We start from the raw sequence: 57285 nt of genomic DNA on the forward strand, positions 1-57285 counted from the left end.
TAGCGAGAGTTGGTCAGCTCTTTGATTTTGCACAGCAGGTAGGAGTTGACGTTCTCGGAGATTAAATAGGCGGCAGATGAGGCCACCAGCACCGCCATGATGCTGTGGACGATACCGTCATAAGTCTTGCTGAACTCCCACTGTGGAATGCTCGGTACCAACGTGGTTGCCCAAACGCCCAGCACAAAAATCAGGTTGGCCATAAACGAGATGATAATGGTGCGCCTGGCTAGCCGCAGCCCATAAAATTCGTTCAGAATATCCACCAGGATAAAGGTCAGGGGATAAATAAATATCGCCGGGGGAGTGATGATGTTCAACGCTGCAATTTCAATCGGCTTGACGCCACACAGGGTTGAGAAGATATAAATTACGCTGAGCGCCACGGTAATGATCAGATAGGCGTACCAGGATCTTTCATGGCGATCGCTGAGCTCATAGGCGGTTTGCTGCTGGTTGTTGCCGTAGATTTTGCGATACAGCGCCTGTAGCTCATGTCGGCTCAAATCTTCCGATATGTCGCTGTCGGCCAGCTCATTGAGCCCCATGGTAATGGTTTTGCCGGTGGCTAATACCATGACATTGGCAGCCAGAGTGCCATGCCGGGTAAAGCCCAATAGCTTGAACTTTTGATTCGGTTCCATTTATAGCCTTTCTCCAATGATATAACCCAGGAATTGCACGGTATCCTGATGATTTTTCTCCATGCTATTTTCTTCTTTGTCATTAACCACAAAGAAGCCGTATTTTCCCGAGTGATACAATAAAGGCGAATCGCAAACTAATACCGGCGGGCGTTTTATAATAATGACCTCGCCTGGAATAAATGAACCTTTTATTTCGGTCTCTATTCGCATTGCTACCATATTTGACTCATCGCCGAAGAAATAAGTCAAAGGGAACTCTGTGACCAGTTGGCCGATCTTCTTGTCGGCAGTTGCTAAATAACGCGACTGCGGAATAACAGGAATTGCGGAAGGGTTTTTATTGCCTTCGGTGGACAGGGTTTCATTGAGCAGCTCCAGCTTTTCCAGATCATAGTCTTCGATTTCTTCGCAGGAAACGCCAAAGAAATCTGATATCCGGTTAACCGTGGCTTGCTGCACGTTGTTGACCCGTCCATCGAGGATCTTGTAGATAGTGGTGCGTGTCAGGCCAGTACGGTTAGAGAAGGATGCCTTGGTTTCGCCGCGGGTGCGCATCAGATATTCAATATTCTTAATGATGTTGCTTTTGCGCTGGGCGTTAGTGGTCTTCATAAGCATTCCTTACAATATTCTGGCCGGCTTTACTATATCGCACGCGCTGATATTGTCCAGAACTGACACCGGAAGCGGGGCGGTAACCGGCTGATTAATCTTTGAAAACGTATGTTCAACTGCCGGGTATTACACCCAATGATGCTTCCACCCTGTTAGGAGCAAAGTGGAATAAAGGTAACTGAATACAAATCAATCGCTTAGATGGTCAGCTCCTAAAAGTGAACACAAAAGTGGGTTTTGTGTCTACTTTTGTGTTGACCACGGTGGATTTTGTGAGCTACTGTTCACTCATACTGAAGTGTTTCTTGACGGTCAAAACGGTTAATAAACGATTGTCTGACAACTTCTATAATAAAAAGCTCAGGGAGGGAGGCGTTTCCATTCTCTGGGTATTAAAGGATGTTTTAGCTACCGACACCAGGGAATTCCAATTAGGTCTCAGTTTTAAAACCGCAGTTTTCAGTCCGCCAGATCCCCATTTTATCGTATTACCACTCACCTTTTGCAGGAGAGTGGTAATCGCATTTCGTCGCTTGCAGCCGGATCAGCTTTGCGCTGGGGCCGGTTTCTGAGCACGATTCAGCGCCAACTTGAATACCCAATACAACAGGCTGGCGGCCAGCAATGAGTTGATGGTCGGCACGCCCCATTCGGTCACCAACCCGACGATGCTGCCGGCAATGCTGGCGACGATCGCTGCCCAGCCAATGGTCGGCGTCTGGTCGGGCAGTTTGCCTTCCCGGCGGCTGTCATCGAGAATTTTACGGTGAGTGCGCAGCAAGTAATAATCCACCAGCATCACGCCGATAATCGGCGGGAACACCACGCCCAGCACCGTCAGGAAGTCGACGAACCGATCCAGGATCCCCAATACCGAAAGCGTGGTGCCCAACACGCCAATCACCAGCGTGGTGGCGGTGTATTTCAGCCTTTTCCCGGTCATGCCTTCAACCGCGTTGACGATGCCCAGTGAAGATGAGTACAGGTTAAGGTCATTGACCCTTAAGGTGGAGAACACTACCACCAGCAGGCCTGCCCCCCCGGCGACCTGTGACATGATGGTCACGACGTCTGCCGTGCCGAGCGTTTTGGCGATCAGCAGCGCCAGACCGTTAACCACGAACTCCCCGGCGACAATGGTGAGAATGGTTACGCCAAGTACGTGCTTGCCGTTTTTGGAATAACGCGTCAGATCGGGGGTCATCAGGCTGGCAACGATGGCGCCACCGACCACGATGGTGATGCCGGCACTGATCGACAGCGGATCGCCTGGCGGCATTAATTTAATAATCTCCGGCAGATTATGGCCGGTGAGGGTGATGTAAGAGATATAGGCTACCAGCATAATAAACATCGGTACCGCAATTCGGGCGGCGATACGCAATGCCTTAAAGCCAAAGGCCACCAGTATGGTCAGCAGGGTACCGGACAGACCGGCCGCCAGGCCAAAGCCCAGCTTATTGCCCAGTGCGAAATCCAGCGACTTGGCGAAGATGGCGTTCTGTATGCCAAACCAGCCCAGCAGGCTGACGGCCACCACCACGCCGATCAGTACCGAACCCAGTCGGCCAAAACCGCACCAGCGGGCCAGCAGGCTGCCGGAGATCCCTTCGCGCATCCCCGCCAGCCCCAGGCCGTAGGTCACTACGCCAAAGATCAGGCTGCCGACGAAAATGGCGGTAAAGGCATCGAACAGTGTCATTGAGTGGCCCAATACGGCGCCCAGCATAAACTGATCCAGCGCGGTCAGCATGCCCATATGCACAATGGCCACGCTTAAAAACGAGACTCTTTTATCCTGAGGTACCCGGGTTAACGGATAGTCTTCAATTTTGATCACGGTGAGGTATTCCTTGCTATTAAATAAACTGAATGCCCTTAGCTATCAGGCGATCGGGAATGTAATTGTCCAGATGCGCATATTTGCAAAATTCTTCAAACTGCTGCTGTGTATGGACGTCAGATTTTTGATAGATGTTATATATTCTGTTTTCTATGGTTTTATTGCTGATGTTGTATATTTTGGCGATCTCTTTCACCGACAGCCGTTGCAACATTAAAAATATCACGTCAAGTTCGGCCCGGGTGAAAATAGTGCTATTGGTTTCTGTGGTCAGCACGCTGGGTTTTTGTTGATTGATAAATTTCAGCGGAGATAGGGTGTTGAGCGGTTTGGCGTTCCACATCACCCCAACCACTTCTTTTTTATCGTTGTAGATCGGCAGTTTTTCGCTGATAAACGGGGTCAGACTGTCTTTCCCGTACCAATAATGCGTTTCTATCACCGCAACCCGTTCTCGCGAGACCTCTGTCATTTTGTCGTGTTCTACAAAATCGGCCGCGCACTCGGCCCAGTCGGCGGGAAACTCGTCGTCCAGCTTACCGGCCACATCAAAATCAAGTGGCGTGTTGGTATAGAGGTAGGCGGCATGGTTCATGTAAATATGACGGGATGCCAGATCCTTAATGCCCCATGGCTCACTCAAGTGCTCCATCATGGCAATCAGACCTTTCAAATAGAATTCATTATTTTTATCGGGCGAATCCATTCTGACCTCACCGGTGACAACCGGATTAAATCTCTTTTGCCAGGTAGTGGCGCGTATGCTTTTTGGCATAGCCGCCCAGGTTGCCGTACAGCTGATAGCCCAGTTTTTCGTAAAAGCCGCGGGCCTGGAAGTCGAAGGTATCGACATAGGCCATGTGGCAGCCGCGCTTCCTGGCTTCTTCTTCTGCCTGGAGCATCAGTTGGCGGCCATAGCCGTTTTTACGATGCTGGTCGCTGACCCAAAGATATTGCACTTCAAGCCCGCCCCACCAGGTTCTGGCAACCAGTCCGGCAACGATTTTACCTTCATCATCGGTCACGGTCAGGAACAAGGGGTGGATATCAACGTGTTCGGTTTTTTCATTATGAGCCCAAAGGCTGTCGATAACGAACTCTTCATCTTGCGGATTTGGCTGGTCGGTAATATTGATTTTCATGGATGTGATATAATTCCCTGTGATAATAATGTCTTATGGCAATCAATTCGGGCCTTGCCAACGGGTTTAACTATCACTTTTCGTAATGTATTACAAGGGTGTTTTTCACCCGTTCCCGTCAGGGGGCCAAACGTTTATATTAACTGTGACGAGGCTAGAAAATAGCGTAATACGCGGTAATAAATAGCGGTTAGCCTTGCTCAGTCAATCTATTCCTATTGTGCCTCACCAGGGCCTCATCCAGGAAATACATTAGCTATTCAGGCTCCACCGGTAGAGCAAGTCAACTTGCCAAAGGGGAGCCGCTATCTTCAGCCTTCTGGTCAATCCGTGTGAAAATCTGCCGTCGGTCTTCGACGGAAAAAGAGCAGGCCTTATCGGCGACTTGTCAGAGGGGGGATGCTATTTTGTTGTTTTAATGCGGGGAGAACATCAACGGCTTAATGCAGTTTGTCGTATTTAAATTAACCAGTATGGCTTTATCGATTAGGGCCTAAAGGCTGTATGATCCCATTCTTTGATTTTCCGCCACGCCTTCCAGTTTAAAACTCATCTCAATAGCCATATCGCACTATATTATTATTTTGAATATAACGGATTGACGCTTATTAGTAATAGAAGCTACTTTTGATTAATGCAAAAAAATAGCAGGAAAACATCACTAATTAAGAATAATCTTAATTTCAAAGATTACCGTGCCATCACTAGCGCCCAGGGCCGAAAGCCAGAGAACGCCAGCCCTGCTGGCGCTTGGGCTGGGAAGGAAGAGGTTCACCCACCCTGAATGACTTATTGTAATAAATATCTTTTATTATCTGGTCCAGGGGAATAATCATTCCTGGCTCCATCTTGCACTCATTCGGTTAATGAGATAGAAAACTAGGCAGATGTATTATCCCTTTTTTTAATCGCGTTCATTAACTGGCTGCCTAAAGGCGCATTATATGAAGATTATTAAGCCGCTGCGTCTGAGCGTATTAAATCGACCTTTTCGCCAGCAGGGTAAAAATTATCTGGGCGTCTCAGTGATGGCACTGCTGGATATGGGCGCAACGCCCCAGCTGCGTCCGGAAGTGGAATTATGGCAACTGGCGGCGGAAGAACTGCAAACCAGCGGCGGCGTCATTGATGTGGCCATCCCGAAAGTCCGGGCTGAATTTCTGGCGACGGGGAATGCTTATACCCATCATCAGAAGGAAAAAAACAGCTGCGCAGTGCGTATTGACGTGGGGAGTCTCAGCAAGACCCTGTTGGCTTTTGGCGATCGTTTCTGGTCTGGTTCGCAGCCGACCCCGCCACGCCATTTTGAGTCGATGCGCCTCGACTGGAGCCGGGCTTTTGGCGGCGCAGGACACGAAGAAAATCCTCATGGTATTGGCGCCGTGGAAGAGCAGCACAACGGCGTGGCTTATCGTCGCCTGCCGAATATCGAACCGCCACATCAGCGTATGACCTCCCAGCGGCAGCAGCCTGAACCGGTAAGCTTTGGGCCGCTGGACATGAGCTGGCCGCGTCGTTTTAAGCGCATGGGCAAAGCCTATGATGCCAACTGGCTGAATAATGATTTTCCAGGCCTGGCCCGCGACGCCGACTGGCGTGTATTCAATGCTGCCAGCCCGGATCAATGGTGGCCGGAACAAGATGAGCTGCCGTCCGAGGCCGAGTGGCGCATCTGGAATATGCATCCGGAGAAAGCGCTACAGTCGGGCAAATTGCCGCCATGGCGGGCGCGCTGTTTTATCAATCGTCAGCGCGGGGACGAAACGCTGTTTGAAGAGATTGCGCTGCGTGCCACCACGGTCTGGTTCTTCCCGCATCGGGAACAGATGATGCTGATCTGGCAGGGCAGTTGCCGCATTAACGAGGATGATGCGGCGGATGTGCTGCATCTCATGCCGGCGCTGGAGAAAAACGGCGCGACTCGTTCGGCCAACCACTATCGCAAGGTGCTGGCCCAGCGGCTGGATAAAGGGAAGGGCGCGCTGTTTGCCTTCCGTGAAAAAGATTTGTTGCCGGAAGAGCTGATCGGTTCCTGGATTGACAGCGAAATGCAGCAAACAGACAGCCCGATGCAAAACAATATGCAAAACCGGGTAAGTCAAATACGCGAACAGCACCGCGCCAGGCTTGAGGCTGAAGGGCGGGATGTTAATGAGTTACTGGCGGAGACTTCGCTGCCAAAGATGCCGAAGCTGGATGAACTGCCGGAGTTTGTCGAACGACTGGAGCGCCAGGCTGAGGAGATGAAAGCGCAGGCCGAGGCGCGTCAGGCTGAGGTGGAAGCCCGCCAGGGGGCCAAACCAGATAATCGGCCGCGTGGCCCGGAATCCATGCACCGTATGCAGGAAATGCTGCATCAACATGCGGACAGCATGACGGCGAAGAAACTGGCGCAGAGCCGCGAATCGCTGCACCAGATGTATCTGATGGCAGTCCAGCATCAACCGCCGGCGAAACGCATGACGGGTGACATTGCCCGAATTATTCGCCAGCGTGCTTCGAACACCATGGCGTGCGGAGGGGACTTTAGCGAGTTGGATTTCACCGGCGCGGATCTCTCCGGCATGGATTTTCGTGGCGCTAATTTCCGTAAGGCGTTGCTGGAAAGCGCCGATCTCAGCGGTTGTCAGCTGGACGGCGCTGATTTTAGCGAGGCGATGCTGGCGCGGGCCGATTTGTGCAACAGTTCGCTGCGTGAATGTAATCTGACCAAAGCCAGTCTGGCGTTGGCACAGTGTCGGCAGACCGATTTTAGCGGTGCCAACCTGACGGAAACCCAACTGGAAGACGCCCTGTTTGAAGACTGTGACTTCAGCCGTGCCAGACTAAAAACGCTGTTGCTGCCCCAGGTCGGTATCAGCCACTGCCGTTTCCATCGTGCCGAGCTGGAGGAGTGTATCGTTATGAATTTAACGCTGCCGCAGCTCGATTTCAGCGAGGCCAGGTTGCATAAGACCGTATTCCAACAGTGCGAGTTGCAGGCGGCGGTCTTCAACGGTGCGTGGCTGGAGAGCTGTAACTGGGTGGAGAGCAAACTGCCGTACGCCCAGTTTAAAGCGGCCAGCCTGCTGACTTGCGCAGCCGTCATGGAGAGTGACTTAAGCGGCGCGGACTTTAGCGAAGCGACGCTGAAAGAAAGCAACCTGCGCCAGGCTTTACTCACGCAGGCGAACTTTACGTTGGCGAAGGTGGAGAACAGCGATCTCAGCGAGGCGGACTGTCAGAGGGCGAACTTCACCCGTGCCAACCTGATCGGGAGCCTGTTGATCCGCACTGATTTCCGCCAGGTCAATTTCACCGGAGCCAACCTGATGGGCGCACTGATGCAGAAAACTCAGTTGGGCGGCGCGGACTTTACCGGTGCCAATCTGTTCCGCGCTGACCTGTCACAATCCTTTATTAACAGGGAGACACGGCTGGACAACGCCTATACCAGCCGGGTGAAAACGCTGCCGAAGCGCGATGAGGAACTGACATGACGACGCTGAGCGCGGCAGAGCTACAGCAGAAAATAAAAAATGGCGAGCTGATTAACGCCTGCCACCTCGATGGTCTCGATCTGCAAGGGTGCGACCTGTCCGGCGGAATTTTTCAGGAGGTCTCACTGCAGGGGGCGAACCTGCAGGCGGCCAATTTGCATGAAACGGTGTTTAATGAGTGCCTGTTGAATGGGGTGAAGCTGAGCGGCGCGCACATGCAGCAGAGCGTGTTTAACGACTGTGAAATGACGGCCATCAGCGCCTGCGACACGTTAATGGCGCAGTGCATTTTTAATCATTGTGAGCTGGGCAACGGCGATTTTTCCCGCAGCAGGTTCGACGCTTGTCAATTTATGCGCAGCCCACTTTTCGGCAGCACCTTCAACCAGTCCACGCTGGAACGCACCACTTTCTTCGAGTGCTCGCTGGATGAGGTGCAGCTGGAACAGTGCCAGTGCCTGCTGACGACCTTTTTCAATATCGATCTGCGCACGACCCGTTTGGGCCACAGTCAATTCGACCGGGCCGTCTTCTTCAACTGCGATCAGCGTGGAAAAAGCTATGCCCAGCAGCGCTTTAGCGGCTGTCAGTTTACTGATAATCAGCTCGATGCGGTGGACTTCAACGGGGCGCAGCTGACGCAGTGCAATTTCAAAGGCGCTTCGCTGAGAAAAGCCCAATTCCGTAAGGTGAACGCCAGCCAGGCGCTGTTTATGAGTGCAGACCTTACCGGGGCCAACTGCCAGGGCAGTGTGTTTGATCAGGCGTTGTTCATCGGCGCCAGGTTACAACAGGCCGATTTTAGCCACAGCCGCCTGTTCCAGAGCATTTTGCAGCAGGTGAAGGCTGAAGACAGCAACTTTGCCCTGTGCGACCTGACCTACAGCGACTTTACCCATGCGGATTTGCGCCGGGCAGATTTCCGCAGTGCCACATTTTCCCGCACCCGATTCCACCGGGCGCAGCAGGAGGGGGCCCATTTTTCCGATCGCCGGGGCATCCTTGAATATGACGAAGAGTTACTGGCTGCCGAGGCCTGGAGCCTTCAGCATCAGAGCCGCCGTTAAGGAGAGAAGATGAACAATATCAATCACAAATTGCTACAGGCGGCAGCACCGCCACTGCAGAGTGCGGGGGTGGTGACACACTGCTTTTCCAACGGCAGCCTGAGCGTGGAGAGTGAAGGGCGCGGCTGGCACTGTCGGCGTGCCGCCAGCTGCGTTATTGCTCCTCAGACCGGGGATCTGGTGCTTATCACCAGCGTGGATAATCAGGTGTGGCTGCTGGCGGTGCTGGAGCGCGCCAACCCGGAAACGGCAGAACTGAGCGTACCGGGCGATCTGCATATCCGCAGCAGAGGCGAAATCAGCCTCAGCAGCGAAGCGCTGCGCATCAGCGCCAGCCAGGGCGACTGCCATATCAGCGAAATGCAGTACAGCGGCGACAAGCTTTCCGCCTGGGTAAGCCTTTCGCGCATGGTGGGCAAGCACACCGAGTCAATCTGGCAAACCATCACCCAGGTGAGCCATAACCTGTTACGCACTACGCGCCAGACGGAGCAGGTACGTGCCGGTCAACTGGATATGCAGGCCGAAGATTACGCGCGTCTGCATGCGCAAAATACCGTTATTACTTCGAAGGCAATCACCAAAGTGGATGCCGAACAGATCCATATGGGCTGAGGAGGCCGCGATGTTTGCCAACTGTCAACTGATGGGCACCGATTTGGCCTTTCCCGATGTCTGTATGACGCCGATGCCGACCCCAACGCCGATACCTTATCCGGATATCGCGCTTGGGCCAACGGCCGTCCCCAATGCGCTGAATATTCTGTTTATGGGCATGCCTGCTCATAACATGGCTACGGTGACACCGCTGACCAACGGGGATAATCCCGGTGTCGCCACCGGCGTGGCGTCAGGCACCGTGATGGGGCCGTCGCGTCATCTCACCGGTTCCTTTACCGTGCTGCTCAAAGGCACGCCGGCGACGCGCCTGACCAGCGTCAGCCTGCAGAATTCAACCAATGCCGTGGGGATACGTGCGGTACCCAGCCAATTCAAAGTACTGATGCTGGCGCCATGAGTGGCAGAGCGGCATAACGCAGTCTCAGTTATAGGGGTAAGAAGCTATGCTTGACCGTATCACGGCAACAACGCCTGCGGGTGAGGGAACGCTGAAGTTCTGGAAACTTGGCGGAGAGGAAGTGGTTTCGCGCTCATTTGAATTGAGCGTGACGATGCTCAGTACCAACGCCCGTCTGGACCGCAGGGCCATGCTGGGCCAGCCGATTACCCTGACTATCCCTACTCAGGGGCTGCTCGCTACGCCACGCTATCTCAACGGAAAAATCACCAGGGTCAACGTACACAGCGCGGATATTAATGGTGAGCGTTACGTGGTTTACACGCTGACCATGGAGTCGGATCTGTGGCCGCTGAAGCGGGACCGCAACCAGCGTATTTTCCAGAATCAGCGGGTGCCGGACATCATCAAAACGGTGCTCGACGAATATGGCGTGCAGATGGAAAACCAGCTCACCGGCAACTACCGCAATTGGGAATATTGCGTGCAGTACCAGGAGAGCAGCTATGACTTTATTTCGCGCCTGATGGAGCTGGAAGGCATTTATTTCTTTTTCCGCCACGAGTCGGATAAACACACCATGGTGCTGTACGACGCCGCTCAGCAGCATCAGCCGTTTAGCGGTTATGAGGCTATTCCTTACCATGCCACGCCTTCCGGCGGCAGCACCAGCGAAGAGGGGATCGGCCAGTGGGCGATATCCGAGCGGGTGACGCCGGGGATCTACAGCATCGACGATTACGATTTCCGCAAGCCCAACGCATGGCTGTTCCAGGCGCGACAAAACCCAACCTCACCCTCACCGGGCCAGATTGACTACTACGATTGGCCGGGGCACTTCGTGGAGCACAGCCACGGCGAAACTTACGCCCGGGTGCGCCAGGAGGAGTGGCAGGCGGAGCATCAGCGCATCGACGCCACGGCTACCGCGCTGGGCATCGTACCGGGGTGCACCTTTGCCCTGCTTAACCCGCCGTTTGCCAGTGACGGCGGAGAGTATCTGGTACTGAGTGCGCGTTACGATTTTGAAGAAAACAGCTACGCCAGCGGGGGAGAAGAGGCGGTGCACCGCACCGATTTTGTGGTGATCCCGGCGAGCACGCCGTTCCGCTCAGCGCAGCGTACCCCGTGGCCGCGGACCCATGGTCCGCAGACCGCGCGGGTGGTGGGGCCGCAGGGGGAGTCAATCTGGACCGATAAGTACGGCCGGGTGAAGGTGAAGTTCCACTGGGATCGTCTGGCGAAAGGGGACGAAAGCAGTTCCTGCTGGGTGCGAGTCTCCAGTGCCTGGGCAGGTCAGGGCTTTGGCGGCGTACAGATCCCGCGTGTAGGGGATGAAGTGGTGATTGACTTTATCAATGGCGATCCGGACCGCCCGATGGTCACCGGCCGGGTGTATAACGAAGCCTGCATGCCGCCGTGGACGCTGCCCGCCGGTGCTACCATGATGGGCTTTATGACGCGGTCCAAAGATGGCCACAGTGATAATTCCAGCCACCTGTTCTTCGAAGATAAGGCGGGCTCGGAGATGGTGCAGCTGCATGCCGAAAAAGATATGAATATTTCGGTGGAGAACGATAAAACGGTGACCGTGGACGGCAATCGCACCACCACCATCCAAAAAGACCAGAAGGATGAGGTGTTCGGCAACGCTATCTTCCAATTCCACGGCACGCGCACCACCACGGTCGACAAACTGGAAACCAAAACCTTTAAAGACGGCGAAAAGGTCACTATCACCAATGGCCGGACGTCGGATATTACCAGCGGCGGGGAAACGCTAACCATTAAGGGAAATCGGAGTATTACGACGGAGGGTACAGAAAATCAACATGTTACCGGCAAGGTGACCCGCACCTATGACGCAGGCATGGACTCCTTCCTCAAGGGGGACCGCTATGACAAGGTCACGGGCAAACGCCATAATATCGTCACCCAGGACGTGACTGACGAAATCCTGGGGGGACGGGTACAAACCATCACCAAGGATGCCAAGACGGATATTCAGGGCAGTTGGACCCAGACGGTGCAAGGCGGGGTATCCATCACCTCACCGAAAATGATCACCATCGACAGTGCGGAAAAAGTGAGCATCAAGACGCCGCATGCTTTTGAATACAAAGATCATAAAGAGTCTGCTTCCATGTTTTCCTTTGATTTCACGGCGGCGAAAATCGTTACGGAAGGCTATTCTATGAGCGTGACTGCGAGCGGCAAGCTCGGGTTGACCAATATGAAATTTGATAAGACAGCCTTTGATCTTACCTCCACCACAGGGCGTGCAGCTTTTATCGATGCGATGGCTCATGTCGGGAAGATAATGTCATCATTTAACGGTCTGACCATGTTCGGCTAAGGGACGAATCGATGAAGTTTGCGATCATTATTTCAGTGATTCTTACAGTAGGCGTCATTGCCTATATTGTTTATCTGTTTAACCGTGACCATAAAATCCAGACACAGGGGCGGGATATTCAGGCTCGGGTGGAGGAGGTCCATTACATCAGTTCAAATGATAACGGGACCACCAACATAAAATACCGCCTGTCATGGCATGAAAAGGGGATGACCAAGCAGGTAGAAGGCAAGGAGACCATTCCTGCCTTTTACTCTTCAAAGGTCCAGCAAGGCTGTGAGGTTGAGATCAAGTATCTGGACGATGACCATATTTCGTTTGTTTTCGACAAAAGCAGATAACAGGGTGACTGGCGTAAACAGCCATTTGAGATTATCGCCAGAGTATCGGCATGCTGTTATTCAGTCGCCTTTGGCAATCTCATCCAATGCCGGCGCGATGGCCGCACTGAACATGGCGCCGTGATCCAGGCCTGGCCATTCCCGGAAATTGACCGCCAGCCCGTTTAGCGTCGCCAGCCGTTCGGCCAGACGCTGAGCGGCGTCGGCGGGGAGCGGTTTGATATTGGGCGGCGCACTACGCATTTTCTCACCGCCGCCGGTCCACAGCCACAGATGGGCGGACATGGCGGGATGCCGTTCAATAACCCGCTGTGCTTCCTGCAGAATAAAGCCCTTTCCCCACCAAAGTGAAGGTTCTACGGCGACGTAATTTTGGAATGCGGTTGGCTGGGTTAACAGCGTATGCAGCACGAACAGGCCGCCGTAAGAGTGCCCCCACAGCGTTTGCCGTTGAGGGTCAATGGCCACCTTAGTCGCCACTGCCGGTTTAATCTGGCTTTCGATCAGTTTCAAAAAGGCATCTGCGCCACCATTGGCCCGCATCTCACCGGTTTGTAATGGCGCCGGTGTGTAATCGTAGCTGCGGCCATTGGCATCGATACGCAAATCATTGTCATAACTGAGCAGTACCAATACCGGCGGCTGTTTTTGCGCTGCAAGCCGGGCCAATAAGCTGGCATTCAATTCCATCAGCACCGCATTCCCATCCAGCAGGTAGACCACCGGATAGCCGGCCGCTGGCGGGGCAATGCGTGGTTGCGCTATGCGGATGCGGTAATGGCGCTGGCCATCGGCTGAATTGAAGCGTAAATCACTGAACTGATAATCAGGTGATGGGTTATCGGCGACGGTCACGCCAATTTTACGCTCCAGATCGGGCCTGGCCTGCGCCAGCAGGGGGGAGCCAACGCCGACAATCAGCGTGAAAACCAAGGTAAGACAGCGAAGATAATAAGATGGCATGCTCGGCCTATTTACCTGAAAAACGTCGATATTAACATCTCATCGGCAAATGGGTGATAGGGCTATCGGGCTCAGAAGTGAGTTTTCGCGCTTGGGGGCAGGGTGCATTCGTTGAATGCCGCCCTGTATCTATTCCCCCGTTGCCAAAAGCTTAAAAATAGTCGACCAGCATCGTGGCACCACTGGTAAAGTCGCCGTCCTTCAGGGCAAGCGCGGAACTTTTAACCGGTACGGCGTCCAGGGTTGGCGGCTTGGTGTAATCAATACTCAAGGGGGTATTGATATTGAATGCCTTACCGTCCGCCAGCAACTTTATGCCCAATCCGCTAATGTTGCTGTTTAAGACATTGGCATCAAAAGCCGCCCCACTGCCCATAATTTTCATCTTTAGCTGTCTGGTGTTGTCCAGAAACTCGCATTTAATGCTGTAGTCCACTCGTTGCATATAGCGAGTGCCGTCAATTCTATTTACCCCGACCTTACCGAAGTCGACATCAATAGTCCGCCCCTCGTTGATCACACAGGGAGGAGGGGCTACCACGGTCGCCGTGATGTTTACCTTGGTACCCTGATCTACGGCCGATGCAGCGAAGCTGAGCATCGACAAGACAAAAATAAGGCGGTGAGGGTGCCTTTTTTTCATGGTGATCATATCTGCCTCTGCCTCAAGGTGCGCTGAAAATAAGCGTGGCTGAACCTGATAAGGGCCCGGTGGCAATACTGGTATAAGGGACATTGTTTTTTACCGGAACAAAGGTGATGGTGTCGCTCCCCATGCCATTAACGATGCGGGTTCTAAAGCTGTTGTTGGGTTTAACGACCGCATTTTTATAAACCATGGCAACACCGACGTTTGGGTTGCTGGTTTTAATAAAATCGCTAGAGAATCCGGTGGCGTCGCTGACCATGCGAATCAGAATATCCTGGGTGGCACTTTGGTCATCACATTGATAACTCAGCGCCTTGTCCTGTTTTATTTGTGCGTCGCTGACGTTTTGCGTCAGGTAATCCTGCCTGATTTGGTCAAAAGCGACGTTAATTTGTTGCCCATTGTTGATGGTGCAACTGGTTGTCACAAAATAGGCGTCGTTGTCGGCAATCAGGCGCCAGCGATAAGGGCCGCATTGTGGACAGCCTGATTGGTTGTTCGTCTGACGAAAGTTGATTTGACCGATGACGTCACCTTTATTGACCTTGATATCTGGCGTAGGGAAACGGTTCAATACGATAAACACCCTGATAGCGACACTGCTGGTCTGCAGGCCAGTCAAATCCAATACGCTGATATTAGAAGAGACTGGGGAGTTATAATCTATCCCATTAATAGTCATACCGCTGCCAATGGCCCCAAAAATGGCGGTATTCATTGTCAGTGCCGGAGCATCGGTTTTTAAGTAATCCCACCAGCTGGCAACGTCGTTTTTACAGGTTACCTGACTTACGTTAACAATTTCATTTTTCCCGTAGGACAGCTGCGGGCCGATTCGCACCCTGACATCAACCGGCGTGTTGGAGCCGCCCGGAGGGATTAGTCCGCCATCTGAGGTTCTGCAGGTAAATGCGTTGGCATTGCCAACCAGTAAAAAGAAGGAGGCGGCCAAACAGCAACGCAATAATAAAACGGATGTCTTTCTCACTATAATATTCCAATAATCTGTGGCTAACGATTTTGCTGAGCTCTTGGTGTTATCCAGATGAAAATAGGCCGCCCGGTACGGGAGGTTTTATTTTTTCATTTTGATAAACATAAGGTTAGCGGCGGTTTAAATCGTGACGCCATGGCTGGAGAAAATGGCCGCCGGGTACCATCTAAGGGAGTTTTTTATCGAGCCAGAGGAGACCACAACTTCACCTTTTGCGACCATTTCCAGCAGCAGGTTTCTGGCCCGATAAACCCCGACATCGATGGTGTCTGCCAGTTGCCTGGTTGACAGCCATTCATGCTGAGGCGGTACCCCTTTGAAAGGGCTGGGTTGAGGGGACTGCGTTAATAACGCTTGTAGCAGAGCTTGCTGCAACTGCCGGACTTCCTTTTGTTTCGGGGATAACGCTTCCATAGCACTTCCTCTGTATTTCTATTGCTGTTTACTTTGAAAAAACAAACTTTCTCTATTCGCAGACCTGCTTTAATTCCTATAGAAAGCAAACGCCTATCTGTTTTTTTAGGCTGAAAAATAGATTGCTTGCTATCCATTTTTCGCCGGGCGGTATAACGGGGTGATGTCATACTTAAACCCAATAATTTGGTTTATTATATTCATAAAATGCCGGTTTGCGATCTCATTGGTTGGCAGATTATAAAAAACAGGATTTTATTCCAAGAAAGAATATTTTACGATCTATGAGGCTAAAAATAACAATAAATTAACCTGATACAGGGAATAAATGGCGAATATTAAAGGTGCTCAAGAAAACTCTTTTTTTAATGGGAGGCTTTTGCAAGAATATTAATCGCCAACCAAGAGAGGGAGTTAAAGGTTTTGCGGTTTTAATATTCAATGCGTTTGCTTATTTGTTATATGTTAATTCATTGGTTTTTTTAAACCTCATCACCTGGCTAGAATTGGTGATTATATTGCTGTTCGCTCCTGAGTACGGTGGGCTTAATTACTCTCAAGATGCTAAGGAATTAGAGCGTTGAATTTGCGCGTGTTCGGCACGCTGATGCTCTGTTCTTTATTGGGATATGCATTTTTTCTTATAAGGAATATAGGTTCTATGAAACTTAACAAAATCATGATGGCTGCAGTGATTGCATTTGGCGCAACTTCTTTTGCACACGCAGCCGATCAGGGACACGGTAAAGTTACTTTCACAGGTTCAATCATTGATGCGCCATGCTCGATTGCCCCTGAGTCGATTGACCAGACAGTAGACCTGGGTCAGGTTTCCAACGTGGCACTGAATGGCGGCGGCAAATCTAATCCTCGTCCATTCGAAATCAAGCTGGAACAGTGCGACATCACTACTCTGAAAACGGTTAAAACCACTTTCAGCGGCGTAGCTTCTGCAACCAACAAAGATCTGTTGGGTATCGCAGGTACGGCCAGCGGCGCGGGTGTCGCCATTTCTTATGGTGGTCAGCCTATCAAGTTGGGTGAAGCGACAACGGCTCAGACTCTGAACGCCGGCAACAACACCCTGCATTTTGCTGCTTATCTCCAGGGTGAAGGGGCTTCTGCCGCTGTCGTCCCAGGTGATTTTACTTCTGTAGCCGATTTCACCCTGGCTTATCAGTAAGTAACCCCGCAGGTTTAATAGACCAGGCATGTGAGTTATCGCATGCCTGGTTGATCCCCCTGTCAAAGGAATGTCGCGATGTTTTCACAAGGGAATCAGGCCGGTGTAATACTTTTGATATTACTCTCGGTATTGGCCGCCGGGCCCAGTTATGCCTCCCAAACCCTACAGGGATGGGGCCGGGTCAATATGCACGGCGCTATTATTGATACCGCCTGCGCCATTGCGGCTGGCAGTCGGGACCAAACCATAGATATGGAAACTATTCCTTTAGGACAAATCGTCCGTGACGGTCAGGGGATGACTAAACCTTTCAGTATCGAATTGGTTAACTGCATCCTGGAACGACCGGGGAATAAATCTGACTGGAAATTTTTTCAGGTTACTTTTGACGGCTCTGCAGAAGGAACACTGTTTGGTGTTCAAGGCGATGCCCGCGGTGTTGCACTGAAAATTAATGACAGTAACGGGAATGTTGTTATTCCTGGTGAGCCATTGCCGATGGAAGAAATAATTCCTGGAAATAGAATGCTGAATTACTCCATGACGCTGATGGCCAATCATCAGCCGTTGAAAGCGGGAGCTTATTTTTCCACAGTGCGTTTTAAACTGGATTATTTTTGAATTATCTCGTGCTGACGGTTAATTCGTTTTTGAAGGGACTTTTATTATGCTTTCACCGGCAGGGAAGTTATTTCGTCTTCAGGTCCTGGGACTCTGTGTAGCACTTTCGCTGGGCAACCCAGTTGCGTTGGTTTACGCCGCCGCCGAAATCCAGTTCAACACGGATGTATTAGATATTAATGATCGTAAGAATATCGATCTGAGCCAGTTTACGCGTAGCGGCTACATTATGCCGGGCGTCTATACCATGGTGGTACACGTCAATAAAAACGATCTGCCGGAGCAGACGGTGACTTTTTTAGCCCCGCCCGAGGATCCTAAAGGCAGCGAAGCCTGCCTGTCGCCGGCATTGGTCAAGCAATTAGGGTTCAAAGAAAAACTGCAAAATTCCCTGAGCTGGACACATGACGGCCAGTGCCTTGATTTGCAGCATCTGGCAGGAATGGAAGCGCGTGGCGATCTAAGCACTTCATCCCTGTATCTCAATATTCCTCAGGCCTACCTCGAATACAGCTCAGAAAGCTGGGACCCCCCATCACGGTGGGACGAAGGTATTCCGGGTTTGCTGTTCGATTACAACGTCAACGCCCAAACGCAAAAGAATCTGAAAGGGGGCGGCAGCAGCTACAACCTGAGCGGGAATGGTACCAGTGGCGCCAATCTGGGGGCCTGGCGCCTGCGTGCTGACTGGCAAGCCAATCTCAACCACCAGACGGGTTCTAATCAGCCGACCGATAAACAGTTCGATTGGAGCCGCTATTACGCCTACCGGGCTATCCCGGCACTGCGCTCCCGGTTGACGATGGGCGAAGATTATTTGAATTCCGATATCTTCGACAGCCTGCGTTTCTCCGGCGCCAGTTTGCGCTCGGATGACAGCATGCTGCCGCCTAACCTGCGCGGCTATGCGCCTGAAGTGAGCGGTGTGGCAAAAACCAACGCCAAGGTGGTGGTGAGTCAGCAGGGGCGAGTGTTGTATGAAACCCAGGTTGCTGCCGGGCCATTCCGCATTCAGGACATTAACGATGCGGTGTCTGGCGAACTGGATGTGCGTGTTGAAGAGCAGGATGGCAGCGTGCAGGAGTTCAAGATGAACACCGCCAGCATTCCTTATCTGACGCGTCCAGGCACCGTTCGCTACAAGCTGGCTGCGGGCAAACCGTCTGAATGGGGCCACCATCTGCGCGGGCCATTGTTTGGTACCGGGGAGTTTTCATGGGGCATCAGCAATGGCTGGTCACTGTATGGCGGGGCCATCAGCGGCGGGGACTACAACGCACTGTCGGTGGGGTTGGGGCGTGATCTGTTGGCGCTGGGCGCATTGTCGTTCGATGCCACGCAGTCACGCGCAAAATTGCCGGAAGACGGCGTACTGACCGGCGGTTCCTACCGTTTGAGTTATTCGAAAAACTTTGACGACTATGACAGCCAGGTCACCTTCGCGGGCTATCGCTTCTCCCAGGAAGATTTTATGAGCATGGGGGAATATCTCGATTCGCGTTATGAAGGCGGACGCAGCGGAAAAAGCAAGGAGATGTACACCATCACCTTCAACAAACAGTTCCGTGAACTGGGGTTGAGCACCTATCTCAACTACAGCCACCAAACCTACTGGGACCGTGCGGCCAACGATCGCTACAACCTGATGGTATCGCGTTATTTCGATATCGGCACTTTCAAGAATGTCAGCGCGTCGCTGTCTGCTTATCGCAACCGCTACAACGAACGTAACGACGACGGGATGTACCTGTCCTTGTCGATCCCCTGGGGCAACACGGGGACGCTTAGCTACAACATGACGGTCAATCGTGATGATAACGCGCATCGCGTGGGTTACTACGACCGGATTGATGAACACAACAACTATCAGATCAGTGCGGGTGCCGCTCGCAGCGGAGCGACAACCAGTGGCTATTACAGCCATGAGGGCGATATGGCCCAGATTAACGCCAACGCCAGCTACCAGTCGGGCCGTTACAGCGCCATTGGGTTGGGGGCACAAGGTGGGGTGACGTTGGCACAGGAAGGCGTGGTGTTGCACCGGATAAATACACCGGGCGGAACCCGATTAATGCTGGATACCGACGGCGTTGCCGATGTGCCGGTACGGGGTTACGGCAGTACGGTGCTGACCAATCGCTATGGCAAGGCGGTGGTGACTGATGTGAACAGCTACTACCGCAACAAGGCCAGCATCGATCTCAACCGCCTTGGGGATAACGTTGAAGCGACCCGATCGGTGGTGCAAGCGACCTTGACTGAAGGAGCCATTGGTTATCGCAAGTTTGATGTGATTTCCGGTGAGAAAGCGATGGCCATCATCAAACTGGCCGATGGCAGTGAACCGCCATTTGGCGCGACGGTGATGAACCGACGCAAGCAGGACACGGGGATCGTCAATGATGGCGGCAGTGTCTACCTGTCGGGCATTAATCCGGGGGAAGTGATGACGGTGCATTGGAATAGCGGCCCGCAGTGCGAGATCCAGCTACCGACATTGCTGCCTGATGAGGTGCTGATGAACACGCTGTTGCTGCCTTGTCATCCTTTGGGAACCAGTAAACCGGCTTTGCCTTCGCCACCTGAAGGAATCAAGGCTGCGCAGGTTACGCCTGTTACCTGACCACACTCAGGGTGAGGCCTGCCTCACCGTTTAACCGCCGGTCAGCCAGCTGCACTGGGGCTGGCTGATAATTGCGAAGAAAATGATGAATCAGACTATGACCAAACAAAAAATCTCACTTTTTGGCACGTTCGCCACCGTTGCAGTTCTGTCAGCCGGCACGGTTGTCATGCCCGCTGATGCGGCCATTGCCCTGGATCGCACTCGTGTGATCTTTGACGGTGACCTTAAGACCATGAGCCTCAACATCAGCAACCAGAACAAGCAATTGCCTTATCTGGCACAGGGTTGGATTGAGGATGAGCAGGGGAACAAGATCCAAAGTCCGTTCACCGTGCTGCCACCGGTACAGCGGCTGGAACCCGGTAAACCGAGCCAGGTGAAAATTCAGGCGTTGCCTGCCGCGCGCCAACTGCCGCAGGACCGGGAAACGCTTTATTACTTCAACCTGCGTGAAATTCCGCCGCGTAGCGATAAGCCAAACACCTTGCAGATAGCGCTACAGACACGCATCAAGATGTTTTATCGGCCGGGGTCAATAGCGCCGCAAAAAAATGCGGCTCCCTGGCAGGAAAAACTGACATTGACCCGGCAGGGTGACAAGTACGCGGTGAATAACCCGACGCCTTATTACGTCACGATTGTTGAGGCCAATGCTCGTAAGGAAGGAAAGGGGATCGCTGCTTTTGAACCCATGATGGTGGCGCCGAAAGCCAGTGCTTCCTTGAACCTGACTACCGCGGCGTTGGGGGAAAGCCCGGTGCTGACTTACATCAACGATTACGGCGGCCGGCCGCAACTGACGTTCCGCTGCACCGGTAGCACCTGTCAGGTTGTGCCCGCCAAAAAGTAACCGGTATCAAACACAGCGGAGTGAAATAAACCATGCAAGGAAAGAGCCCAGTGTTGTCAGGAAAGGCCTATGACCGCTACCAACGCCGCACTATTGGCCTGACGGTACTCGCCGCGCTGATGCTCCCGCTGACGGCGGGGATGATTTTAATGCTGATGCCACAGGCGCGTGCGGTGGATAACTGGGACGTGGAAGGGGCCAATGGCACTTTGCATGTCTACGGATCGCTGACCGAGAGCGCCTGCAGTTTGGAGATGGCTACCGCTCGGCAGGAGGTGTGGCTCGGTGAAAGCGGAACGGCGCAGTTTCAGCATCCTGGCGATCACGGCACGCCGGTGGCGTTTGAACTGAGATTGAAAGATTGCCTGCGAGCACCGGCGAGCAACCGGGATGCCTGGACCGGCGCTTTAGCCTGGAGCAGCAGTCAGCCTGCGGTGTCGTTGGCCTTTATGGCGCCCGCCGACAGTAACTTACCGGGCCTGATCAAGGTGTCGGGCGTAACGGGATTAGGGTTGCAGTTGGCGGATGCTTCCGGGTTGCCGGTACGGCTTGGCGCTCGTAATAAACCCGTCCTGCTGACGCCGGGACAAAACACCCTGACGTACACAGTGACGCCAGTACGCACCCCGGCAACGCTGGGGGCGGGGGCTTATCGCGCGGTGATCGATTTTCGCCTGTATTACGACTAAAACGTTTGAAAACTGTGTGGCTTAAGGGCAAGCGCAACACCGAAAAAAGGGAGTGTCATCATGGGCGTGAGAGAAAGGTACTGGTGCAGGGCCGTCAGGTTGAGCATTGCAGGAGCGATGTTGGCAGGGGTTATCGGCCAACCGGCGGCGGCAGAAGAAAATATGCGTTTTCACGGCACCCTGGTGGCGGAGCCCTGCGTGATCCCGCCGGGTGAAGAGGAAATACAGCTCGATTTCGGCACCATTGTCGACAAATACCTGTACCTGAATACCCGCACCCATAGCCAGCCTTTTGCCCTGCATCTGGCCGAGTGCGATCTCAGCCTGGGTAATACGGTTTCGATCACCTTTAGCGGCACGGAAAACACCAAGCTGCCCGGCCTGTTGGCACTGGACGGCGGCAGTAGTGCATCGGGGGTGGGGATCGGACTGGAAACCCAGGAGGGCAAAGCGTTGCCGCTCAACAGCGCCAGTGAAAAATTCCGGCTGTCGGCGGGGAGCAACATGATCAACCTGCAGGCCTATGTAAAGGGAGAGCCTGAGGCGATCCAAAACAAATCAATCGGGCGTGGGACATTCAGTGCGGTAACTACGTTTACCCTGGAATACGAGTAGCGATACCTGCGGGTTTTTATTTGCTTTTAGGGTGCGGTTGACGTGTTGCGAAGAAATAAAGGATTAGTCGCCTGTTTCATCGGCTTGCCACTAGTGTCGTGGTGTTACTTCCCCAATATGGGCGGCGTTGGGTTGAGCCTGCCTTTTAATCCGCTGGTTTATGCCGTCATGGCCGTGATGGTGCTGTTGATTTGGTGTGGCAAGCCACGTTGTCGCGCTCTCGTTTTCACGCCGACGGCCGGGTATTTAACCCTCGGCGTGGTTTTGTTATCTGTGCCGCTGGCCTATGGCCCCGAAGCGGGGTTTTCCTCTGCGGCATGGCGTGTTACGGGTCTGCTGGCCGGTTGGATTTTTTATTGCAGCGGGTTGCAGGTGAGCCTGCCTTTTCGTCTGCGCCAACGGGTGCTGATGCTGCTGTTGGTCACCATTGCCGGTCAGGCTGTTATCGCAGTCTTACAGCTGTTTTTGCCGGCCTGGAACTGGGTGCCGCTTCGAGGGGCCAGGGTTTACGGCATCTTTCAGCAACCCAACGTGTTAGGCAGTTTTATCGCCACCGGGCTGGCTTTGACCCTGATGCAATGGGTATTGCCGGGCTATGCCCTGGTGGCTTCACACCGGGAGGCCGTCCGCCGCATCGCTCTTTCCCTGCTGTTGGTGCTGTTCTCTGCCGTGCTGGTCTGGATACAGTCCCGCGCTGCCTGGCTGGGGACTTTGTTGGCCGTACTGGGATTTTGGATGTGTTTCCGCCATCACTTTGCCCAGGGATTACTGACAGCCACTTTGTTGATAGTGCTGGGCGCGGCATTGGGCGGGGTTGTCATGCTGTGGCCGGATAGCGCAGGCGGCGTGCGTTATATCTCCCACGAAATGTCGAATCAGGCGCGCCTGGCGATGCTGCAGGACACGCTGAAGATGATCGCTGCGCATCCGTTCTCCGGCTGGGGATACGGTAGTTTTGAATACGCTTTTCAGCACTTCCGTATCGAACAGGTGCCACCCACGCAGGTGCTGGAAATTGCGCGCCATCCGCACAATGAGGTCTTGTACTGGTGGGTGGAAGGTGGACTGGTTGCGCTGATGGGCATGGGTTTGCTGATCCTGAGCGGTGGGCGGCTGCTCTTACGGGCGATTGGGCATGATCGCCGTGCTTTTGCGGCCGGAGCCGGTAACGCCGGTGAGCCCACCGCGCTATGCCTGGCTCTGCTGCCAATGTTGGTACATACCCAGCTGGAATACCCTTTCTATCTGTCGGCCATGCACTGGATGGTCTTTTTGGTGCTGTTGGCGATGGCCGACCGTCTTTCTTGCCGGAAAGTGGGCGTCGTTATTCTTCCTGTAAGGGGAAGATTACTACTGCGCTGTGGCATTGGGGGGCTGTGCATGGCGGCGGTTGTGATGATGGTGGCAATTTTCCGCGGAGGCCTTTCGCTGACGCAGGTAGAGCGTAATGGGCTGCGCGATATACAGAGCCTGGACTCGATGTCCCCGCTTGCGCGATGGGGGCTGCAGGACAGGGTCGATTTTGATTTACAGACGCATCGCTTACTGGCCTACAACACCCGGCGAGATGACAGTGAACTTTCGCGCTATGCCCTATGGGCTCGCCATTACCTGACGACGCGAGTTGACGCCAATGTGTACGCCAGTTTGATTGCCATATTGCGTTATCAGCAGCAAACGGCAGAGGCCGAAAAATATGGTTTTGACGCTGCGTTGTTGTTTCCCGCCGACCCGCGTTTTCGCCGGTCAACGGCAACCACGGGCGAGTAGTCACGGCTGGCTATGGCCGTGCTGGACAGAAATACATCTAAAAAAGGAAGCCGGAAAGATGATGGTGAAGCATATAAATCTTAGTGTCCGAGTGGGGATCTTGTGTCTGCTGGTGATGGGGGCCGCAGGGTGCCAAAACCCGAAGTCGACTAAACCCTTGGCCGCCGGAAAAACCAGTGCCGCCAAGGAGATATCGGAGGAAACCTTACGCAAACAGCGTGAGGCTGAGCGGCTACAGCAGTGCCAGGAACAACTGGGCGCATTGCGTAATATCAATGCCAAACAGTTTCAACAGTATAAGCAGGCTTTCGACAGTTTGATGAGCGGGGCTTCGCAGTACGCCGGGGTGCGAACCAAAGTTAATGGCGATACCCAGGAGACCGTGGATGCGCTGTATCGCTATAAAGTTAATTTCCTGTGCGCCGGAGTGAATCAGGCGGTACTGACGGGCCTGGCGGAACGCGGGGAGCTGGTTAAATGATGCGGGTGTCCCGGCTGGCTTTTTTGGGGCTTGCGGCACTGATGGTCGTGGGTAAGGCACAGGCAGAGGAGGGCGTGCCCGCGCTGCTGCAATTTGCCGAACAATACCAGCGTCAGAATGTTAAGCCGGAGACGCCAGCGAGCGATAAAGCGCGCAACGACGAGAAAGCGGCTGCACCGAAAAAGAAAGATAACAGTCCCCGCCAGACAGCAAAGCAGGCAGAACCCTCGAAAGCCGGGGCTTCGACGGCCTTTACGCTTCGCCGGTCGCTGGTGGAAAGTGAGCAACAGCTGACCCGCCAACGGGCAGAGCTGGATGCGTTGCGCCAGGAAATTACCGCGTTGCGTGCCGAGAAACCGCCCGTTAGTGCTTCACCGGTGCCACCCGATCTGTCGCTGTTGCAGCAGTCCTTGGCGGGGCTGAGTCAGGCCTGGCGTGGTTCGCCGGATGCGCAACGAACGGCTTCTTTACTGCAGCAAGCCCAACAGGATACGCAGCAGGCCAAAGAGGCGCAGGCTCTGGCCGAGAGCCAATTAGCCAGCCTGACGGCGAAATTGTCCGCGACAGAACAAGCGAATCAGGAGTATGGGCAGAAGCTGGCGGGGCAGCAGAAGCAGCTGGTGCAAGCGCAGAGCGAGGCAACGGAATTACGCAAACGCCAGCAGTGGGAAGTCACGGCTGAACAGTTAAAGGATGAAAAGACTCGGTTGTCCTATGCGGCAGGCAGTGCGCTGGGGCGGGATATTGATGGGTTAATGGCTGAACGCCAGAGCTGGGGCGTGCCGGTAGACCGCAATAGTCTGCTGGCTGGCGTAGTGGATGCGGTTGCCGGTCATTTATTGTTGCCCCCGGCTGAGCTGACCAGGCTGATGGAAAAGGCAGATAGTGCCGCTGGCGCCGCGCGAGAAAAACGGGTCAAAGCGCAGGTGCAACAAGATCAGGATTATCTTGCCCGTTTCAGTAAACAAAAGGGCGTAAAACAATCGGCGATGGGCTTCTGGTACCGGGTGGATTACGCCGGCGATCACGAGTTGGCCAAGGATGCGGTGATTGATGTGGTGGTCAAGGAGAGGCTGACCGATGGCACCGTCATCCAGGATATGGAACTCAGCGGAAAAGTCCTTTCGCAACAGCTCGCCGCGTATCCGCCTTTATTCCGGGAAGCAATTGGTCATCTTCGCAATCACGGTTCATTGACCATGGTGGTGCCACCGGAATTTGCCTATGGCGAGGCGGGCTATCCGCCAAAAGTACCGCCGAATGCCACCATGGTTTACGAATTGCGTATCGACAATAGCCAGACACCCTAAGGGGGAATACGGCAGTGGTTTGGCTTAATAAAGGCAGGAGAGCCGACATGAGTTCCATAATGACAATAGCCTTATCCGATAAGAACACTTTTTTCATCAAGGGATTACAGGATGTTTTAGTACAGCACTTCAATTCGTGCGGTGTGTTGGTGCGTATCGTGGATATTGATCAGGCCAGTGAGGCAGATTTGGTTTTTCGCTATTTCTCCCCCGGCAATTTGAGCTGTTTTTGTCAATATGAGTTACCGTCAACGGGGCGGAAACCCCTGTATTTCGCATTGCGCCAACCGGATAAGCGACGCTCTGGGGCCGTCAGTGTCAAATGCGTGCTTGAGTCTGGGGTGATCCATCACGATATGCCGGTTTCATCGGTATTACAGGTGGTTATCGCCGGGTTGGAGCGTCAGCGATTATGGCCATTGGACAGCCGTAGCCATAAACGTTCTTGCGCCTGTCAAAGGATCCTGACGCTGCGAGAACAAGAAATCATGAGATGCATGAAGTGGGAGTTGGGCGTTACACAAATTGCCCATATGCTGGAGATCAGCGTGAAAACGGTCAGTAACCACAAGATGAGCGTAATGCGGAAAATGGGTTTTCGCCGCAATGCGGAACTCTATGGCTGGCTGCGTCGCAGCACCCGAGCTCAGCTCTAATCATTGGGTGTCGATGTTCAATGATTGCCGGTCTTGCTCCGTACGTGGATACCATAAAAGCGAAATAGCCCGGTGATGTGCTCACTGGGCTGTTATGAGGATATATTTCTGGCTCGAAAGGTTGAGGTGCTCCGTTACCGGATGTACCGGTCATTACCGAGCGTAAGTCCGGAGTCGAATGACCATAAGGCCATAATGTGAGTTGCGTATGGAGCTAAGTGGTTAATTATATTTCTGTTTACACTAATATCTGCAACAGCACAGCGAAGGGAATAATGTTGGCGAACACTATGGCCCAACCACTCTAGGTCATGTATTTCCAATGGGTAAACTGTGCCAACCCAATTGGGTCAAACCTATGTAGGCTGAGATGATTACCCTGGCCAGCACGGAGTGCGTAGTTGGCCAGCGATGAGATTTTCTTTCTGATTACCCTATCTAATGCGAAGTAATTCAGTGCGTACTGATGAAGTCGATCACCGTCTTTAAACTGTGGTTATCTTTTTCATGCTGATGCAGTGCCAATATGGCGCCCCAGAACAGCAGCCGGTACGGTATAAGGTGTTCGGGGAATGTCTCCCACGAATCGACGCCAAAGAATACCAGAGAGCGTTGTTCGAACACGGCTCTAACTGACTCTTCAAGCCGTTTGTCAGCCGAGGTGGCTAGCCAAATCTCCATCAGCAATACCAAGGGGTTATGCTGTGGGTTTTGGTGCATATAGGTGATCAGCTCAATGATGCGCGCTTTGATGTCATTGGTGTCGCCAGTGGGAACCTGATCCATAAATGATTGCGTCAATTCCCGGATGAGATCGTAGCGACCGGCAGGAAAGTGGTACCTCAATGCGCCACGGGTGACACCGACCAGCTCACAGATTTTATTTTCGCTGAAGGCGATATATCCTTCATCGGCAAGCACATTTTTTGCCGCGAGCAGGAGTTTTTTTCTGGTCTCATCAGCGTTTCTCTGAATCACATCTTTCTTCATGGCCAGGCCCTGGATAAAATCACTTCACCATCCGCACACCATGTGGGAATAGAACGACATATTGTAATAACCTCTTGAGCATGAATCAAAAGTAGCTTCTCCCAAGGCTCAAGTGTTTCACCTGACGTTAGCAACGTCGTCTGTATATCGTTATGCAATGTGCTGCCAATAGCGATAGTGGTTGGCGGTTCATTTTGTAATCCTTCACCGTAGGTTTTCATATCTGTCGCGAGAACTTGCATGCAGCGCTCGATCAATGCAAACAACTCACTACGTTTATTCTCGGTGATGGCTAATGCATATTCTGTTTCAAGATTGTACAGTGCAACGTGTAATTCACGTAGTTTACCAAGTAAAATCTGACAGTTAAGTGTTAGCTGTTCATTGTCGTTACTACGCCAGTTAGGCTCCAGTGCCACCTGGGCCAGCAGTTTTTGCGTGGTATCCAGTTTTGACCAGCCCGCGACTTGCTTACCTTTGTCCAGCGCCAATGGGCTGATTTTTTCGGAGAAGTAGGCTAATAAACCGGATAGCGACAGGCGCAGCTTTTTCCCTTCGGTTTCCGGCCAGATCAGGCCATGCACCAGTGTTCCAACCACGATACCCAGAAGGATGCCGATGACTCGGTCACGAATTTCTGACAGCTCAGGGCTGGGGGCAAAATCGGTAAACATCGCCAGTGAAAAGGCGAACATGATCTGAATACCTGCGTAGCTGCTGCGTTCTGAACCTGCGGCAACCCAGCTGCTTAGGGCAATCACCGGGACCACCATCAGCAGCAATCCGGTGATTGAATCTATATGTGGCAGGATAAACACCGTAGAGAATAGTGCCAGGGCGCTCCCGACCAGACAACCGCCGATACGCAACAGGCTTTTTTGTACCGACGCGCCGAGCCCCGGCATGGCTACGATGATACAGGTCAGCATTGATGTGTGAATGCCCGGCCATTGGACACTGGTATAAAACACGTAACAGATAGCCACTGAGAACAGCGTTTTGACCCCGAACTTAATGTAATCGTATGAAAGCCCTTGTCTGCCTATTTGTGGTGTAGGGGGCGTTGATTCCATGGAGGCGGGTTGTTGCTCGTGGGAATCTAACAGCGAGATGCTGATCAGCGAGCTATACATTTCTCGCAGGCAGTCTGGTAGGGACTGGATTTGTTCCTGGGTCTGTAGCGTCAGATGATATATTTCGTCTTTCTGTATGCTCTCAAGGAAAGTGTGACACTCTTCTGCCAGCCAAAGACAATGGCTGACGATTGCCGGTGATAAAGGCGTGGTCGTGAGGCGGTGTAATTTACGTGTAGCAGAATATAGACGTTCTACTGTGGCGATTTCCGCCAAATGTTTATCTTCATTTTCTCGGTAACTGGCATTGCGCATCACCGAGAACTTCAAGTATTTATGCAGCGTGAGTACGCTGTTTTGAATTTCTAACAAATCCGGCGTCTCCACCGGTTTTCCGTACGCCGTTGCTTGTAACGCCCGGCTGACTACCGTCAGGATCCGTTCTATTTCCTGTTTTAACTGTTTGACTGGCTCGACCGGCAAGAAAAGTGTATTGACGATATGCGCCACAACAGTTGCGTAGCAGCCGGCAACCCAACTCCATAGGCAGTTGCGCAGTAGCGCTTCACCATTTGAAGTCAAATCAACAAAGCTTTGTGAATAAGTAACGGTGATGGCCATACCAAAAAACAGAAAGCCCATTTTTTTTGACGAACGCATCAGATAAAGCATGGTGACCAGCGCGACTGCCGAAACCAGTAGCCGCAACATCGGGTAATCGATGGTGAATTTTAGAATAAGGATAGAGCATCCAACGGCCAACGTATTAACCAGAATAAATAATGGGAAAATTATCCGAGTTAATACAATGTTTTGCTGCGTAGCGAAAAAGATGACCAGAAGAGAGTAGGACAATTGCGGCACGTTAAGCGTCATCGAAATGATGATGACAATCACTGATGAGATCAGATAACGCAGCATGGCGTTATAACGTCCGGGAAAGGCGTGTAACTCCTGTTGCAGAAAACGCCACAGGTTACCTTGCTTCATGTCGGATGCTGCGAACTCACTCATGATGCATTACCGTCCTCGTGGGCCAAAATAGTATTGGGACGGATGTTGACTACCGCGGATGTACCCATGCGAAACATACTGAGGTCCGGGTTGGTGACGCGGATACGTACGGGGAAACGCTGGGCGACGCGTACCCAGTTAATGCTGCGTGATACACTTGGCAGTCCGCCTTGGGTAGCGCCGCCATCGTCGGGATAGACCCCATAACCAATCGAGTCCACTACACCGGTAAAGTTCTTGCTAGTGTTGCTCATTAGATAGATGTCGACCTTGGCATTGTCGCGAATGTTTTGCAGTTCAGACTCACGGAAATTGGCCACTACATACCACGTGTTGCTGTCGATCAGGGTAAAGACCGCCTGTCCTACGCTGGCATATTGCCCTGCGGTAGTTTTTAACGATGCAACGCGCCCGTCGAACGGGGCTTTGATGATAGTGTGTTCCAGATTGAACTGTGCAGTGGAGATATCTGCCTTGAGCACTTCGCGTTGCGCTATTAATGCGGCGACGCTACTGATGGCAGCATTGGCTTGTTGTGCCTGCAATTTGGTGGACTGAAGCTGAGCTGATGACGCGCGCTGGGCCGCTCGAGCTTGATCGAGAGCTTCTTTGGATACATAGTTCTGCGGGCGAAGGGTTTCCAGGCGGCGAAGTGTATTCATGTCCTGCTCGGCAGTGGCGCGGGCAGCATCGATGCGTTTCTCTGCTGCCTGAGCATTGAATTGCTGGGCATTCACATCTCTCTGTGCCAGAACGATTTGCTGTTCCAACTGGGCCAGGCTTGCCGTCGTACGATTTAGCGAGTCCTGATAGGGACGCGGATCGATATGAAACAGAACATCACCTTTTTTAACCAATTGATTTTCACGGATTGGCATCTCAATAATCAGTCCGTTGACCTGCGGGGCGACGTTAATGGTATCTGCATATACGTAGGCATCATCGGTTCGAGGGGCTTCATCAAGGGTCTTGATTACCCAACATAAAACCGCAAGTGTTATCACCGTGAGTATGATGACGAACAAACGCCTTTTCATGGTGTTCTCCATGTTATTCAACATTCCCATCTCCTTGATGAGTAAGCATTATTAATTAAAGAAAAGGGTCCAATAACACATTGAAAACAATGTAATCAGCAGAGGGTACGTCAGGATGTAAGGGGTGAGCCATTCCGCTTTTTTCCGAGCGGTCAGGATCATGTAAATAATGACTGTGGTCAGGCAGCCACCCGAAATGCAAAATAACCAGTCTGGGAAGTAGGCACCGAGAATATTGATCGAGGGCGAGCGGGAATGGCAGCCACTCAATAATATGGCCATTCCGGTTATCCAAAATAACTTGCGTTTCATAACGTATTAAACCAGAGAAAAATGAAGGCCAAAGTACACTAAAAAACCGCTAACATACAACCATGTACTTTGGGTGGTTATTTGTATTAAATAATAATTGGCTTATTTTTCAATGCCGTTATCTCAATGATAAATGTGACAAAGAATGGATAGGGTAGGGGCGGAGTAAAAAGCGCAACGGGTGAGTAAAAGCCGATCTCTGTTCTGGCTTTTTACTATCTTCTTGCCGGCCTCTTATTGGTAACGTCCGGCAATAGGTGATCGAGCGATACGGTAAGTATCGACTGGCGTAGGTTTTCCATCCGTATCTCCGAAAGCAAAACCCAGCCATAGGCTGGGTTCTTTAAATAGGGTGACCGGACTCGGACTACCTGCGTTTACGCCGTGTTGAACAACGCTTTAGCGTTGGCCCGCAGGGTGAGGCCTTTGGCCGAATAATCGAACCTGTTCGATGCAGAGTCCTGTCCCTGAAATGCAAAAACCCAGCCATAGGCTGGGTTCTTTAAATATGGTGCCCGGACTCGGAATCGAACCAAGGACACGGGGATTTTCAATCCCCTGCTCTACCGACTGAGCTATCCGGGCAACGGGGCGCATTTAACCCTATTGGCCGTAAATCGTCAATCGCTTTCTGTCACAAAGCCGATCGGTTGCTCTATTTTCATGCAATGGCTGCCGGGGCAGGTGAGCGTCAGTGGTATTGCTTGGTGATAGATATGCAAAAAAATCGTCTATTTATACCGTTTTGATTTTTCTGTGTTTTATTTTTATTCCTTAATTAACAATGTGTTAATTGTTAACTTTTCGTAATCAAAGCAGCATAATTGTCACTTGAACCTCATAAAAAAACATGCAATCATTGCGCAAATTTTAGCACTCTACGTCCCCTAACGGCGTTTCCGCTCATTTAAGTCAGAGGGTTGCAGGCATGACTGTTTTTGTCACTCAAGCGTCACTGCGTACCAGACATCAAATGATGCCGTCACTCAACCGTTACCCTTCCCGAACGCAATCCGTAAAAAACGCCCAGCCTGCCATGCGGTAAGGCTATCTGATGCTCGCTGTTAGGCATTATTAAAAATAGAGCTGCGGCTCTGCTTTTACTGATGTCTATCGGACGCTGCCGATACCAGTCCCCGATAGTTACCTGATAATCTTAAGAGAGTCAGCCGGTCACGCTTGCGCTTTATGCGCTCACGCCGGACATCAATTTGCCGGGATAACCTTTGTTATCTCATCACCGTGCCCCGTGGCACACCCTCATCCTTAACCGTTTGAGAGTTAGCACAATGAAAGAATTGAAAATAGCCACCAGCGCCAGTTTGGTTGCCACCATTGAAACACTGCGCCAGGTCGTCCGCATCGAGCAAACGGACTACACCGACGTGGCCGCGTTAGTGGTGTCGGTTGATGACGTTAACGCAGGTCACCTGGCGCAGCTCAAAGCGACCGGGTTCGAGATCCCGACCTTTGTGGCGGTGGCAGGGGACGAGCATCTCTCTCCGGACTACCTGCCGTTGATCAGCGGTGTTTTTGCGTTGGAAGGCGCCAGCAAGGCGTTCTATATGGCACAGCTTGAAGCTGCCGCCGATGCCTACGAGCAGGCGCTGCTGCCGCCGTTTTTCAAAACGCTGAAAACCTATGTGGAAATGGAAAACTCAACCTTTGCCTGCCCCGGCCATCAGGGCGGCGAATTTTTCCGCAAGCATCCGGCTGGTCGGAAGTTTTTTGAGTTCTACGGTGAAACGCTTTTTCGTTCCGACATGTGCAACGCCGACGTTAAGCTGGGCGATTTGTTGATCCACGAAGGCTCGGCCAAGGATGCGCAAAAGCACGCGGCACGGGTATTTAACGCCGATAAAACCTATTTTGTGCTCAACGGCACCTCGGCCGCCAACAAAGTGGTGACCAATGCTTTGCTGACCCGCGGTGATTTGGTGTTGTTCGATCGCAACAACCATAAATCCAACCACCACGGTGCGTTGATCCAGGCCGGGGCAACGCCGGTCTATCTGGAAACCGCGCGTAATCCGTTTGGTTTTATTGGCGGCATAGATTCGCGCTGCTTTGATGAGCGTTACCTGCGCGAGCAAATTCGCGAAGTGGCACCTGATAAGGCGAATGCGGCACGTCCGTTCCGCTTGGCGATTATTCAGCTCGGTACTTACGACGGCACCATTTATAACGCCCGTCAGGTGATCGACACCATCGGCCACCTGTGTGACTACATTCTGTTTGACTCTGCCTGGGTGGGTTACGAAGGCTTTATCCCGATGCTGAAAGAGTGCTCGCCGCTGTTGCTGGAGCTGGACGAACTGGATCCGGGTATCTTTGTCACCCAGTCGGTACACAAGCAGCAGGCCGGTTTCTCGCAGACCTCGCAGATCCACAAGAAAGACGACCACATCAAGGGCCAGAAGCGCCACTGCAACCACAAGCACCTCAATAATGCTTTCATGCTGCACGCCTCTACCAGCCCGTTCTACCCGCTGTTCGCCGCGCTGGACGTTAACGCCAAGATGCATGCCGGGGCCGCCGGTCGCCGCATGTGGCTGGACTGCGTGAAGCTGGGTATCGAGACGCGCAAGCAACTGCTGGAACGCTGCTCGCAGCTCAGGCCGTTTATTCCGCCGCAGGTGGCGGGTAAAAACTGGCAGGATTACGACACCGATCTGATCGCCAACGATGCGCGTTTCTTTAACTTTGTGCCGGATGAAAAATGGCACGGTTTTGAAGGTTACGCTCAGGATCAGTATCTGGTCGATCCGTGCAAACTGCTGCTGACGACGCCGGGTATTGATGCGGCTACCGGCCAGTACACCGAGTTTGGCGTACCGGCGACCATTCTGGCCAACTTCCTGCGTGAGAACGGCATAGTGCCGGAGAAATGCGATCTTAACTCGATCCTGTTCCTGCTGACCCCGGCTGAAAACCCGGCCAAGATGGAGCAACTGGTGGAGATGCTGGTGCAGTTCGAACGCTATGTGGAAGAGGACGCGCCGCTGAGCGTGGTGCTGCCAACCGTGTATCGCAAGAATGAACAACGCTATCGCGGCTATACCCTGCGCCAGCTGTGCCAGGAAATGCATGACCTGTACGTCAGCTTTGACGTCAAACAGCTGCAGAAAGAAATGTTCCGCCAGCGTCATTTCCCGCAGGTGATGATGAACCCACAGGATGCCAACGTGGAGTTTATCCGCGACAACGTCGAACTGGTGCCGATTGGCCAGGCGGAAGGTCGCATTGCGGCGGAAGGCGCACTGCCATACCCACCGGGCGTGCTGTGCGTGGTGCCGGGGGAAGTATGGGGCGGAGCCGTGCAGCGTTACTTCCTGGCGCTGGAAGACGGTATCAACCGGCTGCCGGGTTTCTCTCCGGAGCTGCAGGGCGTATATATCGAGAAAAAAGATCACGGCTGGAAACGTATCTTCGGTTATATGATCAAGCAATAGTCCCGAGCGGCCCGCAGGGGCCGTTTTTAAATCATCCTGGCCCGGGATGACAAAGCCGAGTGCCGGCGCTACCTTTAGGTAAAAGTGACCAGTAGCGGAATAAGATGATGAAAGAAGAGGGGTATCTCGATTGGGTCGGCAGAGAGAAAAGACGTTCGACGCTGCGCAATTTTAACTGGTTCTTATTGGTTAACCTGCTGCTGGCGCTCTATCTGCTGCTTCAGCGTGCCCAAACATTTGGCGAACACTCTCTGATTGCTTTGTTGCGTGGCGCACCGGCTATCTGCGGCGTGGTTCTGCTGTCTGTTCTGTCTTTTATTACGTTGCGTCAGTTGGCCGGCAGAGGTGAACAGGCCGCCTGGCGAGGTGCCGTGGTTGGCATTCTGCTGTTGGCTTTGTGCTGGTGTGGCGTTTTTCATCATCTGATTATCGACAACAGCGTTAACTTGCTTTATCCGTTAACGATTGGCCTGCTGTTTTCTTCCCTTATCGCTTTCTACCTGTCCCCCCGGCTATTTTTCCTGTTCAGCATCCCGGTGCTGCTGGTGGCGATTGCCGAAAACATCTTAATCCGTAGCGCTTTTTCGCTGGTGAACCTGATCTCCTACGCGCTGATGCTGTTTCTAATTTATTCAGCACGAAGCCGGCTGGAGCAATGGTTCCAACTGGCGATTGAGCGCGAGCAGGAAAACAAGCAGCTGATTGAACGCCTGAGCAAGCTGGCCAACCGCGATCCGCTGACTGGCATTGCCAACCGCCGCTACTTCGACAACTACTTTGATGCGGTTCTGCTGCGGGAGTCGACGCTGCAGGCCCCGTTTTCACTGATCCTGCTGGACGTCGATTTTTTCAAAAAATACAACGACCACTATGGCCATCAGCAGGGGGATGAGTGCCTGACTCGCCTGGCCGCCTGTCTGGAGAGCGCGACCCGGCGTTCGCAGGATCTGGTAGCCCGCTATGGCGGTGAGGAGTTTATTATTCTGCTGCCAAAATCCGACGCAGGCGAAGCCGTGCAGGTGGCGAAGAGGATAGAAGGGCTGCTTGCCGGTCTGGCGATGCCGCATGCGGCTTCTGAGGTGGCGCAATGGGTGACGGTCAGCCAGGGGATTGCGCAATGGCAGCCGGGACAGAACCGTGAACAACTGCTGGCAGCAGCCGATCAGGCTCTGTACCGCGCCAAGGAGCTTGGCCGTAATGGCTACAGCATAGCTTAGGGATGCTGGTGGTCAGGGCGACGCGAGAGACCGCCCTGACCGGGGTGATTAACGGCGTCGATAGCTCTTCTGCGCGTTGTTCACCTTCACCAGATAGCGGCGTGATTCACCGGCAGGATGCTTGGTGGTCAGCGTCTGGTAGACGTCGCCCGGTTGCATGCCGTTGATGATATCGACCGCGCGGGTTCTGTCGCTGGAGAACACTCTCAGCACGCTGCCCGCCCCGCCGTTATAGGCGGTGATCACCGCGTAGCGACGCGAGGTTGGGTTCTGGATGCCGCCCAAATAGTTGTTCTGCAAAATGGCCAGATAGGCGGTACCGGTGTCGATGTTGTTCTCCGGATCGAACAGGTAACTGCGGCTTGGTTTGCCCCATTTGCCACGCATCTGGAATACGTCCTTACCGGCGGTGTGTTGCACCACCTGCATCAGGCCCAACGCATCTGAACCGCTCACCGCATACGGGTTAAAGCTCGATTCGGTCTGCATAATCGCCAGGATCAGCGACTCTTCCACCCCGTACTTCTCCGATGCCTTGCGGACCATCGGCAGGTATTTATGCGCACGCTTGTCCAGGTGGTTCGGTACCAGTTGAATGGTGACCGAGTAAATCACGTGCAGGCCGGAGGTGCGTTTTTGCAGTTTGCTCTGCACCAGATAGTCGGCAAAGTGCGCCGCACGCCATTCCCAACGGATCGGCGCGCCTTTGTTATCCAGCACCTGGCCGTACAGGAACGGCTCTTTACTGATCTGGATATCGTTGGCGTCGGAATAGAGATCGATAGAACCCGGATCGTCACCCATCAGCAAGGTGCTGATAATCGCCTGGCGCAGGTGGGCGGCAGGATCGGTAGTGGCGATGGTTTCAATGGTGATGGCACCGGAATCAAAGTTGATGTGGCTACGGGTTTGATATTGGTCGGTGTATTTAACGTAATCTTTTGGCCCGGCGATCAGAACTTCGTTCAGACCCCAGATATTCTCGATGTTGTGGGCGAATTGGCCCATCAGGATCTCAAAGCCGTTGGTGTCTTTGACCAGGGCTTCGTTGACTTCAGTATTTTTTTTGCCGGAACAGGAAATCAGCAAAGGCGCTATCACTAGCAAAGCTAAAATTTTCTTCATCTTAAAGCCGTATACGGGAAGTATTGAAGAGGGCCAGCGCCTGGCCCCAACAGCGTTATTCGCTCGGTGGCGTGTAGCCTTCGATGTGCACGTCGTGCCCTTCGAACAGGAACTTGATCATTTCCGCTTCCAGCAACTTGCGGTCATCCACGTTCATCATGTTCAGTTTTTTCTCGTTGATCAGCATGGTCTGTTTTTTCATCCATTCGGCCCAGGCTTCCTTCGAGATCTCGTTATAGATGCGTTTGCCAACGTCGCCTGGATAAAGTTGGAAATCCTGCCCTTCGGCATCGCGCTGCAGGAAGGTACAAAAAATGGTTCTGCTCATGCTAATTCCTCATCAATGGCGCTATCGCCAAATAAACCCTGCTGGCGTGGTGACTGTTTTGCCAACTGTTGTAACAGGCGGTCAACCGGCGCTGCCAGCCCGACCGATGGCGGCTGCGCCAAGTTATACCAGAGACCGGCGCCCTCATCCATGCTGGCAGCCGCGTCGTTCATCTCCAACCATATCGGCACGATATCGAGGTGGAAATGACTGAAAGTATGACGAAATGCGGTCAACTGCTGCTGGCGATTGTTTTTCAGACCGCGTTGTTGCAGCCAGAGTTCCATCTCTTCGCGTTCACCGAACTGCGGGAAACAAAACAGGCCGCCCCACAGGCCGACGGCCGGGCGCTGTTCCAGCCAGGCTCGTTCGCCCTGTTGCAGCAATAAAAAGTAGGCGGTTTTTTCCGGCAGAGTCTGCTTGGGTTTTTTACCGGGGTATTTCGCCCAACTGTGATGGGCATAGGCGATGCAGCCGAGGTTGAGTGGGCACAGCTCGCACTTGGGTTTGGAGCGGGTGCAGACCATCGCCCCCAGGTCCATCATCGCCTGATTGAACTGACCGACGCCCTGCGCCGGGGTGACGTCTTCGCTGATCTGCCACAGCCGGTTTTCGACATCTTTTTTGCCCGGCCAGCCTTCGACGGCATAGCAGCGAGCCAATACGCGTTTCACGTTGCCGTCGAGGATCGGGTAATGCTGGCCGAGAGCCAATGACAGTACCGCACCGGCCGTTGAGCGGCCAATACCTGGCAGGGCGTGGATTTCTTCAAAGGTTGTCGGGAACTCGCCGCCGTGCTGTGCGACAATAGTCTGCGCGGCCTTGTGCAGGTTGCGAGCACGGGCGTAGTAACCCAAACCGGTCCACAGGTGCAGCACTTCGTCCAGCGGCGCTTCTGCCAGCGCTCGCACGTTGGGAAAACGTGCCATAAAGCGTTCGAAGTAAGGGATCACGGTGGCAACCTGAGTTTGTTGCAACATGACCTCAGAGAGCCATACTTTATAGGCGGTTTTATCCAGCTGCCACGGCAGGGTTTTACGGCCGTAACGCTGGTACCAGTCAAGCACCACCTGTGCGAACTGTTGTGCTTGCATCATAAGCAGATTCGATATCCGGCAGAAAATGAAGCGCGATTGCAGCATAGAGTCATGATGCTGTAAACCGGAACTTTCCGACGTCGCACGGCAGGTACACAAGATGAACACTTGCTAAACCAATGTATCTTTGCATAATGCGCGTTTCCCTAATTGGCAGCCAAACAGACAGAAAGCACTATGATTAATGACGTCATCTCCCCAGAATTTGATGAGAACGGCCGCGCGATGCGCCGTATCCGCAGTTTTGTCCGCCGCCAGGGGCGGTTGACCAAAGGCCAGCAGCACGCGCTGGACAACTATTGGCCGGTGATGGGCGTGGAGTATCAGGCTGAACCTGTCGACATCACCGCACTGTTTGGGCGCGATGCGCCGACCGTGCTGGAGATCGGTTTTGGCATGGGCGCCTCGCTGGTGACCATGGCGGGCCATAACCCGCAGCAGAATTTCTTGGGGATTGAAGTACACTCGCCGGGCGTGGGCGCCTGCCTGGCCGACGCTACCGAAGCGGAACTGAGCAACCTGCGCGTGATGTGTCACGACGCGGTTGAGGTGCTGGAGAATATGATCCCGGACGGTTCGCTGGACATGGTGCAGCTGTTCTTCCCCGATCCGTGGCATAAAGCGCGCCACAACAAACGTCGCATCGTACAGACGCCGTTTGTTGAACTGGTGCGGCGCAAATTGAAAGTCGGCGGCGTATTCCATATGGCCACCGACTGGCAGCCTTACGCAGAACATATGTTAGAGGTTATGAACGGGATCTCAGGCTATCGTAATCTTTCCAGCGATAATGATTACGTGCCGCGTCCGGATTCACGACCACTGACAAAATTTGAATTACGCGGCCAGCGTCTGGGACATGGCGTTTGGGATTTGATGTTTGAGAGGAAAGAATAATGGCTAAGAACCGCAGTCGTCGTTTACGTAAAAAGTTACACATTGAAGAGTTTCAGGAGCTGGGTTTCTCCGTAGCATGGCGTTTTGCCGAAGGCACCTCGGTTGAAGATATCGACGGCACGCTGGACGCTTTCATCGACGAAGTGATTGAGCCGAACGGCATGGCGTTTGACGGCAGTGGCTACCTGCAGTGGGAAGGTTTGATCTGCCTGCAGACTATCGGTCATTGCACCGACGAACAGCGCGAACTGGTCAAGAAATGGCTGGAAGCGCGTAAGCTGAGCGACGTTAAGGTTAGCGATCTGTTCGATATCTGGTGGGACTGATTTCCCCTGCTTGATATTACGCTGTATTCATTGATTCTGAGGTGCCTTAACGGCACCTTTGTTTTGTCCGGAGTGTGACCGCGGTGGTAACTACATTGGATAACGCGTTGCTGGAAGAGATCCTGCAACAGGTGCGCCCGCTGATTGGCCAGGGCAAGGTAGCGGACTATATTCCGGCGCTGGCGGAAGTGGCGTCCGATCGTCTGGCGATCGCCGTTTGTACCGTCGACGGCGAAATGTTCCAGGCCGGTAACGCCACCGAGCGCTTCTCTATTCAGTCAATCTCCAAGGTGCTGAGCCTGACGCTGGCGCTGGCGCGTTATCAGGAGCACGAGATCTGGCAACGGGTCGGCAAAGAGCCTTCCGGTCTGCCGTTCAACTCGCTATTGCAGTTGGAGATGGAGCAGGGCAAGCCGCGCAACCCGTTCATCAACCCCGGTGCGCTGGTGGTGTGCGACATGCTGCAAACGCGGCTCAGCGCCCCCAAACAGCGGATGCTGGAGGTGGTGCGCCAACTGGCCGGTGAAGAAGACCTGGCCTATGATTCGCGGGTCGCCCGCTCCGAGTTTGAACACTCCGACCGCAATGCGGCCATCGCCTATCTGATGAAGTCGTTTGGTAACTTTGAAAACGACGTGCTCACCGTGCTGCAAACCTATTTCCACTACTGTGCGTTGCGGATGAGCTGTCTGGAACTGGCGCGCAGCTTTGTTTACCTGGCCAATCACGGTCGTGACCTGAGCGGACGCGAAGTGATCAGCCCACTGCAGGCGCGTCAGATTAATGCGCTGATGATGACCAGCGGCATGTACGATGGCGCGGGGGAATTTGCCTATCGCGTGGGCATGCCGGGCAAGTCCGGCGTCGGCGGTGGCATTGTCGCCATCGTCCCCGATGAGCTGTCGATTGCCGTCTGGTCGCCGGAGCTGGATGCCTCCGGTAACTCCCTGGCGGGAACTGCGGCGCTGGAACTGTTGTCTCAACGGATTAGCCGTTCGATTTTTTAATCCCACCACGGAAGGGAGTCAGGAGAAAATATGTTAAAGAAAACCGGGTTAGCCTTACTGCTGTTGACTGCTTCACAGGCACATGCCGAGTATCAGTGCAGCGTTAAACCCCAGGACGACGTGATTATCAGCCCGCAGAACGTGCAGGTGACAGGAGCCAGCGGCAACCTGCAAATTTCAGCGGATGGCGATGTGACCCGCAACGGTCAGGCTCTGAGCCTGAATGACAGCCAGCGGCAGAAGGCCTTCAGCTACCAGAGCGCATTGCGTAAAGAACTGCCGTGGATCGACAAGGGCGCGCAGCAACACCTGGAAAAAGCGCGTGTGGCGCTGGACAAGGTGATCGTCAAGGAGTTGGGCAGCGACAGCAACGTGCGCAACCGCCTGACCACGCTCAATGACCAGCTTAAGCAGCAGATGAACCGCATCATCGAACACCGCAGCGACGGCCTGACCTTCCACCACAAGGCGATTGACCAGGTTGAGCAGGATGGCCGTAATCTGGTGCAGCAGAGCATGGGGGGCGTGTTGCAGGACAGCCTGAACGAGATGGGCGTCAAGCAGGCGGCCAACAGCGGCGGTAATCCGTTGCAGGCGATCATGGGCAATCTGGGTGGCTTGCAAAAAGCGATTCAGAACGAATGGAACAACCAGGAGCAGGACTTCCAGAACTTCGGCCACGACGTGTGTAACCGCGTTACCGGTTTGGAAACCCAGCGTAAAGACCTGCTTAATGCGTTGAAGTAACAGGTAATGATGGCTGGTAGCGTGTTTTTTGACCTCCTGATGGTTATCTGACAAACTGGTTGAACTATGTACAGATTCATGGGTGTTTACGGAGAACGCTATGAGCCATACTCGCTACGAAACTGATGTTGTCGCCTGGGCAAATGAGCAGGCTGCTCTTTTGCGCTCCGGAAAATTGTCTGAGATCGATGTTGAAAAGATCGCCGAGGAGATTGAGGACGTGGGAAAGAGCGAGCAAAGGGAACTTGCCAGCCGTATGACCGTGCTGATGGCTCATCTGCTGAAATGGAAATATCAGCCGGCGCGCCGTGGTACCCGTTGGGAAAGAACCATTAAAGCCCAACGCAAAGAGGTACTTTACAGTCTGAAGGAATCGCCGAGTTTAAAAGTTAAGCTCAGCGATGAGGACTGGCTGGATGTCATTTGGTCCAAGGCGATAGCGCTGGCGACGACGGAAACCGGGTTGGACGTTTACCCAGAAAACGGTATCTGGGAGATCCAGCAGGTACTTTCCCACGAATTCTATCCAGATTAAAAAAAAGCGCTGATATTTCAGCGCTTTTTGCTATTCATCCGCCAGGAACAGTTCCAGCAGCGAGTTAAGGAACAGTTTGCCTTTCTCGGTTATCTGCCAATATTCCGGCGTTTCTTCCAGATAGCCTTTCGCCAGTGCTTCATCCAGCTGTGCACGGATAGTGCTTTCATCCAGCCCGGTGTAGTTGACGAACTCGGCGCGCGGCGCAGCCTCCAGCAGGCGGAAGCGGTTCATAAAGAACTCGAACGGCCGATCTGCCGTCGTCACCTCATGCTGCTTGTCCATATACTTGCCCTGCATAAAACCGCGCGGATGTTTGGTTTTCGCGGTGCGCAGAATGCGGCCGTCGCTGAAGGTCAGTTTGCCGTGTGCGCCACAACCAATCCCCAGGTAGTCGCCAAAGCGCCAGTAGTTGAGGTTGTGCTGGCACTGATAGCCCGGTTTGGCATAAGCCGAGGTTTCATACTGCTGATAGCCGGCGGCGCTCAGCAACTCATGACCGCGCTCGAAAATATCCCACAGCGCGTCGTCGTCCGGCAGCACCGGCGGGCGTGAGCTGAACAGGGTATTGGGTTCGATGGTCAACTGATACCACGACAGGTGCGGCGGGTTCAGGGCAATCGCCTGGCGTAAATCGTCCAGCGCTTCTTCCAGCGACTGGTCCGGCAGACCGTGCATCAGATCGAGGTTAAAGCTGCGCAGGCCGAGACCGGTGGCCAGGTGCGCTGCGCGTTTGGCCTCTTCCGGGCCGTGTATGCGCCCCAGACGGGTTAACTTTTCGGCGCTGAAGCTCTGCACCCCGATAGAAATGCGGTTCACACCGGCACGCTGGTAGCCGCTGAAGCGGTCAGCCTCTACGGTACCGGGGTTGGCCTCCATGGTGATCTCGGCCCCATCAACGACGTGAATACGCGCCCGCACGCCGTCCAGCAGCGATTGCATCGCTTCGGCACTCAGCAGGCTGGGGGTGCCGCCGCCGATAAAAATGGTACTGATTTCACGGCCGGCGACCAGCGGCAGATCGGCATCCAGATCCGCCAGCAGGTGATCAACATACTCCTGATGCGGGACTTCGCCTTTCAACGCATGCGAGTTGAAATCACAGTAAGGGCATTTCTGCACGCACCACGGGATATGGATGTACAAACTCAGCGGAGGCAGCTTAAGCATTGCGCATGGCTTCCAGCATCAGTTTCAGCGCCTTGCCACGGTGCGATATCGCGCGCTTCTCGTCGCGACTCAGTTCGGCGGCGGTACGGCCCAGTTCCGGGACGTAAAAGACCGGATCGTAGCCGAAACCGCCTTCACCTGCCGCGCTGTCGGTGATTTCACCGGCCCAGCTGCCGTGGAACACCAGCGGCGTTGGGTCTTCGGCGTGGCGCAGATACACCAGCACGCAGTGGAACTGAGCGCCACGGCTGCCTTGCGGTACGTCTTTCAGTGCCACCAGCAGTTTGTCGAGGTTTTGCCGGTCAGAGGCGTCAACGCCCGCGTAACGCGCAGAATAGATGCCAGGCGCACCACCCAGTGCGTCCACCGCCAGGCCCGAGTCGTCAGCGATCGCCGGCAGGCCGGTGATTTGCGCCGCGTGACGGGCTTTCAGGATGGCGTTTTCGATAAACGTCAGGCCGGTTTCCTCGGCAGATTCTACGCCCAGCTCGGTTTGTGCGACCACATTCAGCCCGAAATCGGCCAGCAGGTCGGCGAGTTCGCGCACTTTGCCCGGATTACCGGTGGCAAGAACGACTTTTTGCATGATGACTACCTTGAAATTTATTCGATTAGCGCCGCGACCACGTCGGGGATCTGTTGCGGATTAACGATGCGTAACTGTTTATGCCGCCCCAGTTCGCCTTTCTCGATGGTGACGTTGCCTTTCGCCACTTTGAACTGTTTGGCGAGAAACTTGATCAGATGAGCGTTGGCCTGGCCGTCTACCGGCGGGGCGGTAATGGCGACTTTAAGTTCGTCGCCATGTAAACCGACAATCTGGTCGCGGCTGGCTTTCGGCTGAATATATAGCCTGATCGCCAGCCCGTCCAGCACCGGGGTTACTGCACTCACAGCAGGAACCAGATCTCACCGAACAGATCCATGCCCAGGTAGTTGATCAGATACAGGATCAGGATCACTACCATCGCCGAAAAATCAATGCCGCCCATGGCCGGCAGGATACGGCGGATAGGGGACATCAAAGGTTCGGTCAGTTGGTACATCAACTGGTCGATTGGGCTGCGACCCTGGCTTATCCAACTCATCAGCGCGCGGACAATCATTACCCAGAAGATCAGGTAACCGGCCGACTTCACCAGCGAGATCAGGCCAAACAGCAGGTTATACGGGCTGAGTGACATTGCGCCGCCCTGGATCAGCAGCAGCAGCGGGTACTTGATGGTCATCAGCAGGAACGCCAGCAGCAGTGATGCGCTGTCGATAGGCCCCATGGATGGAATAATGCGGCGCAGCGGGCCGATCACCGGTTGGGTGATCTTCACGACAAACTGTGCGAATGGGTTGTAAAAGTCAGCGCGCGTCCACTGCATCCAGATACGCAGCAGCAGTACCATGACGTACAGATCAATAACGGTTTTGACCAAAAAAGTCAGCGTTAGCATGTAGTAGCCCTTCTCCTTAACTCTCGATTATTTAAAATGATTTTTCCATTTCCTGCGCGCGGGATACTGCCGCCTGCATGGCTTTGGCCACGGTTGCCGGCAGCTGTTGCTCGTTGAAAACGCGCAGTGCTTCGGCGGTGGTGCCGCCTTTGGAGGTGACCTGCTCACGCAGGGTCGATAATGGCGTATCCGGGTTGGCTTCCACCAGCGCAGCCGCGCCGGAGGCCGCCTGCTGCACCAGATCACGGGCGGTCTGGCTGTCGAAGCCCATACGTTCGGCTTCCTGTTGCATGGCTTCCATAAACAGGAAGAAATAGGCCGGTGCGCTGCCTGCTGCGGCGATCACGCTATTAATGCCATTTTCGTTATCCACCCAACAGACTTTGCCGACTGACGCCATCAAGTCGCTGGTGTAGTCGCGGTCCTGCTGGCTGACCTGCTGCGGGGCATACAGGCCGCTCATGCCTTTGCCCACCAGCGATGGGGTATTGGGCATGATGCGCACGATGTTCAGCTTGTCACCCAACAGTTGATAAAAACGACTGACCTGGATACCGGCGGCGATCGACAGGACCAGCTTGGCGCTGAAGTCGACCCCATCGCGCAATGGCTGGCAGACGTCGGCCATCATTTGCGGTTTGACTGCCAGCACCACCACATCGGCTGCCTGGGCGCAGGCCAGGTTGTCGCTGCTGCTGACGATGCCATAGTCCGCTGCCAGTGCATCACGGTTTTTGGCCGAAGGTGCACAGACGCTGATGGATTGAGCCGGATAACCGCCCGCCACCAGGCCGGCGATGATAGCGCGCGCCATGTTGCCGGCGCCAATAAAGGTGATCTTGCGATGTTGCATTAGAATCCCTCGTTACTTTGTCAGGCCTGTGAATAATCACGGGCGCCAAAAATGGCGGTGCCAATACGCACCAGGGTGCTGCCTGCGGCAATCGCCGCCGTCATGTCATCGGTCATGCCCATCGACAGCGTATCTACCTGCGGATATTGCTGCTGCAGGGCCAGGAAGGCGTCGCGCATTTGGCCGAACACCGCCAACTGGCTCTGATAATCCTCCTGCGGGGCTGGAATAGCCATCAGCCCGCGCAGTCTGAGGTTGGGCAGGGCGGCAACCGCCTCCGCCAGCGCCGGCAATTGAGCCAGTACAATGCCAGACTTACTCTGCTCATCGCTGATATTTATTTGGATCAGAACGTTAAGCGGCGGCATGTCCGCCGGGCGCTGGTCGCTCAGACGCGAGGCGATACGCAGCCGATCGACGGTGTGGCACCAGGCGAAGTGCTCCGCCACCAGTCGACTCTTGTTGGATTGCAACGGGCCGATAAAGTGCCAATCCAGCGTTGCACCTTCCGGCTGTGCGGCGAAATACTGAACCTTATCCACCCCTTCCTGAACATAGTTCTCGCCGAAGGCGCGCTGGCCCGCCGCGATGGCTGTTGCGATCGCCGCCACAGGTTTGGTTTTGCTTACGGCAAGCAGTGTAACTTCTTCTGGAGCGCGATCGCAGCCTTGAGCGGCCGCGGCAATGCGGTTTCTGACATCCTGCAGATTCTGTTGGATAGTGCTCATTATTGACCCAGGAGATTGATATGGATATCGATGAATTCGTGGCCCTTAGTGTAAAGCATAATGCTTCCGATCTGCACCTTTGTACCGGTCATCGGCCGATGTTGCGCATTGATGGTGAACTTCAGCCGTTGGAAGGGGCGGAAATACTGAGCGAAGCCAGAATGCAACTGCTGTGTAACGGCGTGCTGCAGCCGTTACAGCGACAGCAGTTACAACAACAAGGGCAGTTGGATTTGGCGCTTTCGTTGCCGGGCGATATCCGGCTGCGCGCCAATTTTTTTCTACAGAACCAGGGTGTCTCCGTTGCCTTGCGGCTGATAGCGAGCCAGTGTCCGACCCTGGCAGCATTGGCGACGCCAGACATTATCCCCGCGTTGGTGCGGCGTGAGGACGGGCTGATCCTGGTGACCGGCGCGACCGGCAGCGGTAAATCCACCACGCTGGCGGCGATGATTGACGATATCAATCAGCACCAGCGGCGGCATATCCTCACGCTGGAAGATCCGATCGAGTTTATCCACCGCAGCCAGCAGTGTTTGATTCAGCAGCGGGAGCTGGGGCGCGACAGCCACAGTTTTGACGATGCGCTGCGGGCTGCGTTGCGAGAAGATCCGGATGTGATCCTGTTGGGAGAATTGCGCGATACCACCACCATCCGCCTGGCTCTGACCGCTGCGGAAACCGGCCACCTGGTGCTGGCTACGCTGCATACCCGCAGTGCGCCGCAGGCGGTGGATCGGCTGGTGGATGTTTTTCCGGCGCAAGAAAAGCCCTATGTGCGTGCCCAACTGGCCGGGAGTCTGCAGGCAGTGATTGCACAGAAGTTGCTGAGCCGGCCCGGAGGTGGCAGGGTGGCGATATTTGAGGTGCTGACGGCAACGGCGGCGGTCAGCAGCATGATCCGCGAGGGCAAAACCCATCAGTTGGCCAACGTGCTGCAAACCGGCGGCCAGTCGGGTATGCAGACCTTTGAACAGGGTCTGCAACAGCGGGTTGCGCAGGGAATACTATAATGCCACAATCGCTGAAATAGCCGATGTCTGATAGCAAAAGCCATGGGTTATTCGGTAACAACCCATTAAAAATATTAATTTATGCACTTCATTAAATATTTAATGAAGTGTTTTTGCGTGTTTCTCACGCTGTTTATTGGATAAGGATATCCTTATGCACACCTGGCTGATTATTGACGATCACCCGGCAATTTGCTTTGCCGTGAAGGCCATTCTCGCCCCCTTAGGAAATAACTCAATTATAACTGCTACCAATGGAATGGTGGCATTAGCCAAAATAAAAGAGCTGCAGCCCCAGCTAGTGATCCTCGATATTATGCTGAATAAAATGGATGGCTTGCAAATATTACAACATATTCGTCAAATGAATAGTTCGATTAAGGTGATCGTCTACAGCAGCCTGCCAGCGGAAATCTATGCCGAACGCGTCTGGCGTGCCGGTGCCTGTGGTTTTTTCAGTAAAGAGCAGGATCTCAGCCAACTGGCGCCGCTGTGCCAGGTGGTGTTGCAGGGCTATCATTGTTTCCCGCAGGGGACATTTACGTCGTTGTTGAATGCGCCGACGCAAAATGAAGACATCATGGACCGGCTTTCCGATCGCGAGCTGACCGTGCTGCGTTATTTAAGTGAGGGCCTAAGCAATAAGGAGATTGCCGACCGCTTGTTATTAAGTAATAAAACCATCAGTACCTATAAGACGCGTCTGATGGATAAGCTAAAGGTGCAGGGTACCGATGGGTTGGCGAATTTCCTTCACAATAAAAATAGTCGCAGCCATGATGAATAAGTTATTTTTAATATTGCTGTTGTTTTGCAGCGGCGTGGCAGCAGAGGTTAACCAAAGCTTTCGGGAAATAAACCTGGATAGCCGTAGCCAGGTTCAATTACCCGAGCCGGGATTAAAAGGCAGCGACTGGCAATGGTTGCGTCAGAAACGCATGCTGATCTACGGCACTGCGGCACCCAATTATCCGCCTTATGACATCACCACCGGGCTGCATGACTATGGGGGGATCAATGCCGACTATCTGGGCATTATCGGCTATAACCTCAATATTCAGCTACGCGTTCGCTACTACGAAAGTTATCAGTTACTGACAGAGGCGCTGGCCAAAGGGGAGGTGGACCTTATCGCCAATGCCAGTGACGAAGACAAGCAGAAATATGGCCTGTTGCTCACCCATCCTTATATCAATGCCAGCCCGGCGCTGGTGGAGCGAACGGACAGTCTGCTGCATGGTTCGCCGATCCGCCGGGTGGGCATTGAAAGTTTGTACCGTAGCCGCAAAGCGTTAACCGGGCGTTTTCCCAACAGCAGCACGCAGGTCTACGACTCATCGCGACGTGCACTGGAGGCCCTCTCTTTTAATAATCTTGATGCATTTATCGGTGACGCTATTTCAGCGCGCTATCTGATCAACCAGGCAAACCTGAATAACCTGCGTTTACAACTGTTGCCGCAGGAGGACGCCAGCGGCTTCTCTTTTGGCGTTGATAAAAGTAATGCCCGCCTGCAAAGGATCCTGAACCGGGTACTGGAAGCCCTGCCTGACAGCGCGGTGGTGGCGATTCAAAGCCGCTGGAGCGGTGGAGCGCCGATGGCTTCCGCCGGAAAACACCTGCTGTTTACCTCACTGGAACGCAAGTGGATTGAGGACAATCCCCGGGTGCGGGTGGTGGTTAACGATGATTTTGCACCCCTGAATTTTTTTGACGAGCAGGGGTATTTTCATGGGCTGACGGCGGATGTGCTTGAGGCGATAGCCGCCCGCACGGGATTGAGGTTCGATGTTATTCGGGCCAGCTCACTGCAACAGTCGCTGGAGGAAGTGAAGAGCGGCAAAGCCGATGTGGTCGCTGGCGTAACTTTGGATGCGGTGTGGCCCAACGGGCTGTTGACCACCCGTTCTTATCTGTTTAATTCCTGGGTGCTGGTAGGCCATGAGGCGCAAAAAGCCGATTTGCAGCCACAGCGTATAGCGCTGGTGCGCGGCCACCCTCTTGACGCTTTCTTGCGTCAGCATTACCCGCAAAGCCGCATCATAGCCGTGGCGACGCCCTATGCCGGGATAGAGGCTTTGACTGATGGGCGCGCCGATGTACTGGTGTTGCCGATGATCAGTGCAGATTTCCTGCTTTCCCATGGTTCTCAACCCGGGTTGCAGATCCTGCGTGGGCTGGATTCAGACCCGGCGCGTTTTGTTATGGGCGTATCCGGCAGTGAATATCCGTTGGCAACCATTCTCGATAAGGCATTACTGAATATTCCGCCGGAGGATATTCATGCCATGACCCGCAACTGGTACAACAACGCCTATCTGATGAACAGCGAGAGTGCCGAAGGGGCTTTACTGCCTCATTATTACCGTCCTCTGTTGTTGGCGCTGGTCGTCCTATTGCTGTTTGTGCCGGTGATATTGGTTTTTTATCGTCGGCGACATCGGCAGCGCCTGGTAGCTTTGCGCAATGAGATGGCTTTGCATCAGCAGAAGTTGCTGGATGCCGTGCCGGTGCCGATTTATCTCACCGATTTAAAAGAAAAAATAACCTCGGCCAATGTCCGCTTTTATCAAGCTTTGGGGCTGGTTCCGCCGGCGGCAGTAGGTAATAGCCTGGAAAGTTTTCAACTTGGCCTGTCCGGCGCTGATGATATTGCGCTGAACTCAAATGAGCAGGATCCCCATGCATTGCAGATCACCCGGCAACTGACCTTTGGCGAACAGCCCCATATTTTGCAGCAGTGGAGCACGTTGCTGATGGCAGAAGAGGGGCACTGTGTCAGTAAGGTGGGCGGATGGTTTGACGTTACCGAGCGCGAGCAGCTGATTGTGCAATTGCAGCAGGCCAAAGAGCTGGCGGACAGCGCCAACCGGGCTAAAACCACCTTTCTGGCCACCATGAGTCATGAAATCCGCACCCCGCTCAATGCCATTATTGGCATGCTGGAACTGGTGTTACGCCAGCAACAGCGCGGAGAGGCAACGAACATCGAGTTACTGAACATCGCCCATAGTTCGGCACATTCACTGTTAGCGCTGATTGGCGACATTTTGGATATCTCGCGCATTGAGTCCGAACGTTTGGTACTGCACCCGGAGCGGGCCGATCTGCGGCAGTTGATTGAGTCGGTTGCCATTTTGTTTGACGGTGTCGCCCGCCAGAAAGGGCTGGGCTTTAAGCTGGATATTGATGCCGAGATAGCCGGGGATATTTTGATCGACCCGGTACGGTTTAAGCAGGTGATCTCAAACCTGGTCAGCAATGCGATTAAATTCACCGCACGGGGGACCATCACCCTCAGTGCGCTGGTGGATGCCATCAGTGATGAGCGTCTTGAGCTGCGCATCAGAGTTATCGACACCGGTAAGGGCATTGAAAAAACCGCTCAGTCGCTGCTGTTTCAGCCGTTTTCTCAGGAGCAGAATATGGCCGGCAGCAGTGGCGCCGGGCTGGGCCTTTATATTTGCCGCACTTTGGTCACCATGATGAGAGGCACTATTACGCTGGTCAGCGAGCCGGAGATTGGTACCGAGGTGACCGTTTCTCTGTCTATCCCGCGCCTGATGGCGGTAGCACCTCGGCCAATGGTGGCATCGGCACCCGCCGTTGAGCGGCCAGGCTTACGGATATTGGTGGTGGAAGATCACCGCGCGGGACGATTGTTACTGACGCAGCAATTGCGCTTCCTGGGTCATCATCCGATCCCGGTTGAGGACGGTGTGCAGGCCCTGAAGGCACTGGAACGGCAACGGGTCGATTTAGCGATCACCGATTGCCATATGCCGAATATGGACGGTTATGACTTTACCCGCCGATTGCGGTTGAATGAGCGTGAACAGGGGCTTCCGGCAGTGACAATCTGGGGGCTGACGGCGGATGCGCAAGACAGTGCCCGGGAAGCCTGCCTGCAAGCCGGAATGAATGACTGCCTGTTCAAACCGGTAAACCTGCAGGCCCTCACCGAAAAACTTGGTCCTCTGTTAGCAGCACCCGGCCATATGGGCAAAGAGCCCTGGGTTTTTGATCCCGCAACCTTACCCGTAGAGCTGCGCGCGGCGGGAGTCTTCGCTGAATTTGCCGAAACGCTAATCGAAAGCCTGAAAGAAGACGGCGAGTTGCTAAATGCGCAACGGGATAACCTGTCGGCAGATAACGGCCAGATAGCTGAGGTCGCGCATAAATTGTTGGGGGCCGCCCGTTTAGTCAATGCCGATCGGCTGGCGGAGGCTTGCCGCCGGCTGTTGACTAGTGCGACGGACGAGCATTTGGAGGCTGTTGTGCTGGCGGCAGACGAGCTGGTCGCGGCGCTGCAACAAAGTCTGCTGTCGACCTGGGCGTGGACTACAAACGAATAGTCCTTTCCTACAGAGGAATGAAGCCGTTTTACGCTATTACCGTCACCAGCAGAAATCTATTATCTGTCCGACAAGAAGGAAGGGGATATCGCCCCACTTATTTACCGTTGAAAAGGGACATGATAATGAAAAAGATGACTAAATTTATCGCACTGCCACTGGTTCTGGCGTTGGGTGTTGGCTTTGCCTCCGTGGCGTCTGCAGCAGGTAACGACTGCAATGCCAAGCGCGGGGCGATTGAAAACCAGATCAGAGAAGCGCAGAAATACGGTAACAGCAACAAAGTGGCCGGCCTGCAAAAAGCCTTGAATGAACTGCAAGCTCATTGCACCGACAGTGGCCTGGCAGCCAAGGGCCAGCAGAAAATCGACAAGCTGGAGCGTAAGCTGACTCAGAAACAAAACGATGTCAGCAAGGTGCAGGCTGATTTAGGCGAAGCGCAGGCACGTGGCGACGCGAAGAAAGTTGCCAAGTATGAGAAAAAACTGCAGGAAAAACAGTCTGACGTCAACGAAATCACCGCTGACCTGCGTCAGGCTCGTGCCGAGCTGGCCGCTTTGCAAGGTTAAGCTTTTTGGCTCAAGACTAAAGGCGCGTAGAGCGCCTTTTTTATTGGGTTAAAAAGCCGGTGTTAACCCTCCATGCTTTTCTATTTGCGCACATCCTTACTGCTGACGGCGTTAGTGGCGCCCGCCTGTCTGGCCGAATCCAATAAAATCTACGTTATTGTCAATAATGCCTACCACGGCCGCATCGGGTTTGATCAGGCCCCCAGCGGGGAGGTTTGCATCACCGCGCCCCTGCTCAGGGAATGGGGGATGCGTTATGCCGATGTCGCCGCCATGTATTTCTCTGCCGACGACTGCGTGATGCCGGCGGCATTGGCACAGCGCAATATAAAACAGTTTTATGACCCGGATGCGCAGTTACTGACGCTGGTGATCCCGGAGCATCTCATCACCAATAAAGAAAATGGCGTGGTCACCAGCCGTTGGGATGACGGCATTAATGCCGCGTTCGTCGATTATCGTCTCAATTACAGCCACTACCAGGGTGAAAAATACCGCAATACCGATCGTCGTCGCCGGGTGAATGCGGATATTAACAGCGGTGTTAACCTTGGCGCCTGGCGTTTGCGTTATGAGCCGGTATATCAGGAAGAAACCTGGGGTCAACCCGCATGGTATACCGAGCGGGCGTTTGCCTTTCGAGATATCAGGGCCTGGCGTTCTCAGTTGACTTTAGGCGATAACAATACCCCTTCCACGCTGTTCAACAGTGTGAAGTATCGAGGTATCAGCCTGGTATCTGACGACAGGATGTTACCGGATGGCCTGCGAGCTTTCTCCCCCTGGGTGCGCGGTTATGCGCGTAGCAACGCACAGGTGAAGATCCGCCAGAACGGCGTGGTGATTTATCAGACCTTTGTTTCGCCCGGCACCTTTATTCTGAAGGACGTTTATCCGCCGGCCCCTGACGGTGATATTGAAGTGATCATCAAGGAAAGCGACGGTACCGAAACCGAACGGCGGATCCCCTATTCATCGATGCCCAACCTGGTGCACCGCTATCATTGGAAGTACGACGCCACCGTCGGTAAATATCAGCCCTACCACGGCAGTGAACAGGCGCAGCCGGTATTTGGTGAAATGTCCCTTAGCAGCGGTTTGGCTTACAAAATGACGCTGTATGGCGGCTTTCTTACCTCCGACCTCTATCGAAGTGTGGCGGTGGGGGTGGGCAAAAGTCTGGATGAGTGGGGAGCCTTGTCGATGGATTACAGCCTTTCATCGGCGGTGGAACCGCGGCGACAAGAGCCCGATCACGGAGGCATGGCCCGCCTGCGTTATGCCAAGGCGGTGCCTCAATGGGAGTCCTCCTTTAGCCTGTTGGCGCAGTATTATCCCCCCAGACAAAGTTACCGCACTTTCAATGAGGCGATAGTCCAGCAGAAAACCTACTCATGGGATTGGGATGACGGTGTTTTTACCGGTGATTTTGATGCTGAAAAAAAATACCGTCTCGAGGCGAGCTATAACCAGTTTATTACGGATTCTGACAGTGCCTATCTAACGCTGGTTAAGGAGACGATGCGCGGGCAGGAGAAAGGCGAGACCAGTCTTGAATTAGGAGTGAGCAGCAGTTGGGGAGAGCTGGACGTGAACCTGCGTGCCGAATATAACCAGCGTTCTTACGGCAAAGATCAGGCCCTGCTCGCCCTGTCGTTCTCTATCCCGATGAGTGCGATATTGTTGCCACGTGTCAGGCTTAACTACGATCATACCCTGGTGAAGAATGGCGAAGATAGTCGCCGTCTGGGCATCAGTGGCACCGCGCTGAAGGATTACAGCCTCAACTATGCCGCCAGCACTACCCAAAGTCAGAAAAAGGGCAGCAGTCAGGATCTCAGTGCCGGTTACCAATATAACGCCGGTCAACTGCGGGTGGGGTATTCGCGCGGCCCTGGCTATCAGCAGCAGGATGCCGCACTTTCCGGTAGCATGATTGCGTCCAGCCAGGGCGTGACGCTGGGGCAATCGCTCGGTGAAACCATAGCGCTGGTCAGCGTGCCGGGTTCACCGGGTATCGGGGTGGATAACCAATACGGCGTGACTACCGACTGGCGCGGCTATGCGATTGTCGGGTCATTGACCTCGTACCGGGTCAATCGGCTGTCGTTGAATACTTATAGTTTGCGGGAAGGCTGGACCTTACCGGAGGACGAGGATGAAGTGGTACCGACGGCGGGGGCCATCATGTTCAGCCGGTTTGCACCGGCTGAAAAAGTTAGCCCAGTTGACGCTCAAACCAGCTTTCCAAAATAACCACCGCCGAGGCGGAGTCCACGCTGCCCTTGTCCAGTGCGCGGAACCCGCCGCGATCGAACAGGTTGGCGCGGGCTTCGACGGTACTGAGGCGTTCATCATGCAGCGCTATCTGTACGCCAAAACGGCCGTGCAGGCGGTTGGCAAATTTACGCGCCTGCTCGGTCACCAGCTGTTCGGTGCCGTCCATGTTCAGTGGCAGGCCGACCACCACCAGATCCGGCTGCCACTCTTTGAGCAGCTTCTCGATCTTTTGCCAGTCCGGCGAACCGTCCTGCGCTTTGAAGGCGGCCAGCGCGCGGGCGCTGCCGGTGAGTTCCTGCCCAATGGCGGCACCAATGCTTTTGGTGCCGAAGTCGAAGGCGATAATGGTGCGGTTGGTCATCAGGCGTGTCCTGCGTGATTGGCAATGCTGCAGATGTCGATGCCCAGGCGGTTGGCGGCCGCACGCCAGCGGTTGGCGATCGGCGTATGGAACAGAATGTCGGTATCGGCTTCAATGGTCAGCCAGGCGTTTTCCAACACTTCCTGCTCTAACTGGCCTTTCTCCCAGCCGGCATAACCGAGCGCGACCAGCACGTCATCCGGCTGCTCCGGGGTGCCCAGCGTTTCCAGCACGTCTTTCGAGGTGGTGATCATGGTATCCGGCGAGATCTGAATGCTGGAGCCAAAGCCTTTGCGCGGCGTATGCAGGATAAAGCCGCGATCGTCCGCTAACGGGCCGCCGGCAAACACCGGCTTATCGAGGCTGATCGCCGGATCACGCGTCTGCGCTATGATCTTCAGTTTGCTCAACACTGTTTCCACCGTGAACTGTTCCACCGGTTTATTGATCACCAGGCCCATGGCGCCGTCTTCATTGTGCTCGCAGACATAAATCACCGAGCGTTTGAAGCGAGGATCCTGAAGTGATGGCATAGCGATAAGAAAATGGTGCTGTAAATTCATGGTGTTATTTTAGACAGTTGATGGGTGATAAGTTAAACAGCCGCCAGTATGCGGCCATCCCCGTCGCCTTTCAAGTTGCAGCGTTGTTAGCTGCACTCGCTCAGCCGAGGCCGGTAGCGTCAGTAAGGGAGGTCAGGATAGCGGGCGACAATGCCGCCCGCACTGCGGATTACTTCGCTGCCAGACGCTTTTCGATCGCGTCCATCAGCATACCGGTGATAGACACCGGGAAGGCCGCTTCGATTTCGCGTGCGCAGGTTGGGCTGGTGACGTTGATTTCGGTCAGTCGATCGCCAATCACGTCCAGGCCCACGAAAATCAGCCCTTTTTCTTTCAGCGTTGGCGCTACCGCACGCGCAATTTTCCAGTCACTTTCGCTCAGCGGACGCGCTTCACCCCGGCCACCGGCCGCCAGGTTACCACGGGTTTCGCCCTGCGCCGGAATACGCGCCAGGCAGTAAGGCACCGGCTCACCGTCCACCACCAGAATGCGTTTATCGCCTTCCTTGATCGCCGGAATGAAGTTCTGCGCCATGCAGAAACGACTGCCGTGTTCGGTCAGGGTTTCGATAATCACCGACAGGTTAGGGTCATCCTGCTTCACACGGAAAATCGACGCGCCGCCCATACCGTCCAGCGGCTTGAGGATGATGTCGCCATGCTGCTGGTGGAATTTACGGATGTGCGCCGCACTGCGGCTGACCAGGGTATCCGGCGTCAGTTCCGGGAACCAGGCGGTGAACAGTTTTTCGTTGCAGTCACGCAGGCTCTGCGGCTTGTTGACCACCAGCGTACCCTTGACCTCTGCACGCTCGAGAATATAGGTCGCGTAGATGTATTCGGTATCGAACGGCGGATCTTTACGCATCAGGATCACGTCCAGATCCTGCAGCGCCAGATCCTGCTCGCTGCCAAAGCTGAACCAGCTCTCTTTATCTTCCTTCACGCTCAGCAGGCGGGTGCGGGCGCGGCCGTCACCGGCGTGCAGATAGAGATCGTCCATCTCCATATAGTGCAGTTCCCAGCCACGGCGCTGCGCTTCGAGCAGCATGGCGAAGCTGGTGTCTTTCTTGATATTGATGGAGGCGATAGGATCCATCACGATGCCGAGCTTAATCATCTTTTCTCCTTTAACCCAGGTCGCCGAAACGTACCTGCAAAGCGGTAATTGCGGTGAGCGCTGTGGTTTCTGTACGCAGAACGCGTGGCCCCAGCAGGATATCAGTAAATCCGTGGCCTGTGGTCATCGCAATTTCGCCCGTTGATAAACCGCCTTCCGGCCCAATCAGCAACCGGACATGTTCCACCGGCAGCGGCAGGGTATTGATGCTGTGGCTGGCGCGCGGGTGCAGGTTAAGCTTGAGGCTGTCATCTTGCTCGGCACACCAGGCTTCCAGTTGCATCGCCTCGCGGATTTCCGGGATGCGGTTGCGGCCGCACTGTTCACAGGCGGCGATGGCAATTTTTTGCCACTGCTGAATTTTTTTCGCCAGGCGTTCGCCGTCCAATTTCACGCCGCAGCGCTCGGAAAACAGCGGGGTAATGACGTTAACCCCCAGCTCGATGGATTTCTGAATGGTGAATTCCATCTTTTCACCGCGAGAAATCACCTGGCCCAGATGCAGATTGAGCGGTGATTCCCGGTCTTCCAACTGGCCGGCGCTGAGCTGCACCTGCACATTTTTCTTGTCGACCTGAGTGATCTGGGCGTCAAACACCTGATTGCTGCCGTCGAATAACTGCAGCGCCTGGCCGGCGTTCATGCGCAGTACACGCCCGATATGGTTGGCGGCGTCTTCGCTTAAGAAGATTTCCGCGTTGTCGATCAACGGCTGCGGGTGATAAATACGGGGTATGCGCATATGAATATTCGATCCTGACTCATGTGCAGTCATCAGTGCTGCAGCTTGAAAAAAAAGAGTATATACCCAAAGTAATTGAAGCTGCAGCAAGGCGGCAAGTGAGTGCATCCCGATGAGCTTACTTAAGTAAGTGATTCGGGGGCGCTCACGCAGTCAACACCGCTGCAGTTTTAAGTACGAAGGGGATTTAGCCCTTTCGTTGCTGGCAAGCCTGCTGAATATAAGGATTATGGTTGCCCTGTACCTTAGCGATGCGTGCCTCGCGCAGACATTCCCATTGGTTGACCGGATACTGGCGGTTCCATACCTCGAAAAGCTGGGTCTGCTGACGGGAAAGCCGCAGTTGGTAACGGTCGCGCATATAGAAGTAGGTACGGGCGATCGCGCCACGGGCGCGGACAGGCGGTTCGGCCTGCTTGTTTTTGAAGTCCACTTTCATCGGGCACTGGCCGTACTGGCCTTCGCCACCTTTCCATTGGCTGTACATAAAGTTATTACGATCGCCGTTCACTTCACCTATCGCCGGCTGCAGGTTGTGCAGGTCGGTTTCGATTTGGCGATAACCGGCGTCTTTATTGCAGTTTTTGCGTCCGCCCT

General features: G+C 54.0%; 56 protein-coding genes and 1 tRNA gene (2 of these 57 cut by a window edge). 29 read left to right on the forward strand and 28 right to left on the reverse strand.

What is annotated here, in order from left to right; translation table 11 throughout:
- The 5 genes from FCL49_RS17760 to FCL49_RS17780 form a co-directional block, all read right to left on the reverse strand.
- Positions 1–644, reverse strand: the 5' portion of a protein-coding gene (locus tag FCL49_RS17760; protein WP_135318039.1) for a queuosine precursor transporter. It extends 253 nt beyond the left edge of the window; only the first 644 of its 897 coding nucleotides appear in the window; its start codon is at positions 642–644; its stop codon lies beyond the left edge, outside the window.
- Positions 645–1259, reverse strand: coding sequence for a helix-turn-helix domain-containing protein (locus tag FCL49_RS17765; RefSeq protein WP_174354557.1), 615 nt, complete (start codon positions 1257–1259; stop codon positions 645–647).
- Between the two features lie 547 nt (positions 1260–1806).
- The gene (locus FCL49_RS17770; protein WP_174354558.1) at positions 1807–3102 is read right to left on the reverse strand and encodes a cytosine permease; all 1296 of its coding nucleotides are present in this window, start codon (positions 3100–3102) and stop codon (positions 1807–1809) included.
- Between the two features lie 19 nt (positions 3103–3121).
- Positions 3122–3811, reverse strand: coding sequence for a helix-turn-helix transcriptional regulator (locus FCL49_RS17775; protein ID WP_135318036.1), 690 nt, complete (start codon positions 3809–3811; stop codon positions 3122–3124).
- A 25-nt stretch (positions 3812–3836) separates the two neighbouring features.
- Complete coding sequence (locus FCL49_RS17780; RefSeq protein WP_174354559.1) at positions 3837–4247, reverse strand: GNAT family N-acetyltransferase; 411 nt, start codon at positions 4245–4247, stop codon at positions 3837–3839.
- A 944-nt stretch (positions 4248–5191) separates the two neighbouring features.
- Between FCL49_RS17780 and FCL49_RS17785 the strand changes: the two genes are divergently transcribed.
- From FCL49_RS17785 to FCL49_RS17810, 6 genes are read left to right on the forward strand one after another with little or no spacing between them, the layout of a single operon-like run.
- A complete protein-coding gene (locus tag FCL49_RS17785) occupies positions 5192–7726 on the forward strand; it encodes a DUF2169 family type VI secretion system accessory protein (RefSeq protein ID WP_174354560.1) in 2535 nt (844 codons plus the stop codon).
- The gene (locus tag FCL49_RS17790; RefSeq protein WP_174354561.1) at positions 7723–8793 is read left to right on the forward strand and encodes a pentapeptide repeat-containing protein; all 1071 of its coding nucleotides are present in this window, start codon (positions 7723–7725) and stop codon (positions 8791–8793) included. The genes FCL49_RS17785 and FCL49_RS17790 overlap by 4 nt, the downstream gene beginning before the upstream one ends.
- 9 nt (positions 8794–8802) lie before the next feature.
- Positions 8803–9408, forward strand: a complete 606-nt coding sequence (locus FCL49_RS17795) for a DUF3540 domain-containing protein (protein WP_174354562.1) — start codon at positions 8803–8805, stop codon at positions 9406–9408.
- A gap of 10 nt (positions 9409–9418) precedes the next feature.
- Complete coding sequence (locus FCL49_RS17800; RefSeq protein WP_012146887.1) at positions 9419–9811, forward strand: DUF4150 domain-containing protein; 393 nt, start codon at positions 9419–9421, stop codon at positions 9809–9811.
- A 46-nt stretch (positions 9812–9857) separates the two neighbouring features.
- Entirely contained in the window at positions 9858–12167 is a 2310-nt protein-coding gene (locus tag FCL49_RS17805) for a type VI secretion system Vgr family protein (protein ID WP_174354563.1), read from the forward strand.
- A gap of 11 nt (positions 12168–12178) precedes the next feature.
- Positions 12179–12508: a hypothetical protein gene (locus FCL49_RS17810; protein WP_174354564.1), complete on the forward strand. Its 330-nt coding sequence runs from the start codon at positions 12179–12181 to the stop codon at positions 12506–12508.
- 60 nt (positions 12509–12568) lie between these two features.
- Here the strand turns inward: FCL49_RS17810 and FCL49_RS17815 are convergent, their stop codons facing one another.
- From FCL49_RS17815 to FCL49_RS17830, 4 genes are all read right to left on the reverse strand, one after another.
- Positions 12569–13471 carry an alpha/beta hydrolase gene (locus tag FCL49_RS17815; protein WP_174354565.1) on the reverse strand — a complete coding sequence of 301 codons (903 nt, stop codon included), beginning with the start codon at positions 13469–13471 and terminating at the stop codon, positions 12569–12571.
- A gap of 151 nt (positions 13472–13622) precedes the next feature.
- A complete protein-coding gene (locus FCL49_RS17820) occupies positions 13623–14123 on the reverse strand; it encodes a fimbrial protein (RefSeq protein WP_174354566.1) in 501 nt (166 codons plus the stop codon).
- Positions 14124–14136: 13 nt separating this feature from the next.
- Positions 14137–14943, reverse strand: a complete 807-nt coding sequence (locus FCL49_RS17825; RefSeq protein WP_368040119.1) for a fimbrial protein — start codon at positions 14941–14943, stop codon at positions 14137–14139.
- Positions 14944–15234: 291 nt separating this feature from the next.
- Complete coding sequence (locus FCL49_RS17830) at positions 15235–15528, reverse strand: hypothetical protein (protein WP_174354567.1); 294 nt, start codon at positions 15526–15528, stop codon at positions 15235–15237.
- Between the two features lie 344 nt (positions 15529–15872).
- Between FCL49_RS17830 and FCL49_RS17835 the strand changes: the two genes are divergently transcribed.
- The 11 genes from FCL49_RS17835 to FCL49_RS17885 all read left to right on the forward strand — a co-directional run bounded on the left by FCL49_RS17835 (position 15873) and on the right by FCL49_RS17885 (position 26332).
- Positions 15873–16112, forward strand: a complete 240-nt coding sequence (locus FCL49_RS17835; RefSeq protein WP_174354568.1) for a hypothetical protein — start codon at positions 15873–15875, stop codon at positions 16110–16112.
- Positions 16113–16189: 77 nt separating this feature from the next.
- Positions 16190–16711, forward strand: a complete 522-nt coding sequence (locus tag FCL49_RS17840; RefSeq protein WP_174354653.1) for a fimbrial protein — start codon at positions 16190–16192, stop codon at positions 16709–16711.
- 78 nt (positions 16712–16789) lie between these two features.
- Positions 16790–17335, forward strand: coding sequence for a fimbrial protein (locus FCL49_RS17845; protein ID WP_174354569.1), 546 nt, complete (start codon positions 16790–16792; stop codon positions 17333–17335).
- A 46-nt stretch (positions 17336–17381) separates the two neighbouring features.
- Positions 17382–19958 carry an outer membrane usher protein gene (locus FCL49_RS17850; protein WP_174354570.1) on the forward strand — a complete coding sequence of 859 codons (2577 nt, stop codon included), beginning with the start codon at positions 17382–17384 and terminating at the stop codon, positions 19956–19958.
- 82 nt (positions 19959–20040) lie between these two features.
- On the forward strand, positions 20041–20811 hold the full coding sequence (locus FCL49_RS17855; RefSeq protein WP_174354571.1) for a fimbria/pilus periplasmic chaperone: 771 nt from the start codon (positions 20041–20043) through the stop codon (positions 20809–20811).
- A gap of 50 nt (positions 20812–20861) precedes the next feature.
- Positions 20862–21500: a fimbrial protein gene (locus FCL49_RS17860; RefSeq protein WP_174354572.1), complete on the forward strand. Its 639-nt coding sequence runs from the start codon at positions 20862–20864 to the stop codon at positions 21498–21500.
- 60 nt (positions 21501–21560) lie between these two features.
- Entirely contained in the window at positions 21561–22115 is a 555-nt protein-coding gene (locus FCL49_RS17865; RefSeq protein ID WP_174354573.1) for a fimbrial protein, read from the forward strand.
- 42 nt (positions 22116–22157) lie between these two features.
- Positions 22158–23885: a PglL family O-oligosaccharyltransferase gene (locus tag FCL49_RS17870; protein ID WP_368040118.1), complete on the forward strand. Its 1728-nt coding sequence runs from the start codon at positions 22158–22160 to the stop codon at positions 23883–23885.
- A gap of 58 nt (positions 23886–23943) precedes the next feature.
- Positions 23944–24366: a hypothetical protein gene (locus FCL49_RS17875; protein ID WP_174354574.1), complete on the forward strand. Its 423-nt coding sequence runs from the start codon at positions 23944–23946 to the stop codon at positions 24364–24366.
- Positions 24366–25676, forward strand: coding sequence for an FKBP-type peptidyl-prolyl cis-trans isomerase N-terminal domain-containing protein (locus FCL49_RS17880; protein ID WP_174354655.1), 1311 nt, complete (start codon positions 24366–24368; stop codon positions 25674–25676). Before FCL49_RS17875 ends, FCL49_RS17880 begins: the two co-directional genes overlap by 1 nt.
- Before the next feature lie 47 nt (positions 25677–25723).
- Positions 25724–26332 carry a response regulator transcription factor gene (locus tag FCL49_RS17885; RefSeq protein WP_174354575.1) on the forward strand — a complete coding sequence of 203 codons (609 nt, stop codon included), beginning with the start codon at positions 25724–25726 and terminating at the stop codon, positions 26330–26332.
- A gap of 453 nt (positions 26333–26785) precedes the next feature.
- On the opposite strand, the gene FCL49_RS17890 is transcribed toward FCL49_RS17885, so the two are convergent.
- The 5 genes from FCL49_RS17890 to FCL49_RS17910 all read right to left on the reverse strand — a co-directional run bounded on the left by FCL49_RS17890 (position 26786) and on the right by FCL49_RS17910 (position 31343).
- A complete protein-coding gene (locus FCL49_RS17890; RefSeq protein ID WP_174354576.1) occupies positions 26786–27322 on the reverse strand; it encodes a TetR/AcrR family transcriptional regulator in 537 nt (178 codons plus the stop codon).
- The gene (locus FCL49_RS17895) at positions 27319–29409 is read right to left on the reverse strand and encodes an FUSC family protein (protein WP_174354577.1); all 2091 of its coding nucleotides are present in this window, start codon (positions 29407–29409) and stop codon (positions 27319–27321) included. Before FCL49_RS17895 ends, FCL49_RS17890 begins: the two co-directional genes overlap by 4 nt.
- Complete coding sequence (gene mdtN / locus FCL49_RS17900; RefSeq protein ID WP_147284281.1) at positions 29406–30458, reverse strand: multidrug transporter subunit MdtN; 1053 nt, start codon at positions 30456–30458, stop codon at positions 29406–29408. Before mdtN ends, FCL49_RS17895 begins: the two co-directional genes overlap by 4 nt.
- Positions 30459–30497: 39 nt before the next feature.
- Positions 30498–30758: a YtcA family lipoprotein gene (locus FCL49_RS17905; protein WP_174354578.1), complete on the reverse strand. Its 261-nt coding sequence runs from the start codon at positions 30756–30758 to the stop codon at positions 30498–30500.
- A 509-nt stretch (positions 30759–31267) separates the two neighbouring features.
- Positions 31268–31343: transfer RNA gene (locus FCL49_RS17910), tRNA-Phe, on the reverse strand.
- 704 nt (positions 31344–32047) lie between these two features.
- Here FCL49_RS17910 and speF point away from each other — a divergent pair.
- Positions 32048–34210, forward strand: coding sequence for an ornithine decarboxylase SpeF (gene speF / locus FCL49_RS17915; RefSeq protein ID WP_174354579.1), 2163 nt, complete (start codon positions 32048–32050; stop codon positions 34208–34210).
- Positions 34211–34314: 104 nt separating this feature from the next.
- On the forward strand, positions 34315–35427 hold the full coding sequence (locus FCL49_RS17920; protein ID WP_174354580.1) for a GGDEF domain-containing protein: 1113 nt from the start codon (positions 34315–34317) through the stop codon (positions 35425–35427).
- A 48-nt stretch (positions 35428–35475) separates the two neighbouring features.
- Here FCL49_RS17920 and mltC read toward each other — a convergent pair whose 3' ends face one another.
- From mltC to mutY, 3 genes are read right to left on the reverse strand one after another with little or no spacing between them, the layout of a single operon-like run.
- The gene (gene mltC, locus FCL49_RS17925; protein ID WP_135318012.1) at positions 35476–36552 is read right to left on the reverse strand and encodes a membrane-bound lytic murein transglycosylase MltC; all 1077 of its coding nucleotides are present in this window, start codon (positions 36550–36552) and stop codon (positions 35476–35478) included.
- Positions 36553–36607: 55 nt separating this feature from the next.
- Positions 36608–36880 carry an oxidative damage protection protein gene (locus FCL49_RS17930; RefSeq protein ID WP_061807913.1) on the reverse strand — a complete coding sequence of 91 codons (273 nt, stop codon included), beginning with the start codon at positions 36878–36880 and terminating at the stop codon, positions 36608–36610.
- Complete coding sequence (gene mutY, locus FCL49_RS17935) at positions 36877–37977, reverse strand: A/G-specific adenine glycosylase (RefSeq protein WP_438827233.1); 1101 nt, start codon at positions 37975–37977, stop codon at positions 36877–36879. The genes FCL49_RS17930 and mutY overlap by 4 nt, the downstream gene beginning before the upstream one ends.
- A gap of 177 nt (positions 37978–38154) precedes the next feature.
- Between mutY and trmB the strand changes: the two genes are divergently transcribed.
- The 5 genes from trmB to FCL49_RS17960 all read left to right on the forward strand — a co-directional run bounded on the left by trmB (position 38155) and on the right by FCL49_RS17960 (position 41489).
- Positions 38155–38874, forward strand: coding sequence for a tRNA (guanosine(46)-N7)-methyltransferase TrmB (gene trmB, locus FCL49_RS17940; protein WP_012146744.1), 720 nt, complete (start codon positions 38155–38157; stop codon positions 38872–38874).
- On the forward strand, positions 38874–39200 hold the full coding sequence (locus FCL49_RS17945; RefSeq protein WP_135318011.1) for a YggL family protein: 327 nt from the start codon (positions 38874–38876) through the stop codon (positions 39198–39200). The genes trmB and FCL49_RS17945 overlap by 1 nt, the downstream gene beginning before the upstream one ends.
- A gap of 83 nt (positions 39201–39283) precedes the next feature.
- Positions 39284–40207 carry a glutaminase B gene (gene glsB, locus FCL49_RS17950; protein WP_174354582.1) on the forward strand — a complete coding sequence of 308 codons (924 nt, stop codon included), beginning with the start codon at positions 39284–39286 and terminating at the stop codon, positions 40205–40207.
- Between the two features lie 30 nt (positions 40208–40237).
- On the forward strand, positions 40238–40954 hold the full coding sequence (locus tag FCL49_RS17955) for a DUF2884 domain-containing protein (protein ID WP_135318009.1): 717 nt from the start codon (positions 40238–40240) through the stop codon (positions 40952–40954).
- A gap of 100 nt (positions 40955–41054) precedes the next feature.
- Positions 41055–41489 carry a DUF29 domain-containing protein gene (locus FCL49_RS17960; protein WP_174354583.1) on the forward strand — a complete coding sequence of 145 codons (435 nt, stop codon included), beginning with the start codon at positions 41055–41057 and terminating at the stop codon, positions 41487–41489.
- Positions 41490–41519: 30 nt separating this feature from the next.
- On the opposite strand, the gene hemW is transcribed toward FCL49_RS17960, so the two are convergent.
- The 6 genes from hemW to FCL49_RS17990 are packed head-to-tail and all read right to left on the reverse strand — an operon-like array spanning position 41520 to position 45685.
- Positions 41520–42659 carry a radical SAM family heme chaperone HemW gene (gene hemW / locus FCL49_RS17965; protein ID WP_174354584.1) on the reverse strand — a complete coding sequence of 380 codons (1140 nt, stop codon included), beginning with the start codon at positions 42657–42659 and terminating at the stop codon, positions 41520–41522.
- Positions 42652–43245 carry an XTP/dITP diphosphatase gene (locus FCL49_RS17970; protein ID WP_174354585.1) on the reverse strand — a complete coding sequence of 198 codons (594 nt, stop codon included), beginning with the start codon at positions 43243–43245 and terminating at the stop codon, positions 42652–42654. Before FCL49_RS17970 ends, hemW begins: the two co-directional genes overlap by 8 nt.
- Before the next feature lie 17 nt (positions 43246–43262).
- On the reverse strand, positions 43263–43553 hold the full coding sequence (gene yggU, locus FCL49_RS17975) for a DUF167 family protein YggU (RefSeq protein ID WP_012146735.1): 291 nt from the start codon (positions 43551–43553) through the stop codon (positions 43263–43265).
- Positions 43550–44104: a YggT family protein gene (locus FCL49_RS17980; protein ID WP_174354586.1), complete on the reverse strand. Its 555-nt coding sequence runs from the start codon at positions 44102–44104 to the stop codon at positions 43550–43552. Before FCL49_RS17980 ends, yggU begins: the two co-directional genes overlap by 4 nt.
- Before the next feature lie 31 nt (positions 44105–44135).
- Positions 44136–44957, reverse strand: coding sequence for a pyrroline-5-carboxylate reductase (proC, locus tag FCL49_RS17985; RefSeq protein ID WP_174354587.1), 822 nt, complete (start codon positions 44955–44957; stop codon positions 44136–44138).
- A gap of 20 nt (positions 44958–44977) precedes the next feature.
- A complete protein-coding gene (locus FCL49_RS17990; protein WP_174354588.1) occupies positions 44978–45685 on the reverse strand; it encodes a YggS family pyridoxal phosphate-dependent enzyme in 708 nt (235 codons plus the stop codon).
- Between the two features lie 20 nt (positions 45686–45705).
- Between FCL49_RS17990 and FCL49_RS17995 the strand changes: the two genes are divergently transcribed.
- The 5 genes from FCL49_RS17995 (at position 45706) to FCL49_RS18015 (ending at position 53878) form a co-directional block, all read left to right on the forward strand.
- Positions 45706–46698: a type IV pilus twitching motility protein PilT gene (locus FCL49_RS17995; RefSeq protein ID WP_174354589.1), complete on the forward strand. Its 993-nt coding sequence runs from the start codon at positions 45706–45708 to the stop codon at positions 46696–46698.
- 154 nt (positions 46699–46852) lie between these two features.
- A complete protein-coding gene (locus FCL49_RS18000; protein WP_174354590.1) occupies positions 46853–47485 on the forward strand; it encodes a response regulator transcription factor in 633 nt (210 codons plus the stop codon).
- Positions 47475–51053: an ATP-binding protein gene (locus FCL49_RS18005; protein ID WP_174354591.1), complete on the forward strand. Its 3579-nt coding sequence runs from the start codon at positions 47475–47477 to the stop codon at positions 51051–51053. Before FCL49_RS18000 ends, FCL49_RS18005 begins: the two co-directional genes overlap by 11 nt.
- A 125-nt stretch (positions 51054–51178) precedes the next feature.
- Entirely contained in the window at positions 51179–51622 is a 444-nt protein-coding gene (locus FCL49_RS18010) for a DUF1090 domain-containing protein (RefSeq protein WP_135317997.1), read from the forward strand.
- A 72-nt stretch (positions 51623–51694) separates the two neighbouring features.
- The gene (locus tag FCL49_RS18015; protein ID WP_174354592.1) at positions 51695–53878 is read left to right on the forward strand and encodes a fimbria/pilus outer membrane usher protein; all 2184 of its coding nucleotides are present in this window, start codon (positions 51695–51697) and stop codon (positions 53876–53878) included.
- Here FCL49_RS18015 and ruvX read toward each other — a convergent pair.
- The 5 genes from ruvX to endA all read right to left on the reverse strand — a co-directional run.
- On the reverse strand, positions 53841–54263 hold the full coding sequence (ruvX, locus tag FCL49_RS18020) for a Holliday junction resolvase RuvX (RefSeq protein WP_012146730.1): 423 nt from the start codon (positions 54261–54263) through the stop codon (positions 53841–53843). The genes FCL49_RS18015 and ruvX overlap by 38 nt on opposite strands.
- Positions 54263–54826, reverse strand: coding sequence for a YqgE/AlgH family protein (locus tag FCL49_RS18025; protein ID WP_174354593.1), 564 nt, complete (start codon positions 54824–54826; stop codon positions 54263–54265). Before FCL49_RS18025 ends, ruvX begins: the two co-directional genes overlap by 1 nt.
- Positions 54827–54995: 169 nt before the next feature.
- Entirely contained in the window at positions 54996–55946 is a 951-nt protein-coding gene (gene gshB, locus FCL49_RS18030; RefSeq protein ID WP_112347374.1) for a glutathione synthase, read from the reverse strand.
- 10 nt (positions 55947–55956) lie between these two features.
- Positions 55957–56688, reverse strand: a complete 732-nt coding sequence (gene rsmE, locus FCL49_RS18035; protein WP_174354594.1) for a 16S rRNA (uracil(1498)-N(3))-methyltransferase — start codon at positions 56686–56688, stop codon at positions 55957–55959.
- Between the two features lie 187 nt (positions 56689–56875).
- Positions 56876–57285, reverse strand: the 3' portion of a protein-coding gene (gene endA, locus FCL49_RS18040) for a deoxyribonuclease I (protein WP_174354595.1). Its footprint extends 286 nt past the window's final position; the window shows 410 of its 696 coding nt (coding positions 287–696); its start codon lies beyond the right edge, outside the window; its stop codon occupies positions 56876–56878.

The organism is Serratia proteamaculans, from assembly GCF_013337185.1.
In the GTDB taxonomy this organism is placed as follows: Bacteria; Pseudomonadota; Gammaproteobacteria; order Enterobacterales; family Enterobacteriaceae; genus Serratia; species Serratia proteamaculans_D.

Bases quoted from the DNA above. Each gene is read 5' to 3' on its own strand.
- FCL49_RS17765 (WP_174354557.1), bottom strand. From the start codon at position 1,259: ATGAAGACCACTAACGCCCAGCGCAAAAGCAACATCATTAAGAATATT.
- FCL49_RS17775 (WP_135318036.1), bottom strand. From the start codon at position 3,811: ATGGATTCGCCCGATAAAAATAATGAATTCTATTTGAAAGGTCTGATT.
- FCL49_RS17780 (WP_174354559.1), bottom strand. From the start codon at position 4,247: ATGAAAATCAATATTACCGACCAGCCAAATCCGCAAGATGAAGAGTTC.
- FCL49_RS17785 (WP_174354560.1), top strand. From the start codon at position 5,192: ATGAAGATTATTAAGCCGCTGCGTCTGAGCGTATTAAATCGACCTTTT.
- FCL49_RS17790 (WP_174354561.1), top strand. From the start codon at position 7,723: ATGACGACGCTGAGCGCGGCAGAGCTACAGCAGAAAATAAAAAATGGC.
- FCL49_RS17795 (WP_174354562.1), top strand. From the start codon at position 8,803: ATGAACAATATCAATCACAAATTGCTACAGGCGGCAGCACCGCCACTG.
- FCL49_RS17800 (WP_012146887.1), top strand. From the start codon at position 9,419: ATGTTTGCCAACTGTCAACTGATGGGCACCGATTTGGCCTTTCCCGAT.
- FCL49_RS17805 (WP_174354563.1), top strand. From the start codon at position 9,858: ATGCTTGACCGTATCACGGCAACAACGCCTGCGGGTGAGGGAACGCTG.
- FCL49_RS17810 (WP_174354564.1), top strand. From the start codon at position 12,179: ATGAAGTTTGCGATCATTATTTCAGTGATTCTTACAGTAGGCGTCATT.
- FCL49_RS17815 (WP_174354565.1), bottom strand. From the start codon at position 13,471: ATGCCATCTTATTATCTTCGCTGTCTTACCTTGGTTTTCACGCTGATT.
- FCL49_RS17820 (WP_174354566.1), bottom strand. From the start codon at position 14,123: ATGATCACCATGAAAAAAAGGCACCCTCACCGCCTTATTTTTGTCTTG.
- FCL49_RS17830 (WP_174354567.1), bottom strand. From the start codon at position 15,528: ATGGAAGCGTTATCCCCGAAACAAAAGGAAGTCCGGCAGTTGCAGCAA.
- FCL49_RS17840 (WP_174354653.1), top strand. From the start codon at position 16,190: ATGAAACTTAACAAAATCATGATGGCTGCAGTGATTGCATTTGGCGCA.
- FCL49_RS17845 (WP_174354569.1), top strand. From the start codon at position 16,790: ATGTTTTCACAAGGGAATCAGGCCGGTGTAATACTTTTGATATTACTC.
- FCL49_RS17850 (WP_174354570.1), top strand. From the start codon at position 17,382: ATGCTTTCACCGGCAGGGAAGTTATTTCGTCTTCAGGTCCTGGGACTC.
- FCL49_RS17855 (WP_174354571.1), top strand. From the start codon at position 20,041: ATGATGAATCAGACTATGACCAAACAAAAAATCTCACTTTTTGGCACG.
- FCL49_RS17865 (WP_174354573.1), top strand. From the start codon at position 21,561: ATGGGCGTGAGAGAAAGGTACTGGTGCAGGGCCGTCAGGTTGAGCATT.
- FCL49_RS17875 (WP_174354574.1), top strand. From the start codon at position 23,944: ATGATGGTGAAGCATATAAATCTTAGTGTCCGAGTGGGGATCTTGTGT.
- FCL49_RS17880 (WP_174354655.1), top strand. From the start codon at position 24,366: ATGCGGGTGTCCCGGCTGGCTTTTTTGGGGCTTGCGGCACTGATGGTC.
- FCL49_RS17885 (WP_174354575.1), top strand. From the start codon at position 25,724: ATGAGTTCCATAATGACAATAGCCTTATCCGATAAGAACACTTTTTTC.
- FCL49_RS17890 (WP_174354576.1), bottom strand. From the start codon at position 27,322: ATGAAGAAAGATGTGATTCAGAGAAACGCTGATGAGACCAGAAAAAAA.
- FCL49_RS17895 (WP_174354577.1), bottom strand. From the start codon at position 29,409: ATGAGTGAGTTCGCAGCATCCGACATGAAGCAAGGTAACCTGTGGCGT.
- mdtN (WP_147284281.1), bottom strand. From the start codon at position 30,458: ATGGAGAACACCATGAAAAGGCGTTTGTTCGTCATCATACTCACGGTG.
- FCL49_RS17905 (WP_174354578.1), bottom strand. From the start codon at position 30,758: ATGAAACGCAAGTTATTTTGGATAACCGGAATGGCCATATTATTGAGT.
- speF (WP_174354579.1), top strand. From the start codon at position 32,048: ATGAAAGAATTGAAAATAGCCACCAGCGCCAGTTTGGTTGCCACCATT.
- FCL49_RS17920 (WP_174354580.1), top strand. From the start codon at position 34,315: ATGATGAAAGAAGAGGGGTATCTCGATTGGGTCGGCAGAGAGAAAAGA.
- mltC (WP_135318012.1), bottom strand. From the start codon at position 36,552: ATGAAGAAAATTTTAGCTTTGCTAGTGATAGCGCCTTTGCTGATTTCC.
- FCL49_RS17930 (WP_061807913.1), bottom strand. From the start codon at position 36,880: ATGAGCAGAACCATTTTTTGTACCTTCCTGCAGCGCGATGCCGAAGGG.
- mutY (WP_438827233.1), bottom strand. From the start codon at position 37,977: ATGATGCAAGCACAACAGTTCGCACAGGTGGTGCTTGACTGGTACCAG.
- trmB (WP_012146744.1), top strand. From the start codon at position 38,155: ATGATTAATGACGTCATCTCCCCAGAATTTGATGAGAACGGCCGCGCG.
- FCL49_RS17945 (WP_135318011.1), top strand. From the start codon at position 38,874: ATGGCTAAGAACCGCAGTCGTCGTTTACGTAAAAAGTTACACATTGAA.
- FCL49_RS17955 (WP_135318009.1), top strand. From the start codon at position 40,238: ATGTTAAAGAAAACCGGGTTAGCCTTACTGCTGTTGACTGCTTCACAG.
- FCL49_RS17960 (WP_174354583.1), top strand. From the start codon at position 41,055: ATGAGCCATACTCGCTACGAAACTGATGTTGTCGCCTGGGCAAATGAG.
- hemW (WP_174354584.1), bottom strand. From the start codon at position 42,659: ATGCTTAAGCTGCCTCCGCTGAGTTTGTACATCCATATCCCGTGGTGC.
- FCL49_RS17970 (WP_174354585.1), bottom strand. From the start codon at position 43,245: ATGCAAAAAGTCGTTCTTGCCACCGGTAATCCGGGCAAAGTGCGCGAA.
- FCL49_RS17980 (WP_174354586.1), bottom strand. From the start codon at position 44,104: ATGCTAACGCTGACTTTTTTGGTCAAAACCGTTATTGATCTGTACGTC.
- proC (WP_174354587.1), bottom strand. From the start codon at position 44,957: ATGCAACATCGCAAGATCACCTTTATTGGCGCCGGCAACATGGCGCGC.
- FCL49_RS17990 (WP_174354588.1), bottom strand. From the start codon at position 45,685: ATGAGCACTATCCAACAGAATCTGCAGGATGTCAGAAACCGCATTGCC.
- FCL49_RS17995 (WP_174354589.1), top strand. From the start codon at position 45,706: ATGGATATCGATGAATTCGTGGCCCTTAGTGTAAAGCATAATGCTTCC.
- FCL49_RS18000 (WP_174354590.1), top strand. From the start codon at position 46,853: ATGCACACCTGGCTGATTATTGACGATCACCCGGCAATTTGCTTTGCC.
- FCL49_RS18005 (WP_174354591.1), top strand. From the start codon at position 47,475: ATGATGAATAAGTTATTTTTAATATTGCTGTTGTTTTGCAGCGGCGTG.
- FCL49_RS18010 (WP_135317997.1), top strand. From the start codon at position 51,179: ATGAAAAAGATGACTAAATTTATCGCACTGCCACTGGTTCTGGCGTTG.
- FCL49_RS18015 (WP_174354592.1), top strand. From the start codon at position 51,695: ATGCTTTTCTATTTGCGCACATCCTTACTGCTGACGGCGTTAGTGGCG.
- ruvX (WP_012146730.1), bottom strand. From the start codon at position 54,263: ATGACCAACCGCACCATTATCGCCTTCGACTTCGGCACCAAAAGCATT.
- FCL49_RS18025 (WP_174354593.1), bottom strand. From the start codon at position 54,826: ATGAATTTACAGCACCATTTTCTTATCGCTATGCCATCACTTCAGGAT.
- gshB (WP_112347374.1), bottom strand. From the start codon at position 55,946: ATGATTAAGCTCGGCATCGTGATGGATCCTATCGCCTCCATCAATATC.
- rsmE (WP_174354594.1), bottom strand. From the start codon at position 56,688: ATGCGCATACCCCGTATTTATCACCCGCAGCCGTTGATCGACAACGCG.